44 protein-coding genes, 1 pseudogene and 1 riboswitch (1 of these 46 cut by a window edge) are annotated in these 57,671 nt (G+C 61.2%); of the genes and pseudogenes, 32 read left to right on the forward strand and 13 right to left on the reverse strand.

Annotation, left to right across the window (positions count from 1 at the left end; genetic code table 11):
• The 4 genes and pseudogenes from HU749_RS03460 to aceE all read right to left on the reverse strand — a co-directional run.
• Positions 1–826, reverse strand: a pseudogene (locus HU749_RS03460) (putative bifunctional diguanylate cyclase/phosphodiesterase); it reaches 1,870 nt to the left of the window's first position.
• Between the two features lie 182 nt (positions 827–1,008).
• Positions 1,009–2,400, reverse strand: coding sequence for an alkaline phosphatase D family protein (locus tag HU749_RS03465; protein WP_079301606.1), 1,392 nt, complete (start codon positions 2,398–2,400; stop codon positions 1,009–1,011).
• A gap of 400 nt (positions 2,401–2,800) precedes the next feature.
• Positions 2,801–4,447 carry a dihydrolipoyllysine-residue acetyltransferase gene (aceF, locus tag HU749_RS03470; protein ID WP_079301607.1) on the reverse strand — a complete coding sequence of 549 codons (1,647 nt, stop codon included), beginning with the start codon at positions 4,445–4,447 and terminating at the stop codon, positions 2,801–2,803.
• 11 nt (positions 4,448–4,458) lie between these two features.
• On the reverse strand, positions 4,459–7,104 hold the full coding sequence (gene aceE / locus HU749_RS03475; RefSeq protein WP_014336242.1) for a pyruvate dehydrogenase (acetyl-transferring), homodimeric type: 2,646 nt from the start codon (positions 7,102–7,104) through the stop codon (positions 4,459–4,461).
• A 382-nt stretch (positions 7,105–7,486) separates the two neighbouring features.
• Here aceE and glnE point away from each other — a divergent pair, with 382 nt between their 5' ends.
• The 11 genes from glnE (at position 7,487) to HU749_RS03530 (ending at position 21,798) form a co-directional block, all read left to right on the forward strand.
• Positions 7,487–10,438, forward strand: a complete 2,952-nt coding sequence (gene glnE / locus HU749_RS03480; RefSeq protein ID WP_079301608.1) for a bifunctional [glutamate--ammonia ligase]-adenylyl-L-tyrosine phosphorylase/[glutamate--ammonia-ligase] adenylyltransferase — start codon at positions 7,487–7,489, stop codon at positions 10,436–10,438.
• Positions 10,439–10,644: 206 nt separating this feature from the next.
• Positions 10,645–11,679 (forward strand): lipopolysaccharide heptosyltransferase II, encoded by a 1,035-nt coding sequence (gene waaF / locus HU749_RS03485; protein ID WP_046065697.1) that lies wholly within the window; start codon positions 10,645–10,647, stop codon positions 11,677–11,679.
• A 1-nt stretch (position 11,680) separates the two neighbouring features.
• Complete coding sequence (waaC, locus tag HU749_RS03490) at positions 11,681–12,739, forward strand: lipopolysaccharide heptosyltransferase I (RefSeq protein ID WP_079301609.1); 1,059 nt, start codon at positions 11,681–11,683, stop codon at positions 12,737–12,739.
• Entirely contained in the window at positions 12,739–13,863 is a 1,125-nt protein-coding gene (locus tag HU749_RS03495) for a glycosyltransferase family 4 protein (protein ID WP_079301610.1), read from the forward strand. Before waaC ends, HU749_RS03495 begins: the two co-directional genes overlap by 1 nt.
• Positions 13,860–14,666 carry a lipopolysaccharide core heptose(I) kinase RfaP gene (gene rfaP, locus HU749_RS03500; RefSeq protein WP_079301611.1) on the forward strand — a complete coding sequence of 269 codons (807 nt, stop codon included), beginning with the start codon at positions 13,860–13,862 and terminating at the stop codon, positions 14,664–14,666. Before HU749_RS03495 ends, rfaP begins: the two co-directional genes overlap by 4 nt.
• Complete coding sequence (locus tag HU749_RS03505) at positions 14,666–15,400, forward strand: lipopolysaccharide kinase InaA family protein (protein WP_079301612.1); 735 nt, start codon at positions 14,666–14,668, stop codon at positions 15,398–15,400. Before rfaP ends, HU749_RS03505 begins: the two co-directional genes overlap by 1 nt.
• Positions 15,397–16,149 (forward strand): lipopolysaccharide kinase InaA family protein, encoded by a 753-nt coding sequence (locus tag HU749_RS03510; protein WP_079301613.1) that lies wholly within the window; start codon positions 15,397–15,399, stop codon positions 16,147–16,149. The genes HU749_RS03505 and HU749_RS03510 overlap by 4 nt, the downstream gene beginning before the upstream one ends.
• On the forward strand, positions 16,149–17,609 hold the full coding sequence (locus tag HU749_RS03515; protein ID WP_079301614.1) for a lipopolysaccharide kinase InaA family protein: 1,461 nt from the start codon (positions 16,149–16,151) through the stop codon (positions 17,607–17,609). Before HU749_RS03510 ends, HU749_RS03515 begins: the two co-directional genes overlap by 1 nt.
• A gap of 262 nt (positions 17,610–17,871) precedes the next feature.
• The gene (locus tag HU749_RS03520) at positions 17,872–19,620 is read left to right on the forward strand and encodes a carbamoyltransferase family protein (protein ID WP_079301615.1); all 1,749 of its coding nucleotides are present in this window, start codon (positions 17,872–17,874) and stop codon (positions 19,618–19,620) included.
• Complete coding sequence (locus HU749_RS03525) at positions 19,613–20,515, forward strand: glycosyltransferase family 2 protein (RefSeq protein WP_079301898.1); 903 nt, start codon at positions 19,613–19,615, stop codon at positions 20,513–20,515. The genes HU749_RS03520 and HU749_RS03525 overlap by 8 nt, the downstream gene beginning before the upstream one ends.
• Positions 20,516–20,538: 23 nt before the next feature.
• Complete coding sequence (locus HU749_RS03530; RefSeq protein WP_079301899.1) at positions 20,539–21,798, forward strand: CDP-glycerol glycerophosphotransferase family protein; 1,260 nt, start codon at positions 20,539–20,541, stop codon at positions 21,796–21,798.
• 1 nt (position 21,799) lies between these two features.
• Here the strand turns inward: HU749_RS03530 and HU749_RS03535 are convergent, their stop codons facing one another.
• Positions 21,800–22,432 carry a BUD32 family EKC/KEOPS complex subunit gene (locus HU749_RS03535; protein WP_079301616.1) on the reverse strand — a complete coding sequence of 211 codons (633 nt, stop codon included), beginning with the start codon at positions 22,430–22,432 and terminating at the stop codon, positions 21,800–21,802.
• A gap of 283 nt (positions 22,433–22,715) precedes the next feature.
• On the opposite strand from HU749_RS03535, the gene HU749_RS03540 reads away from it, so the two are divergent.
• From HU749_RS03540 to hldE, 5 genes are all read left to right on the forward strand, one after another.
• Positions 22,716–23,828 (forward strand): capsular polysaccharide export protein, LipB/KpsS family, encoded by a 1,113-nt coding sequence (locus HU749_RS03540; RefSeq protein ID WP_079301617.1) that lies wholly within the window; start codon positions 22,716–22,718, stop codon positions 23,826–23,828.
• A gap of 113 nt (positions 23,829–23,941) precedes the next feature.
• Positions 23,942–25,018 carry an O-antigen ligase family protein gene (locus HU749_RS03545; protein ID WP_141248761.1) on the forward strand — a complete coding sequence of 359 codons (1,077 nt, stop codon included), beginning with the start codon at positions 23,942–23,944 and terminating at the stop codon, positions 25,016–25,018.
• A 129-nt stretch (positions 25,019–25,147) separates the two neighbouring features.
• Complete coding sequence (gene msbA, locus HU749_RS03550; RefSeq protein ID WP_079301619.1) at positions 25,148–26,938, forward strand: lipid A export permease/ATP-binding protein MsbA; 1,791 nt, start codon at positions 25,148–25,150, stop codon at positions 26,936–26,938.
• Between the two features lie 60 nt (positions 26,939–26,998).
• Entirely contained in the window at positions 26,999–27,577 is a 579-nt protein-coding gene (gene cysC / locus HU749_RS03555) for an adenylyl-sulfate kinase (RefSeq protein WP_225919124.1), read from the forward strand.
• 100 nt (positions 27,578–27,677) lie between these two features.
• Positions 27,678–29,099, forward strand: coding sequence for a bifunctional D-glycero-beta-D-manno-heptose-7-phosphate kinase/D-glycero-beta-D-manno-heptose 1-phosphate adenylyltransferase HldE (gene hldE, locus HU749_RS03560; RefSeq protein ID WP_041475688.1), 1,422 nt, complete (start codon positions 27,678–27,680; stop codon positions 29,097–29,099).
• A 145-nt stretch (positions 29,100–29,244) separates the two neighbouring features.
• Here hldE and HU749_RS03565 read toward each other — a convergent pair whose 3' ends face one another.
• From HU749_RS03565 to HU749_RS03580, 4 genes are all read right to left on the reverse strand, one after another.
• Complete coding sequence (locus HU749_RS03565; protein WP_079301622.1) at positions 29,245–30,210, reverse strand: metal ABC transporter ATPase; 966 nt, start codon at positions 30,208–30,210, stop codon at positions 29,245–29,247.
• Positions 30,211–30,244: 34 nt separating this feature from the next.
• Positions 30,245–31,057, reverse strand: coding sequence for an aldo/keto reductase (locus HU749_RS03570; RefSeq protein WP_013692125.1), 813 nt, complete (start codon positions 31,055–31,057; stop codon positions 30,245–30,247).
• Entirely contained in the window at positions 31,054–32,229 is a 1,176-nt protein-coding gene (locus tag HU749_RS03575) for an NAD(P)/FAD-dependent oxidoreductase (protein WP_186651248.1), read from the reverse strand. Before HU749_RS03575 ends, HU749_RS03570 begins: the two co-directional genes overlap by 4 nt.
• A gap of 243 nt (positions 32,230–32,472) precedes the next feature.
• The gene (locus HU749_RS03580; protein ID WP_079301624.1) at positions 32,473–32,805 is read right to left on the reverse strand and encodes a DMT family transporter; all 333 of its coding nucleotides are present in this window, start codon (positions 32,803–32,805) and stop codon (positions 32,473–32,475) included.
• A 103-nt stretch (positions 32,806–32,908) separates the two neighbouring features.
• On the opposite strand from HU749_RS03580, the gene HU749_RS03585 reads away from it, so the two are divergent.
• On the forward strand, positions 32,909–33,799 hold the full coding sequence (locus HU749_RS03585) for a LysR family transcriptional regulator (protein WP_095962265.1): 891 nt from the start codon (positions 32,909–32,911) through the stop codon (positions 33,797–33,799).
• Between the two features lie 22 nt (positions 33,800–33,821).
• Complete coding sequence (waaA, locus tag HU749_RS03590) at positions 33,822–35,096, forward strand: lipid IV(A) 3-deoxy-D-manno-octulosonic acid transferase (RefSeq protein WP_095962264.1); 1,275 nt, start codon at positions 33,822–33,824, stop codon at positions 35,094–35,096.
• 187 nt (positions 35,097–35,283) lie between these two features.
• Here the strand turns inward: waaA and HU749_RS03595 are convergent, their stop codons facing one another.
• Positions 35,284–36,723 carry a TolC family outer membrane protein gene (locus HU749_RS03595; protein ID WP_079301627.1) on the reverse strand — a complete coding sequence of 480 codons (1,440 nt, stop codon included), beginning with the start codon at positions 36,721–36,723 and terminating at the stop codon, positions 35,284–35,286.
• Between the two features lie 156 nt (positions 36,724–36,879).
• Positions 36,880–36,985: riboswitch (TPP riboswitch) on the forward strand.
• Positions 36,986–37,146: 161 nt separating this feature from the next.
• On the opposite strand from HU749_RS03595, the gene thiC reads away from it, so the two are divergent.
• Complete coding sequence (gene thiC, locus HU749_RS03600; RefSeq protein WP_046065570.1) at positions 37,147–39,036, forward strand: phosphomethylpyrimidine synthase ThiC; 1,890 nt, start codon at positions 37,147–37,149, stop codon at positions 39,034–39,036.
• Positions 39,037–39,212: 176 nt separating this feature from the next.
• A complete protein-coding gene (cytX, locus tag HU749_RS03605; RefSeq protein WP_095962263.1) occupies positions 39,213–40,505 on the forward strand; it encodes a putative hydroxymethylpyrimidine transporter CytX in 1,293 nt (430 codons plus the stop codon).
• Here cytX and HU749_RS03610 read toward each other — a convergent pair.
• On the reverse strand, positions 40,474–41,220 hold the full coding sequence (locus tag HU749_RS03610; RefSeq protein WP_095962262.1) for a DUF3298 domain-containing protein: 747 nt from the start codon (positions 41,218–41,220) through the stop codon (positions 40,474–40,476). The genes cytX and HU749_RS03610 overlap by 32 nt on opposite strands.
• 214 nt (positions 41,221–41,434) lie before the next feature.
• On the opposite strand from HU749_RS03610, the gene HU749_RS03615 reads away from it, so the two are divergent.
• From HU749_RS03615 to HU749_RS03665, 11 genes are all read left to right on the forward strand, one after another.
• Positions 41,435–42,052 carry an NUDIX domain-containing protein gene (locus HU749_RS03615; RefSeq protein WP_046065568.1) on the forward strand — a complete coding sequence of 206 codons (618 nt, stop codon included), beginning with the start codon at positions 41,435–41,437 and terminating at the stop codon, positions 42,050–42,052.
• Complete coding sequence (locus HU749_RS03620; RefSeq protein ID WP_014336275.1) at positions 42,043–42,495, forward strand: DUF1249 domain-containing protein; 453 nt, start codon at positions 42,043–42,045, stop codon at positions 42,493–42,495. Before HU749_RS03615 ends, HU749_RS03620 begins: the two co-directional genes overlap by 10 nt.
• A gap of 99 nt (positions 42,496–42,594) precedes the next feature.
• Positions 42,595–43,410 (forward strand): 3',5'-cyclic-AMP phosphodiesterase, encoded by an 816-nt coding sequence (gene cpdA / locus HU749_RS03625; RefSeq protein WP_079301632.1) that lies wholly within the window; start codon positions 42,595–42,597, stop codon positions 43,408–43,410.
• Positions 43,411–43,579: 169 nt separating this feature from the next.
• Positions 43,580–43,768 (forward strand): nucleoid-structuring protein H-NS, encoded by a 189-nt coding sequence (locus tag HU749_RS03630; protein ID WP_217870593.1) that lies wholly within the window; start codon positions 43,580–43,582, stop codon positions 43,766–43,768.
• Between the two features lie 482 nt (positions 43,769–44,250).
• Complete coding sequence (locus HU749_RS03635; RefSeq protein ID WP_186651100.1) at positions 44,251–44,610, forward strand: DUF6124 family protein; 360 nt, start codon at positions 44,251–44,253, stop codon at positions 44,608–44,610.
• Positions 44,611–45,213: 603 nt separating this feature from the next.
• Positions 45,214–45,822, forward strand: coding sequence for a YqiA/YcfP family alpha/beta fold hydrolase (locus HU749_RS03640; protein WP_046065565.1), 609 nt, complete (start codon positions 45,214–45,216; stop codon positions 45,820–45,822).
• A gap of 42 nt (positions 45,823–45,864) precedes the next feature.
• The gene (gene parE, locus HU749_RS03645) at positions 45,865–47,769 is read left to right on the forward strand and encodes a DNA topoisomerase IV subunit B (RefSeq protein WP_014336281.1); all 1,905 of its coding nucleotides are present in this window, start codon (positions 45,865–45,867) and stop codon (positions 47,767–47,769) included.
• A complete protein-coding gene (locus tag HU749_RS03650) occupies positions 47,769–48,755 on the forward strand; it encodes an esterase-like activity of phytase family protein (RefSeq protein WP_095963045.1) in 987 nt (328 codons plus the stop codon). Before parE ends, HU749_RS03650 begins: the two co-directional genes overlap by 1 nt.
• Positions 48,752–49,273: a retropepsin-like aspartic protease family protein gene (locus tag HU749_RS03655; protein ID WP_046065563.1), complete on the forward strand. Its 522-nt coding sequence runs from the start codon at positions 48,752–48,754 to the stop codon at positions 49,271–49,273. Before HU749_RS03650 ends, HU749_RS03655 begins: the two co-directional genes overlap by 4 nt.
• A gap of 10 nt (positions 49,274–49,283) precedes the next feature.
• Positions 49,284–51,548 (forward strand): DNA topoisomerase IV subunit A, encoded by a 2,265-nt coding sequence (gene parC / locus HU749_RS03660; protein ID WP_014336284.1) that lies wholly within the window; start codon positions 49,284–49,286, stop codon positions 51,546–51,548.
• Between the two features lie 179 nt (positions 51,549–51,727).
• On the forward strand, positions 51,728–52,435 hold the full coding sequence (locus HU749_RS03665; protein ID WP_046065562.1) for a PqiC family protein: 708 nt from the start codon (positions 51,728–51,730) through the stop codon (positions 52,433–52,435).
• A 239-nt stretch (positions 52,436–52,674) separates the two neighbouring features.
• Here HU749_RS03665 and HU749_RS03670 read toward each other — a convergent pair whose 3' ends face one another.
• Positions 52,675–54,186 (reverse strand): AhpA/YtjB family protein, encoded by a 1,512-nt coding sequence (locus HU749_RS03670; RefSeq protein WP_186651102.1) that lies wholly within the window; start codon positions 54,184–54,186, stop codon positions 52,675–52,677.
• 133 nt (positions 54,187–54,319) lie between these two features.
• On the opposite strand from HU749_RS03670, the gene serB reads away from it, so the two are divergent.
• Positions 54,320–55,534, forward strand: a complete 1,215-nt coding sequence (serB, locus tag HU749_RS03675) for a phosphoserine phosphatase SerB (RefSeq protein ID WP_003197189.1) — start codon at positions 54,320–54,322, stop codon at positions 55,532–55,534.
• Positions 55,535–55,694: 160 nt separating this feature from the next.
• Here the strand turns inward: serB and HU749_RS03680 are convergent, their stop codons facing one another.
• On the reverse strand, positions 55,695–57,455 hold the full coding sequence (locus HU749_RS03680) for a cyclic-di-GMP receptor FimW-related protein (RefSeq protein ID WP_095963047.1): 1,761 nt from the start codon (positions 57,453–57,455) through the stop codon (positions 55,695–55,697).
• Positions 57,456–57,671 lie beyond the last annotated feature (216 nt).

Below are 57,671 nucleotides of genomic sequence, written 5' to 3' on the forward strand. Positions count from 1 at the left end.
CGGCCATTTCCCGGGTGCGCGGGTCGCGCATCGCATTGTGGGCGTCGATGGCGCGGCAGGTCTGCAGCGCCTCCATGTAGTCGGGAAAGTCGTTGGCGTCGATCACCGCCGGCAGGAAATACGCCTGGGACGCGCGGTTGTAGGCGGAAATCGGAACCAGTTTGCCATCGTCCAGATTCCAGAGGCTGGCGCAGTCGATCTGGTAGATGTCGCAGGCGCTGCGGGTGATGAGTTCGGCGGCTTCGAGCAGGGAGTTGTTGGCGCTGTAGCGTTGACGGGTCAGTAGCAGGATCAGGTCCTGTTGGGCGCGTACCCGGTCCAGGTGCTGGAGCTGCTCTTGCTGGGCGCGCTGGTTCAGTTCCAGGGCGATCTGCAGGCGTGAATTCTGGGTTTCCAGATCCAGGGCCGGCACGGAGGGTTCGCCTTGCAGCAAATTGTCCACCGCCAGCAGGTAACCGCGCAGCAGATGACGATTGTGTTGCTTATAGGCTTCACCCGTCTCCAGCACGTTCATCGGGCCTTTGGTGGTGTGGAGCGTGTAGCGAATCTGGTAATGCGCGGCCTGGGCCAATTGTTGCTGGATGGCGTCGTGCAACTGATAGCGTGCTTCTGGCTCCATCAAGCTGGCGTAAGGCGCACTGACCAGCGAGCACAGCTCTACCGCCGGCAGGCCGAAGTATCGCTCGCAGTTGGGATCGAGGAACAACAGCGCCCAGCTTGCTTCATTCAGCCGTTCGAAACGCAGCATACCGAGCCGCGAGGGCACCGGTAACTGCGTCACTACCTCGGCCGCCATACGGCTGGCGGCATCGGGTTGGCTTTTCATGGGGAAACTCGCTTCGAAAATGCTGATCGCGCCGGGCTGACGCCCTCGTTATTACGGATTGGCGCAAGGTTGCATCATTGCGGCACTGGCTGACAAGAGAGATGAAGGCCAAGTGCTATAAACCTTTTATCGGCCGACGAGGGGATTTCTCCAGTCGCCGATCGATCAGAGGGCATGGGAGGTCATCGCAGCGGGATATCGACCGTCTGCAAGGGCTTGCCGTCCCGGTCGTGGAAGGTGACTTGAAGGCTCTGCGCCGTGACATGCAGGTGGGCGAAGTTGTCCTGACTCACCACTTTGCTGGTCAGTTCATAGCGGTAATCACCACTTCGGGTGCGGGCCATCGGCCTGTGGAAAATAAAATCCGAGGCTTTTGCAAAAGGCAGCAATTTGCTGTTGTAGAACGGCGAGGAAACCACGGTGTTGACCTCGAAATCAGGATCCTCGCTGTGACGCAGGCGGCTGGTCATGGAGCCGTGAACATCGCCCGAGACGAAAACCACGTTTTTGATCCGATGGCGGCGTATGGTTTCCAGCAGGCGCAGGCGTTGTTCCGGGAAGGCCTGCCAGGCGTCGCCGTCATCGTGCTTGCTGTCAGGGAAGAACATGACGCTGGTCACGACGAGTTTGACCCGGGCGGTGCTGTTGATAAGCCATTGGAGCAGGGACTGTTCCTGTTCCTCGTCGAGAATGCGCCGATCGTCCGCCGACAGGTTGCGTTGCGTCCGGCTGTCGGTGACGAACCAATGGATATCGCCGTGGGTGAAGGTGTACCAGTAGCGCATTAACGACTTGTTTAATGTTCCGTCGCTCGACAGTTCATGGGCGGGCCCGTGGCTGGCCTGATAAAGCCCATAAGCGCCCATGGCATTGGCGTATAGAACATCGTCGTTACCGGTTTTCCTGGCGGGCCAGTTGTCTTCGATCTCATGGTCGTCAAGGATCATGTAGGTAGGGGTGCCAGACATCAGTTTCCGGATATGCGGCTGGCTAAATACCGATCGGTATCTGAAAAGGATGTTCTGATAGGTTCGGTCCGGTCCGATGACATTCAGGTCATCCAGATAAACCTGATCGCCGGTCATCAATACCGCGCTGATCGGTGGGTCGGCCTGCGCCACGATGCGGTTGATGCCGGCAAAGGTGCGGTCCCCAAGCCCCGGTAGCAACGGGGTGCCGGCGGCGATTCGCAAGTAGCGACAAGAGCCCACGATATAAGCGCGTGGCGCATCGGTTTTGCTGGCCGGGGTGCGTAAGCAGTAGGTGCTCCTGGGCCATTGCAGCGGCAGTGCCTGGACGGTTTCCACGGTATGGGTCGGGCTCAGGGGGCTGAACCAGCCGGCCTGGTATTCGTAGGCGGTGTCGGGTTGAAGGCCTTTCAGCACGATGACATCGGACATGTCGCAGTAGGCCTTCAGTTGGACAAAATCCCCTTTCGACCAGCGTGTATCGCCTTGGCGCCGGTGGCGAATGCCGGCGAATACCCGGTTGTTGCCGCGATCTCCGCGCAGGAATATCCGGGCGTGATCCGTTGTCGTGTGGCCGACAATGGGGCCAACGGTAGGTTTGAACATATTCGAATCCATTCGAAGTGTTGATGATGGAGTGCAAGCATCCAGTTGCCTGGTGGTTTGATGCTAAAGCCCGGCGCGTCATAAATATCGATAGGGAAGGGGGCGCAAGTTGTGGGTAATGACTAACAGGGGGTGTAGTCATTTAAAACTTGTGTGGTAGGAAAGTTGCCGCGTCGCCTGACCTTCCGCCATCGCGAGCAAGCTCGCTCCCACAGGAACACCACAAGTCCATTGTGGGAGCGAGCTTGCTCGCGATGAGGCCGGCACATCCAACACCCAGGCTGTCCGGCTTGAATTCCAGGCAAAAAAAGCCCCGCCAAACGGGCGGGGTTGAGGTACGAGCGTGGCGCTCGGAAAACAGTGCTCCGAATGGCCCTCCGCAAGGGAGGGCCGCCCGGTGTTACAGCAGGATGGTGCGGATGTCGCCCAGCAGGTCGCTCAAGCGCTTGGTGAAGCGTGCAGCGGCGGCGCCGTTGATCACACGGTGATCGTAGGACAGCGACAGTGGCAGCATCAGCTTCGGCTGGAAGGCTTTACCGTCCCAGACTGGCTGGATGGTGGCCTTGGAAACACCCAGGATCGCCACTTCCGGCGCGTTGACGATCGGCGTGAAGCCGGTGCCGCCAATGTGGCCGAGGCTGGAAATGGTGAAGCAGGCGCCTTGCATGTCGTCGGCGGTGAGCTTCTTGTTCCGGGCTTTTTCGGCCAGGGCAGCGGCTTCGGCAGCCAGTTGCAGCAGGCTCTTCTGGTCGACGTTGCGGATGACCGGTACCAGCAGGCCTTCCGGGGTGTCGACGGCAAAGCCGATGTGAACGTATTTCTTGCGGATCACAGCCTTGCCACTCGGGGCCAGGGAGGCGTTGAAGTCCGGCAGTTCCTTGAGCAGGTGTGCACAGGCCTTGAGCAGCAGAGGCAGCACGGTCAGCTTCACGCCGGCCTTTTCCGCCACGGCTTTCTGCGCGACGCGGAAAGCTTCCAGCTCGGTGATGTCGGCCTGGTCGAACTGAGTCACGTGCGGAATGTTCAGCCAGCTGCGGTGCAGGCTCGACGCGCCGATCTGCATCAGGCGAGTCATGGCCACTTCTTCGGTTTCGCCGAAGCGGCTGAAGTCCACCGCCGGGATCGGCGGAATGCCCGCGCCGCCAGTGGCGCCTTCGGCCGGTGCGTTCTTGGCCTTCTGCATCATGGCCTTGACGTAGGCTTGCACGTCTTCTTTGAGCACGCGACCGTGAGGGCCGCTTGGGCCGACGGCGGAGAGCTCGACACCGAATTCACGGGCCAGCTGACGCACCGCAGGGCCGGCGTGCACCTTGGCACCGCTTGGCGCAGGCGCGGCGACCGGGGCTGGGGCAGCCTCGGCCTTGGCGGCAGGCGCGGCAGGCGCGGCTGCCGGGGCCGGAGCGGCTTCAGTTTTGGCGGCAGGCGCAGCAGCTTGGGCGGGCGCGGCAGGTGCGGCGGCACCGGCTACTTTCAGCTTGAGGATGAAATCGCCTGTGCCCACTTCATCTTCCAGCTTGACCGCGATGCTTTCCACCACGCCGGCAGCCGGCGATGGGATCTCCATGCTGGCCTTGTCGGATTCCAGGGTGATCAGCGACTGGTCGGCTTCGACGGTGTCGCCCACCTTGACCAGCACTTCGATGATCTTGGCCTTGCCCGACGAACCGATGTCCGGGACATGAATGTCCTGGACCGTGGCAGCGGCAGGCGCAGCAGCCGGAGCGGGAGCTGCCGCAGCAGCCGGTGCAGCGGCAGGCTTTTCAGCCGCCGCCGGGGCAGCAGCAGGGGCCGCTGCTTCAGGCGCCGCAGCGGCGCCTTCGACTTCCAGCTCCAGCAGTTCGTCGCCTTCTTTCAGGCGGTCGCCCAGCTTCACTTTCAAGCTCTTGATGACACCGGCCTTCGGCGCAGGCACTTCCATGCTGGCCTTGTCCGATTCAAGCGTCAGGATGCTCTGGTCGGCTTCGATACGGTCGCCGACCTTCACAAACAGTTCAATTACTTCACCTTCACCGCTGCCGATGTCAGGTACGCGAATGAGTTCGCTCACGAAAATTCTCCTCAGCAGTCCAGTGGGTTGCGTTTTTCTGGATCGATGCCGAACTTGACGATGGCCTCGGCCACCACCTTGGGTTCGATATCGCCACGGTCAGCCAGGGCTTCCAGGGCTGCCAACACAACGAACTTACGGTCGACTTCGAAGAAGTGACGCAGTTTCTTGCGGCTGTCGCTACGGCCGAAACCGTCGGTGCCCAGCACTTTGAATTCCTTGGAAGGAACCCACTGGCGGATCTGCTCGGCAAACAGCTTCATGTAGTCGGTAGAGGCGATGACCGGACCTTTTCGGCCGTTCAGGCATTCTTCGACGTAGCTCAGCTTTGGCTTCTGGCCAGGGTGCAGGCGGTTGCTGCGTTCTACGGCCAGGCCGTCGCGACGCAGTTCGTTGAAGCTGGTGACACTCCAGACGTCGGCGCCGACGTTGAATTCTTCACGCAGGATCTTCGCTGCCTCACGCACTTCGCGCAGGATGGTGCCGGAGCCCATCAACTGGACGTGGTGCGCCGCTTCGCGGGTGTCTTCTTCGAGCAGGTACATGCCCTTGATGATGCCTTCCTCGGCGCCGGCCGGCATGGCTGGCTGCTGGTAGGACTCGTTCATCACGGTGATGTAGTAGAAGACGTCCTGTTGCTCTTCGGTCATCTTCTTCATGCCGTCCTGGATGATCACCGCCAGCTCGTAGCCGTAGGTTGGATCAAAGGTGCGGCAGTTCGGGATGGTGGCAGCCAGAATGTGGCTGTGACCGTCTTCGTGTTGCAGGCCTTCGCCGTTCAGTGTGGTCCGGCCAGCGGTGCCGCCGATCAGGAAGCCACGGGTGCGGCTGTCGCCAGCGGCCCAGGCCAGGTCGCCGATACGCTGGAAGCCGAACATCGAGTAGAAGATGTAGAACGGCAGCATCGGCTGGTTGTGGCTGGAGTACGAAGTGCCGGCAGCGATGAAGGAGCTCATGGCGCCTGCTTCGTTGATGCCTTCTTCGAGGATCTGGCCTTTCTTGTCTTCCTTGTAGAACATCACCTGGTCTTTATCGACTGGCTCGTAGAGCTGGCCGACGGAGGAGTAGATGCCCAACTGACGGAACATGCCTTCCATACCGAAGGTACGGGCTTCGTCCGGAATGATCGGGACGATGCGTGGACCGATTTCCTTGTCCTTGACCAGTTGCGCGAGGATCCGCACGAAGGCCATGGTGGTGGAGATTTCACGGTCGCCCGAGCCGTCGAGGATAGCCTTGAGGGTATCCAGCGATGGGGTCGGCACGCTGAAGCTTTGCGCGCGGCGCTGCGGCACGAAACCGCCCAGTGCAGTGCGGCGCTCGCTCAGGTAGCGGGCTTCGGCGCTGTTTGGCTCTGGCTTGAAGAACGGCAGGTTCTCCAGTTCGTCGTCTTTGACCGGAATGTCGAAACGATCACGGAACAACTTCAAGCTGTCGACATCGACTTTCTTGGTGTTGTGCGCAGTGTTCTTCGCTTCGCCGGCACCGGTTCCATAACCCTTGATGGTCTTGGCCAGGATGACGGTGGGTTGTTCTTTGTGGTTGACCGCTTCGTGGTACGCCGCGTAGACCTTGTACGGGTCGTGGCCGCCACGGTTGAGTTTCCAGATCTCGTCGTCGGACAGGTCTGCAACCATTGCCTTGAGTTCAGGCGTGTTGAAGAAGTGTTCACGCACGAACGCGCCGTCTTTGGCCTTGTAGTTCTGGTACTCGCCGTCGATGACTTCGTCCATGCGACGTTGCAGGATACCGTCGACGTCCTTGGCCAGCAGTGGGTCCCAGAAACGGCCCCAGATGACTTTGGTCACGTTCCACTGGGCGCCGCGGAATACGCCTTCGAGCTCCTGGATGATCTTGCCGTTGCCGCGAACCGGGCCGTCGAGGCGCTGCAGGTTGCAGTTGATGACGAAGATCAGGTTGTCGAGCTTCTCGCGGCCGGCCAGGGAGATAGCACCGAGGGATTCCGGCTCGTCGCACTCGCCATCGCCCAGGAAGCACCAGACTTTCTGCTTGCCTTCCGGGATGAAGCCACGGGCTTCCAGGTACTTCATGAAACGTGCCTGGTAGATCGCCTGGATCGGGCCCAGGCCCATGGATACAGTCGGGAACTGCCAGAAGTCGGGCATCAGCCAAGGGTGCGGGTAGGACGACAGGCCCTGACCGTCCACTTCCTGGCGGAAGTTGTTCATCTGCTCTTCGGTGATGCGGCCTTCCATGAACGCACGGGCGTAGACACCTGGGGAGGTGTGGCCCTGGAAGTAGATCAGGTCACCGCCGTGTTCGTCGGTCGGGGCCTGGAAGAAGTAGTTGAAGCCGATGTCGTACAGGGTTGCACTGGAGGCGAAGCTGGAGATGTGACCGCCCAGGTCAGAATCTTTCAGGTTCGTACGCATCACCATGGCCATCGCGTTCCAGCGTACCAACGAGCGAATGCGGCGTTCCATGAACAGGTCGCCAGGCATGCGTGCTTCGTGGGTGACGGGGATTGTGTTGCGGTACGGCGTGGTGATGGCGTAAGGCAATTGCGAACCGCTGCGGGTTGCGAGTTCGCCCATACGGGTCATCAGATAGTGAGCACGGTCTTCGCCTTCTTTGTCGAGAACCGATTCCAGGGCGTCCAGCCATTCCTGGGTTTCGACGGGATCGAGGTCTTGCATGGCTTGCTCCAGGGCGGAAAGGCTACCAGAATCGGTTGCCTGAGTTTGCGACTGGCCTTGTGGGCAGACGATATAAATTCTTGGATTGCCGAAGGTTGTTTCGGCGGCGTGTAGTTTTACTACAAATCGTCGGCCGTTTCAGCCTTTCGAATGTATAGACGAGTAGTAAAACTACACATGAGCGGCTTCTGGCCCCTCGTTTCGTTGTGAGAATAATCGTTACTGTTGGTCTTTAGCCAACTCGTACAGGTAAAAACTTGATGCCGGCTGCCAATAAAATCAGATTTTCAGCTATTTATCATCTTTGTTCGACAGTCGATCAGGTAGTGTCTTTTGAAAAAACACTACATCCAGCCTCTCCCGCGCCGATCAAGGATAGACCATGAGCCTGCCCTCGCTTGCCCCAATACCGGAAACGGTACCGGCGATTCTCCAGTCATTGGTCAGTCGTGCCGAGCAGTCGTTCCGTGCGGTGGTCGCCTTGTTCGACGACGACCACGGGCTGTCGGCCTGGACCCCGCAGCGTTGGGAGGCGTTCAACCGTATTGCCGCCGCCAGCGACTTTGTCATCGAACAGAGCGTCCGTGACCCGGTGATGCTGCTGGAGCTGGTGCGCAGCGGCGAACTGGACCGCAGCCTGGCGCCCGGTGAAATGTGCGCGCAGATCGGTGCCGCCGTGCAGGCCGCCGAGACTGAAGAAGAACTGGGCCGCGTCCTGCGCCGCCAGCGCACCCGCCAGCAGGTACGGATCATCTGGCGCGACCTGACCCGCCAGGCCGACCTGGTCCAGACCTGCCGCGACCTCTCGGACATGGCCGACACCTGCATCGACCAGGCCTATCAATGGTTGTACCAGCGCCTCAGCCAGCAATTCGGCGTACCCACCGGACGACGCAGCGGCGAGCCGCAGCAGATGGTCATCCTGGGCATGGGCAAGCTGGGTGCCGTGGAGCTGAACCTGTCGTCGGACATCGACCTGATCTTCGCCTACCCCGAGGGTGGCGAAACCGTGGGCGTCAAGCGACCGCTGGATAACCAGGAATTTTTCATCCGCGTCGGCCAGCGCCTGATCAAGGCCCTGGACCCGATGACCGTCGACGGCTTCGTGTTCCGTGTCGATATGCGCCTGCGTCCCTACGGCTCGGCCGGTGCGCTGGTGCTGAGCTTCAATGCCCTGGAGCAGTATTACCAGGACCAGGGCCGCGACTGGGAGCGCTACGCCATGATCAAAGCGCGCGTGGTGGCGGGTGACCAAGTGGCCGGTGCGCAGTTGCTCGACATGCTGCGCCCGTTCGTCTATCGCCGTTACCTGGATTTTTCCGCCATCGAAGCGCTGCGCACGATGAAGCAACTGATCCAGCAGGAGGTGCGGCGCAAGGGCATGGCCGACAACATCAAGCTGGGCTCGGGCGGCATTCGCGAGGTGGAGTTCATCGCCCAGGCGTTCCAGTTGATCCATGGCGGTCGCGACTTGAGCTTGCAGCAGCGCCCGCTGCTTAAAGTGCTGGGCACCCTGGAGGGCCAGGGGTACCTGCCGGGCAAGGTGATCGATGAGCTGCGCCAGGGCTATGAGTTCCTGCGTTATACCGAACATGCGATCCAGGCCATCGCCGACCGCCAGACCCAGATGCTCCCGGATAGCCCGCAGGATCAGGCGCGCATTGCGTTCATGCTGGGTTTTGCCGACTGGTCGGCCTTTCATGAGCGATTGATGTATTGGCGCGGGCGTGTGGCCTGGCATTTCGGCCAGGTCATCGCCGACCCGGATGAAGAAGAGGGTGGCGAAAGCGAAGTGGTGGTGGGCGGCGAATGGTTGCCGTTGTGGGAAGACAGCCAGGATGAAGAGGCGGCGTGTCGGCAGTTGGAAGAGGGCGGCTTCGTCGATGCGCCTAAAGCCCTCAAGGCCCTGGCCGCCCTGCGCGGTAGCCCGCAACTGCGCGCCATGCAGCGCCTGGGACGCGAGCGTCTGGATGCCTTCATTCCACGCCTGCTGGCCCAGGCCGTGGAACATGCCGATCCAGACCTGGTGCTGGAGCGGGTGCTGCCCTTGGTCGAGGCGGTAGCCCGCCGCTCGGCCTACCTGGTGCTGTTGACGGAAAACCCCGGCGCCCTGCGTCGTTTGCTGACGTTGTGCGCGGCGAGCCCGTGGATTGCTGAGCAAATCACCCGTTTCCCCTTGCTGCTCGATGAGTTGCTCAACGAGGGCCGGCTGTTCAAGCCGCCCTTGGCGCCGGAGTTGGCGGCGGAGTTGCGTGAGCGCCTGACGCGCATCCCCGAGGATGACCTGGAACAACAAATGGAGGCGCTGCGGCATTTCAAGCTGGCGCACCGCCTGCGGGTGGCCGCTTCGGAAATCGCCGGCAGCCTGCCGCTGATGAAAGTCAGCGATTACCTGACCTGGCTGGCCGAGGCGATTCTCGAACAAGTGCTGGCCCTGGCCTGGCGCCAGACGACCGCCAAGCACGGCGTACCATTGCGCACCGATGGCAGCCTGTGTGATCCGGGCTTCATTATTGTCGGTTATGGGAAAGTCGGCGGCCTGGAATTGGGGCATGGTTCCGACCTGGACCTGGTGTTCATCCACGATGGTGATCCTCAGGCGGAAACCGACGGCCCGAAACCCATCGACGGCGCGCAGTTCTTCACCCGGCTCGGCCAGCGGATCATTCACCTGCTGACCGCCCAGACCAACTCCGGGCAGTTGTACGAAGTGGATATGCGCCTGCGCCCGTCCGGTGCGTCGGGGTTGCTGGTCAGCTCCCTCGGGGCGTTTGCCCGTTACCAGGAGAATGAAGCCTGGACCTGGGAGCATCAGGCGCTGGTGCGGGCCCGTGTGCTGGTGGGTAGCCAGGACGTGGGCCAGGCGTTCGAGAAAGTCCGCGCCCAGGTGCTGGGACGCAAGCGGGACTTGCCGACGCTGCGCCAGGAAGTCAGCGAGATGCGCGCCAAGATGCGCGACAACCTTGGCAGCAAGGCCACCGCCGCCGGGACCGCACCGAATGCCTTCGAGGCCACGGCGCCCTTCGACCTCAAGCAGGATGCCGGAGGTATCGTCGATATTGAATTTATGGTGCAATACGCGGCCTTGGCGTGGTCCGAGGAACACCCGTCGCTGGTGCGCTACACCGATAACATCCGCATCCTGGACGGGTTGCAGGAGGTCGGGCTGATGCCGGTCGAGGACGCCACGCTGTTGCGCGAAGCCTACAAGGCCTACCGCTCCGCCGCTCACCGCCAGGCCTTGCAGAAAGATGCCGGGGTGATCGCAGGTGATCAGTTCGTGGACGAGCGCCAGCAGGTACTGCGGATCTGGCGGGAGCTGGGCCTGAGCTGAAGATTTAAATGTGGGAGCGAGCTTGCTCGCGATGGCGGTGGGTCAGGCGACAGTGATGTTGAATGGGCTGGCCCCATCGCGAGCAAGCTCGCTCCCACCGTTGATGGGTGGGGTGTTGTAGATTAGGGCAACAGGCAGCGACCTAAGCCACAGTGATTCTCGAGGCGGGGAGGCGTAGGCCTCCCCGTATCGTTTTTGGAAAGCAAATGAATATTCTGATCGTTGGGCCCAGTTGGGTCGGTGACATGGTGATGGCGCAGACACTGTTCCAGTGCCTGAAACAGCGTCATCCGCAGTGCGAAATCGACGTCCTGGCCCCCGAGTGGAGTCGGCCGATCCTTGAGCGCATGCCCGAGGTACGCAAGGCCTTGAGCTTCCCGCTCGGCCACGGCGTGCTGGAGCTGGCGACCCGTCGGCGCATCGGCAAATCCCTGGCCGGTCAGTACGACCAGGCGATCCTGTTGCCCAATTCGTTGAAGTCGGCGCTGGTGCCGTTTTTCGCCGGCATCCCCAAGCGCACCGGCTGGCGTGGCGAGTTTCGCTACGGTCTGCTCAACGACGTGCGCGCCCTGGATAAAGACCGCTACCCATTGATGATCGAGCGCTTCATGGCCCTGGCCTACGAGCCTGGGACCGAGTTGCCCAAACCCTATCCACGGCCGAGCCTGCAGATCGATCCGGTGACCCGTGAAGCGGCGCTGGCCAAGTTCGGCCTGAGCCTGGATCGTCCGGTGCTGGCCCTGTGTCCGGGGGCCGAGTTCGGCGAATCCAAGCGCTGGCCGGCGGAGCATTACGCCCAGGTTGCCGAGGCGAAGATTCGCGAAGGCTGGCAAGTCTGGCTGTTCGGCTCGAAAAAAGATCACCCGGTGGGTGAAGACATCCGCTCGCGGTTGATCCCGGGGCTTCGGGAAGAGTCGGTGAACCTCAGTGGCGACACCTCCCTGGCCGAGGCCATCGATCTGCTGTCCTGCGCCGATTCGGTGGTCTCCAACGACTCCGGCCTGATGCACGTGGCCGCAGCCCTGAACCGCCCATTGGTGGCGGTCTACGGTTCCACCTCGCCGGGCTTCACGCCACCGCTGGCCGACAAGGTCGAAGTTGTGCGCCTGGGCATCGAGTGCAGTCCGTGCTTCGACCGCACCTGTCGCTTCGGTCATTACAATTGCCTGCGCCAGCTCATGCCGTCGTCGGTGAACGAGGCCCTTGAGCGTCTGCAGGGCACACCCGTGGAGGTTCGGTAACTTGCGGGTATTGCTGATCAAGACCTCTTCGCTGGGGGATGTGGTCCACACCCTGCCGGCGCTGACCGATGCGGCGCGGGCGATTCCGGGCATCAAGTTCGATTGGGTGGTGGAAGAGGGTTTCGCCGAAATCCCTACCTGGCACCCGGCTGTGGGCAAGGTTATTCCGGTAGCGATCCGTCGCTGGCGCAAGAACCTCTGGCAAACTATCAAGAGTGGCGAATGGCGACGCTTCAAGCAGGGCGTGCGCGCCGCAAAGTACGACCTGGTGATCGACGCCCAGGGGCTTTTGAAAAGCGCCTGGCTGACCCGTTACGTCAAGGCCCCGGTGGCCGGTCTGGATAAGAATTCGGCCCGTGAGCCCCTGGCGGCGCGCTTTTATTCCCGGCACCTGGCGGTGGCTCGCGGTCAGCATGCGGTCGAGCGCGTGCGCCAGTTGTTCGCCCTGGCGCTGGGCTATGACTTGCCGCAAACGCTGGGTCACTATGGCCTCGACGTCGACCGCTTGGTGGAGCTGCCTCGCCCTTACCCTTACGTGGTATTCCTGCACGGCACGACCTGGGAGTCCAAGCACTGGCCCGAACTCTACTGGCGCCAGCTCACCGAGCGCATGGGGCAGTTCGGCGTGGTCGTCAAACTGCCGTGGGGCAGCCCGGCCGAGAAGGCTCGGGCCGAACGCATCGCCAGCGGGCTGCGCAATGCCTTGGTGCTGCCGAAGCTGAACCTCGGCGGGATGGGCAAGGTGCTTGCCGGCGCCCAGGCCTGCGTGGCCGTGGACACCGGTCTCGGTCATCTGGCCGCGGCCCTGGATGTGCCGACGATTTCTCTGCTCGGCCCCACTAATCCGGTGCTGACCGGCGCCTATGGCAAGGGCCAGATTCACCTTGCCAGTGATTTCCCTTGCGCGCCATGCATGCAGAAACATTGCACTTACCCGCCGACCGCCGAAGATGCCCGGCGGTTTGACCTGAAACGCGAGCAGCCCCTGTGCTTCACGCGTCTGAACCCCGAGCGTGTTGCCAGCCACCTGAGCACGTTATTGGCTGAGGAGCCGCGCTGATGCAATTGGCTTTTGTCCTTTATAAGTACTTCCCCTTTGGTGGCCTGCAGCGTGACTTCATGCGCATCGCCCTGGAATGCCAGCGACGCGGTCACCAGATCCGTGTCTACACGCTGATCTGGGAAGGTGATGTGCCGCCCGGCTTCGAAGTGCTGGTGGCGCCGGTCAAGGCGCTGTTCAATCATCGCCGCAACGAGAAACTCAGCGCGTGGATGGAGGCCGACCTGGCCAAGCGCCCAGTGGACCGTTTGATCGGCTTCAACAAAATGCCCGGCCTGGACGTGTACTACGCCGCCGATGGCTGCTTCGAAGACAAGGCGCAGAACCTGCGCAATTCGCTGTACCGGCGCTGGGGCCGCTACCGGCATTTCGCCGAGTACGAGCGGGCAGTGTTCGCCAAGGACGCCAAGACCGATGTGCTGATGATCTCCGAAGTCCAGCAGCCACTGTTCATCAAGCATTACGGCACGCCGCTGGAGCGCTTTCACCTGCTGCCGCCAGGCATCGCCCAGGACCGCCGTCGGCCCGCCGACGCTGACGAGATCCGGGCGGCGTTCCGGGCCGAATTCGAGCTGGCCGATGACGACCTGCTGCTGGTGCAGATCGGCTCCGGGTTCAAGACCAAGGGCGTGGATCGCAGCCTCAAGGCCCTGGCCGCGCTGCCAACCGAATTGCGAAAACGCACCCGGCTGTTTGTAATCGGCCAGGACGACCCCAAGGTATTCCAACTGCAGAGCGCCGCACTGGGTCTAGGTGACAATGTGCGGTTCCTCAAGGGCCGCAGCGACATCCCGCGTTTCCTGCTGGGCGCCGACCTGTTGATCCATCCGGCGTACAACGAGAACACCGGCACGGTACTGCTCGAAGCGCTGGTGGCCGGGTTGCCGGTGCTGGTCAGCGCGGTGTGTGGGTACGCCCATTACATCGCCGAGGCCGACAGTGGCCTGGTGTTGGACGAGCCGTTCGAACAAGCACAGCTCACCGAGTACCTGGTGCGCATGTTGAACGATGCCGAGGCCCGGGCGACCTGGAGCCGCAACGGTCTGGCCTTCGCTGAGACGGCCGACCTCTACAGCATGCCGCAGCACGCGGCCGATGTGATATTGGCGGAGCACGCACAATGAAGTTGATGCTGGCCGAACCGTTCAAGAGCCTTTGGGCCGGGCGCGATGCGTTCGCCGAAGTCGAGGCGCTCAAGGGCGAGGTCTATCGTGAACTGGAAGCCCGGCGCACCTTGCGCACGGAGGTGGACGGTCGCGGTTTTTTCGTGAAGATCCACCGCGGCATTGGTTGGGGCGAGATCTTCAAGAACCTGCTGACCGCCAAGCTGCCGGTACTGGGCGCGGGTCAGGAATGGAAGGCAATCCAGCGTTTGCAGGAGGTCGGTGTGCCGACCATGACCGCCGTTGCGTATGGCGAGAAAGGCAGCAATCCGGCCGACCAGCATTCGTTCATCGTCACCGAAGAACTGGCGCCGACCGTCAGTCTCGAAGATTTCAGCATGGACTGGGTCAAGCAGCCGCCGCAACCAACACTCAAGCGTGCCCTGATCGCCGAAGTGGCGCGCCTGACCGGCATGATGCACCGCGCCGGAGTCAATCATCGTGACTGCTACATCTGCCACTTTCTGCTGCACACCGACAAGCCATTGACGCCTGGGGACTTCAAACTCTCGGTTATCGACCTGCACCGTGCGCAGATCCGCCCGGCTATCCCCTCTCGTTGGCGCAACAAGGACCTGGCGGCGCTGTATTTCTCTGCACTGGACATCGGTCTGACCCGTCGTGACAAGTTGCGTTTCCTCAAAGGTTACTTTCAGCAACCGCTACGCCGAATCCTCGCCGAAGAAGCTTCACTGCTGACCTGGCTCGAAGGCAAAGCCAGCAGGCTTTATGCACGCAAGCTGCGATACGGGGGCGCGCTCTGATGTCGGGTTGGGTTCTGGAACCTTCCTACGCTGAGTTGGCAGAGGATTTCGGCAGTCTTGATGCAGTGTTCGCTCTCCAGGGGGAGCGTCTGACGCGGGACCCGCTGTCAGAGGTGATTCGAGTACAGCGCAATGGCGTCAATTACTATGTCAAACGCTACACCGGGGCTGGCAAGGGGGTGCGGCGCTATCTGGGCAAACCTCGGGTCAAGTCCGAATGGCAGAATCTCAAGCGCTTCGCCAAGTGGGGTATACCCACCGCCGAAGTCGTTGCTTGGGGGCTGGAGCGACGGGGGGTGGCCTATGCTCGTGGCGCGCTTATCACGCGTGAGCTGCCTGGCACCGAAGACCTTTCAGCATTGGCCAAGCGTCACGACCCGCGGCTTGCGGATCGTGCCTGGGTTGACGGGGTGAGTCGGCAATTGGCCTGCTGTACGCGGACCATGCACGAGAACCGCTTTACCCATAACGACTTGAAGTGGCGCAACTTGCTGATCGACGATCAGTCACGGCTATTTTTTATCGATTGTCCGAACGGCGATTTCTGGCGCGGTTTCTGGCTCAAGTACCGCATCACCAAAGACCTGGCCTGCCTGGATAAGGTGGCCAAGTATCATTTGTCGGCCACTCAGCGCCTGCGTTTTTACCTGCAATACCGCCAGCGCGACCGGCTCGATGCGTGCGACAAGAAGCGTATCCGTCACGTGGTTAGATTCTTCGAGGGGCGTGAATGACTGACTTTCTGGCCGCTGAGGACCAAGCGTTGTTGCAACGCCATGGCCTGGACAGCTTCGAGGCCTTGTGGGCGCGGCAACTGGACGCGGTGGATGAGCCCAATACTTCGGGCGACGGCTGGAGCAGCGTGTTCCGGCTGGAGCTGGAAGGGCGGGGTTATTACCTCAAGCGCCAGAGTAACTACCTGACCAGGACGTGGTTACACCCCTTGGGCGAACCGAGCTTTTCCCGGGAGTTTCGCAACATCAGCCGTTACCGCCAACTGGGGATTCCGGCCCTGCAAGCGGTGTTCTATGGCCAGCGCAACGTGGACGGTGAAGTGCGGGCGATTCTGTTGACTCGTGCCCTGGACGGTTGGGATGACCTGAACTCATTACTGCAACGCTGGTCGAGCCTGTCGGCGGCGCAACGCTCCACGGTCTTGCAGGCTTGCGGCCAGTTGGCGCGGCGCCTGCACGGCATGCGCCAGGTCCATGGCTGTTTCTACCCCAAGCATATTTTTCTGCACGCCACCGACAGCGGCTATCAGGCGCAGTTGATCGACCTCGAAAAGACCCGGCCATTACTGTTCGGTCGACGGGATCGAATCAAGGACCTGGCGCCCTTGCTGCGTCGAGCCCGAGTCTGGAGTGACGACGATATACGTCAGATGCTCGCCAGCTATCTGGATCAACCGCTCCAGAGTGCGCTCGTTGACTGCTGGATGACCCGCCTGGCCGCCCGGTGCAGCCACAAGGAGGCCCGTTGATGCATTTGTCCGAATTGAAGAGCGCCGGTCGTAGCCCCACCCTGCCTTTGAGCCTGGAACTGGCGGACGCCGCTGGCCCGGCGCAATTGCAGCTGCTTTCCCTGTTGCGTGTGTTGCCGGGCCAGCGCTACGTCGGTGCCGGCGTCTGGCGTGGCCGGCCGGTGCTGGCCAAGCTGCTGGTGGGCAGTAAGGCGCCCCGGCATTTCCAGCGAGAACTGCAAGGCGTTCGCCTGCTGGCGGAGCAGGGGCTGACGACGCCACAGCTACTGGCCGATGGCCTGAAGGAAGGCGAAGGCGGCTGGCTGCTGTTCGAGCTGCTGGAAGACGCCGAGAGCCTGGGGGACGCCTGGAAGCAGGTCGAGCACTTGCCATTGCTGGCCGATGAACAAACGGCGGTACTGGCCGAAGCCTTGGGGGCCATCGCGCAACTGCATGGCAAAGGCCTGTGGCAGGAAGACCTGCACCTGGACAATCTACTGCGCCATGGCGGCAAGCTCTACCTGATCGATGGCGCCGGTATCCGTGCAGAAATGCCCGGTCAACCGCTGTCGCGGCAAAAAGTGCTGGAGAACCTGGGGGTGTTTTTCGCCCAGCTTCCCAAGTCCATCGAGCCTTTCAACGAAGAATTGCTGGTGCATTACCTGCTGGGTAACGCCGAGCATGCTCTACCTATGGAAGCGCTGCAAAAACAGATCGACAAGGTGCACGCCTGGCGACTGAAAGACTTCCTTAAGAAGGTTGGGCGCGAGTGCAGTCTGTTCAGCGTGCAGCGCGGGCCGTTCGGGCTGCGGGCGATCTGCCGCGATGAAGAGGCGGCCATGGCGCCGGTGCTGGAACAGGCCGATGCCTTGCTTGACCAAGGTCACCTGTATAAAACCGGTGGGTCGGCGAGTGTTGGTAAGGTTGATGTGAACGGGCGCTCTCTGCTGATCAAACGCTACAACATCAAGAATTTCGCCCATTGGCTCAAGCGTTTCTGGCGGCCGAGTCGGGCCTGGCATGCCTGGCGCGAAGCCCATCGCCTGACTTTCCTCGGTATCGCGACGCCCAAGCCGCTGGCTTTGCTGGAAAAGCGTTTTCTGTGGCTGCGCTGCGGCGCCTATCTGGTGACCGAGCACTTGCCAGGGCCTGACATCATCAAGCGCCTGGCGCCTTATGTCGAAGGTGGTGACGTTCCTGAGGCAGAGTTGCTGGCGCTGGATCGGTTGTTTGCCGATCTGATACGCGAGCGCATCAGTCACGGAGACTTCAAGGGGCACAATGTGCTCTGGCAGGATGACCGCTGGATGCTCATCGATCTGGACTCCATGTGCCAACACCGTACCCAGGCCAGCTTCGCCCAGGCTTACGCCCGGGATCGCGCGCGGTTCATGCGTAATTGGCCGCAGGACAGTGCATTGTATCGGGTGATTGATGGGCGGTTGCCGAAGGAGATCGATAGCACGCCGTCTGTCTTATGACCGGTCACCGTGGCGAGGGAGCAAGCTCCCTCCCCCCGCTTTTGCGTAGCTTTGGATCTTGATCTGGACACCCCATTGACGACGCTTCCCTACCAATAGCGCCAAGCAATCGTCTGCTGCACGCTCCCACTTACCGCTAGAGGCTTAAGGCCGCTTTTAAGCTATAATCCCGCCCTTTAGCTGCCCCGCCCCCTTGGCGCGCGGCACATCCATTTTCCGCGGCGCTTGTCGCCCGTATGTAGACATTAAGAGGCTAGACCCTGTGGCATTGACGATTCTTGGCCTGTCCGGCGCCCTTAGCCATGATCCTTCCGCCGCGTTGTACATTGACGGCAAGCTGATCGCGGCAGCCGAGGAAGAGCGCTTCGTACGCGATAAACATGCAAAGAACCGCATGCCCTATGAGTCGGCGAAGTTCTGCCTGGAGCAGGCCGGCATCAAGCCTTCCGACGTCGATGTGGTGGCGATCCCCTTCGCTCCGATCAGCCTGTTCGGCGAGGCGCGCTGGCACTACGCCAAGCGTTACTGGTACGCCCCGGACCGCGCCCTTGACGCGATCCTGATGGGCAATCGTCGTTACAAGCGCTATCGCCGCAAGATCGTCTGGTGCCTGGAACAACTGGGCTTTGATCCGAAAAAGATCAAGATCGAGCCGGTCGAGCACCACCTGGCCCACGCCTCCAGCGCCTATCACTGCTCGGGCTTCCAGGAAAAAACCGCGATCCTGGGCATCGACGGCAAGGGTGAATACGCCACGACCTTCTTCGGCTACGGCGAAAACGGCAAGATCCACAAGATCAAGGAATTCTTCGACCCGGACTCCCTGGGGGGGCTGTACGGTGCGATCACCGAGTTCCTCGGTTTTGAAATGCTCGACGGTGAGTTCAAGGTCATGGGCATGGCGCCCTACGGCGATGCCACCAAGTACGATTTCTCGCGCCTGGCCTCGTTCGAAAACGGCGAACTGGTGATCAACACCGACTACGCCAACGTGATCGGCCTGCGCCGCTATAAAGAGAAGGGCAAGGGCTTCTACTTCTCGCCGAAGCTGATCGAATGGCTCGGCCCGAAACGCGAAGGCGACATCGCCGACGAACCCTACATCCACTACGCGGCGAGTATGCAGGCGCTGTTCGAGAAGCTTGCGCTGCAAATGATCGACCACTACCTGGGCGACGTGCTCAAGGAAACCGGCAAGCTGGCGTTCGCCGGTGGCTGCGCGTTGAACGTCAAGCTGAACCAGAAGATCATCGCCCGCGACGACGTCAAGGAGCTGTTCGTGCAACCGGCTTCCGGTGACGCCGGTACTGCGGTAGGTGCGGCGGCTTATGTGTCCCACACCCGTGGCGTGCCGGTAGAGAAGATGGAACACGTCTACCTCGGCCCGGCCTACAGCAACGAAGACGTGATCGCCGCGTGCGCCCGTCATCCGAGCAAGCCTGCGTGGCGCAAGATCGACAACACCCCCGAGCGCATCGCCAAGATCATGGTCGACGGCAACCCGGTGGCCTGGTTCCAGGGGCGCATGGAGTTTGGTCCGCGCGCCCTGGGTGGTCGTTCGATCATCGGTTGCCCAAGCGCCAGCGGCGTGGCCGATCGCATCAACGAGCAGATCAAGTTCCGCGAACGCTGGAGGCCTTTCTGTCCATCGATGCTCGACACCGTTGCGCCGCAGATGATCAAGGTCGATCACCCGGCGCCGTTCATGACCTTCACCTTCGAAGTGGCCGAAGAGTGGAAAACCCGCGTGCCGGAAGTTGTCCATGAAGACGGCACGTCCCGGGCCCAGGTACTCAAGCGCGAATACAACCCGCGCTACTACGACATGATGAAGGCCCTGGAAGTCCTGACCGGTAACGGCGTGTCGCTGAACACCTCGCTCAACCGTCGTGGCGAACCGATGATCTGCTCGCCCACCGATGCGCTGAACATGTTCTTTGGCTCCGACCTGCAGTATCTGATCATGGAAGATATTCTGGTGGTCAAAGAGGGGGTGGATGTTTATGACTGAGGTTTTGATCAGTGTCGTCATTCCTGCTTATAACTACGCCGATACCTTGCCTCGTGCGGTGAACTCGGTAGTGGGGCAACTTCGCGATGCTCGGGCGGAGTTGCTGGTGATCGATGATGGTTCCACTGATGCAACGCCACAAGTCCTGGAGCAACTCCAAGCTGAGCATTCCGGTTGTTTTCGGGTTTTGCGCAAGCCCAACGGCGGTTTGGCCTCGGTACGTAATCGCGGGATCGAGGAAGCCCGTGGGCCCTACCTGATTTTCCTTGATGCCGATGATGAGATGGCGCCTGGTGCTTTGGCTGCGTTGACTCGGCATATCTCCAGCAATCCCGCCAGCCGCATGATTATTGGTGGCCACTGGTCGGTATTCGCCGATGGTCGTCGTGCCCTGCACGCTGTACAACCCTTGCCCGCCACCCCGCGTGAGCGTGTGCGTGGTTATCTGCTGGACAAGACGATATCGCTGTCCAACGGTGCCTGTGCAATGCATCGAGAGGTGTTCGGGCCGGGCAACTACCCGGAGCACTTGCGCTGTGTCGAAGATATTCCGGTATTTGCTCAGGTGCTGGCGGGTTTCCCGTGCAGTGTGCTCGATGCACCACTGGCGCTGATCCACAAGCATGACGACAGCTTGCGTCATGACCTCAAGCAAGCCCTGGCGGCCGGCGTGGGGATGGTTGACGAGGTCTTTTCTCCGGCGCGTCTGCCGGAGTTGCAGGATCTGCGCCGGGCTTTCATGGCGCAACGCTGTCTGTCGCTGTTCCGCGCATGCTACAGCGCTGGTGATTATGTCAATGCCAAGGCTTTTTATACTCAAGCCGTGCGTACCGATGTTCGCTCGCTCACGCGCTGGACCTATACGCGCAAAGCCATTCGGTTGCTGTTCAAGTGAGTGCGTCTTTCACTGGCGAAAGTGTGATCCAGGACCAAGGGAGCTGGGCGCAGAAAGCGCGTGAGCTGGACCGGTATCGCTGGAAGCTGCTGCGCCAGCGTCATGGTCGCTTCGCCAGTCTGCTACGGTTTGTTCGTGATGCGCTGGTGGAGTTCGCGATTGGCATTCGCACAAAGATTTTTTTGAGCGATTCGGTTGTCGCCATGCCCTGTGAGGTTTTGCTGCTGCATTCGGCGCCTAAATCCATGGCGTTGCAACGCAAGAATATTCTGATTGAGGCTCTGCGCAGTCGCGGACACCTTCTGGCAGAGGCAGCGTTACGCTCGCCGTCGGAGGCCTGTGCTCGACGTATGCTCATGGCGCCGCCGCAGTCTGTACCACTACGTTATCTGGCATATGCCGCCCACGCCCAGTGGCTGGTGATGACGTATTCACCCAAGCTACTGATCAATGAGCGCAACGGTAGTCTTCATACACCGTTCTTGCGTTTGGCGCTGGCTGCGCACGGGGCTCGACTGCTACAACTGGCTCATGCCACAACCCTGGAGTCTTCAGGGCGACTGGGAATGAACGACTACGACTATTACGGTGTTTTTGGTCGTAGCTCGCTGGTTGCATTGCAAGAGCGGAGATTGCGGTTCGGTGAGTCGACGGTGGTGTTGACCGGCTCTTACCTTGCTGACGAAACTTATGATCTGCCGGTCGCTGATCCGGCTCTTAAAACGTTATTGATTCTGGGGGTTGGTCCTGATCGAGAAAAAGAATCGGGTTATCAGGACACCTATCGGTTGCTGCGCGATTGGGCCGGACAGAATCCGGACTATCGTTTGCTGTTCAAGCGCCACCCTCGCAGCAAGGCGAGATTCTGGAGTGATGCCGCTGCGCAGTTTGCCAATATCGAGTTGCTGGATAGCCAGTGTTCACTGGCCCAGGCTTTGGCGCAGGCCAGCGTCGTTATTAACATCATGTCCAACGCTGGCATTGAGGCAGGTCTGGCGGGCCGGCCAGTGATTCACGTGAATACGGGCAGCGATGTGGATATTTTCTCTCATTCGTTATTTTTCGGGCCCCAAGTGAGCGATGGGCAGGGGCTTTCCCGGCAAGTGAAAGTGCTTGAGCAGGATTACCAAAGGCATTCGGCCCAAGCCCGACGTTTTGCCGATTATCATTTGGTGTACGGTTCCCAGGGGTTGTTGAAGACCGCCCAACTGGTCGATGACCTGCTTCTCGGCTCCGACCCGGCGCGCAACTTCGAGACCTTCAAATTAGCCGCCGCTGGCTGAGTCAGGGGTTGAGCACCTGGTTCAGTTCATGCTCGTTGCAAACGTGTTGATTGTTCAGGTAGTGCTCAAGAAATTGGTTGTCCTTGAGCAGCCATTCGCGGTCTTGGCGATAGCGCAATATGTGCTTGAAGTTGCGCAGGCGAAGGCCTTTGCGTAGAGGTCTGCACTGAGTGCGCAGGTCTGCGACATCGATCAGCCCAAGCGTGTTGTGGGGCGTCAATACCACGTTGCCCAAGTGGGCGGAGCGAAAGTAGATGCCGGTCTCATGTAGGCTGGCAATGAACTCGCCCAGCCGTGCGCGAAGATCATCATTTCCCTCGGCACCTAGCAACTGACGCAGGGTTCGCCCAGGCAACGGGTCGTAATGCACCGCATCGCGTTCGATACTGGGTATGCGATAAATCCGGCGGATTTTCGGGCACTCGATTTTTCGTTCTTGCAGTGTTCTGCAGTTGTCGGCGAAGCGCTTGGCGTAGGGTGCCCAGAGGGCAGAAGTCAGCAGGCGTTTACGGCGAAATAGCTTGAGTATCGATCCATCGGCAAGGCGCAGAACTTTGTCTCCTTTACCGTCGGCTTCGAGAACGTCAGCACCTTCGCGCATGTTGAGGTAAGAAATGTGATCGAGCGTTTGCATCAAGGCTCCAAGGCATGCCCGTGGTGGGCAGCCAAGTATGTTACCGCAGTGTGCATGCTGCAAAAAACCGCTGTGGTATAGTTGTGCCAATTTTCAGGAGGTGAATGCCCCTGTTTGCGGGGGCTGCCCGGGCACTGCCACCGAGTCGTTATCTTTTGATTAATGCTGTTAGCGCTCCTATGCGCGAGCCGGTGAATGGCAGGATGCTAATGTCTGCGGACTGGTCGCACGGTGGTGATGAAGCACTTTGGCAAGTGAATGCGGCCTACTTTCTGGACACCCTATGACGAAAATGCTGTTCATTTCCCTGGCCAAGCATCAGGGGCTTTATTTCAATCGATTGCTTAATGAGACCGAACTACAAGGTACAGTCGTTACTCCCTCAGAGATGCCCTGGCCGAGATCCCTTCGAGTATCCAGGGTGCTTTCACGAATCGACAGCCCAAACCTGATCGAAAGGAAATGCGAGGAGCGGCGCGTCAAGAATAAGAGCGCCGGTCGCTTGTATCGCTTATTGTTGCGTCTTGAACTCCTCTGGGTTGCGTTGCGTCTCCAGGCCTTGCTCGACCGTGAGCGCCCCGACGTGCTGGTATTCTGGAATGGGGCCCATCGTTACTGCCAACTGCTAGTGGCTTTGGCAGAGCCTGAGTGTAAGACGTTCTTCTTTGAGAATGGCTTGTTACCCGATACCACAACCGTTGACCCCCAGGGTGTGAACTTCCTGAATTCCGTTCCGCGTGAGGTCGATTTTTACCTCGATTATCCTTATCCCGTGCCGGACCGTCAGGTTGCGCCTGTCCTGATCCCTCGTAAACCCCGTGCCAGCGGCCCTCCCCCGATAGTATTACCTGAGCAATTCATCTTTATTCCGTTTCAGGATGACCGTGATAGTCAGGTTCGGTTGTTTTCTCCTTGGGTTCGGAACATGCAGGAGATGTTTGCCTTGGGTGAGCGCCTGGCCAACGAGACCGGTTTGACAGTGGTCTTCAAAGAGCATCCATCCAGCCGCCAGCATTATCCAGAGTTGCATGAGCGCACTCACACTCGTCTCCTGTTCGCCAATGGCAATCCCACCCAGCAACTGATTGAGGCAAGTCAGTTTGTGGTCACGCTGAACTCGACGGTGGGCCTTGAAGCTTTGCTTTTGGGTAAGCCGGTGCTGACCTTGGGTCAGGCGTTCTTCAATATCGAAGGGTTGGTGACGCACGCCGATAATGCCGAGCAGCTGATGTTGCTGGCGCGCGCGTTCCCACAATGGCCGCTCAACGATCGGTTGAGGCGTAACTTTCTTCACTACCTATCGGAACATTATTGCATCAAGGGCGGCTGGAAAAATGCCGATAAAGCCCAGTTGCTGCGAGTCGCAAACAGAATGTTGGGGAAAACCGAGTGCTAACGGCAGTGAGAAGGCTTATCGACAAAGATGTACTGACGTTGTGGGCGTCAATCGGACTCTTGATATTCCTATGTGGGGCGTGGGTACTGCCGAGTAAGAAGCTTTATCACCAGATGTTGATTTTCCTATTGTGGCTACCCGCCCTGTTGGCACTGTTTCGTCGGGATTTTCGCTTATTACTCAGGCAGCCGGAATGCTTGCTCTTCATCTTGCTCGTGGCTTGGACGCTGTTGGTATTGACGCTGGAGGGAGGGGATGACCTCTTCGGCAAAAGCAAGGTGACATTTTACGCTGCGCTAAGCCTGCTGGGCGTATTGTTGGCTGCGCAGAGCCGTAAGTGGCGGTTTGAGTCCATGCTGCTGTACGCATCGATTGTCGGCGGTTTTTTTGCGGCAGCTTCATGGGTTTACTTCTATCAACTGTCCGCCAAGCCATTTAGCGCGCGAGTGACTGCCATAGGCTTGTGGGACGCTACGATCATGGCCGCGCACGCTGTGGGGGCGTTGGCGATTCTTGGCGCCTTCACGTTTCAGACCAAGCGATTCAGTCCCCGCGTAATGATGTTGTTGCTGATTCCGGCCCTGGGGTATGTCCTGTTCCTTGGCTTTAGTCAGACACGCGGTGTGTGGATCGGTTTGTTGGCGTGTCTACTTGTAATGGGGGCGGCGCGACCGTCACGCTTGTGGGCTGCGTTGATCTTTCTGGTCATCCTGGGCGTGGCATCTATTGCTCTATTCAAGCCGCAAATCCTTCTCCAGCGTGGTGTTTCATTTCGCCCGGAGCTATGGCGCGGCGGCGTTCAATTGATACTTGAGCACTGGGCGTTGGGGGTGGGATCCCAAGAATATCTCATCCCTGTTTCGGAAATCGGACGTGCATTCAAGCATCCCCATAACCTTTTCCTGGATATCGGCGTGCGCCTCGGTGTGCCAGGGCTCTTGCTATTCGGATGGCTGTGGTTGGCGGTTGGCTGGCGTGGTTGGATTTCGCGAGCGCAACCGCTGGGGCAAATGTTGCTGGCGCTTTGGATTTTTTCCGGGGCATCGTTACTGACTGATGGCATTGGCCTTTGGCTAAAACCCAACGCGGACTGGTTGATCACATGGCTGCCGATCGCCTTGAGTATCGTATTGGCTGCTCGTGGGAGCACGGAAATTACAGGCATCAAGCAAAGCGCTTCCGTGTCTTGACGCCAGCAGTGCTAATGCAAACATTGGTTCTGCGTTTTTGGCGGTCGTCCTGACCGAGCCGATGTTGTCATGGGTTCGCTGTTACAATCCGCAGCTTGTCTCTTTTTTCAAATGTCCGAGGCGCACCGAATGGCCAATCCCGACCAGCAATCGAGCATGAAGATTTACCTGCGGTTGCTGAAATACGTGCTCCCTTATTGGGGGGCTTTTGCCATCAGTATCATCGGCTTCGTGCTGTTCGCATCCAGTCAACCGATGCTGGCGGACATGCTCAAGCACTTTCTCGACGCTTTGCAAAAACCCAGTGACACCCAGTTCATGGGGATTTCACTGGTACTCGGCGTACCCTTGTTGATTGTGCTCATTGCTGTCTATCAAGGCATAGGCTCATTTCTGGGTAACTACTACCTGGCCAAGGTCGCCCGCGGCGTGGTTCATGATCTGCGTTGCGCCCTGTTCGACAACTTGCTGACGCTGCCTAATCGCTATTTTGACAACCATAACTCCGGTCATCTGATTTCCCGTATTACCTATAACGTGACCATGGTCACCGGTGCCGCCACCGACGCGATCAAAGTGGTGATCCGTGAGGGCCTGAGCGTCGTATTTCTGTTTGGATACCTGCTTTATAGCAACTGGAAAATGACCCTCGTGTTGCTGGCGATCCTTCCGTTCATCGCGTTGATGGTCAGTAGTGCGAGCAAGAAGTTTCGCAAACAGAGCAAGAAAATTCAGGTGGCGATGGGTGATGTGACTCATGTGGCCTCGGAGACGATCCAGGGCTACCGTGTAGTTCGCAGTTTTGGCGGTGAAGCCTACGAAATCGAACGGTTCCACAAGGCCAGTGCTGACAATATGAACCGCAGCCTGGGCATGACCCGCACCCAGTCTATCTACACGCCTATGCTGCAACTGGTGATATATATTGGCATGGCGGTGTTGATGTACTTGGTGCTCTATCTTCGCGGCGATGCTTCTGCCGGTGAACTGGTCGCCTACATCACTGCTGCGGGTTTGTTGCCCAAGCCTATTCGTCAACTGTCGGAAGTCAGCGCGACGATCCAGAAAGGATTGGCGGCTGCGGACAGTATTTTCGAGCAACTCGACGAAGAACCGGAAGTGGATACGGGGACTCAGGAAATCGCTCGTGTAAACGGTCGCCTGGAGGTGCGCAACCTGAGCTTCCAGTATCCAGGTACCGAAAAACTCGTGCTCGACGACATTTCCTTTACCGCCGAAGAAGGGCAAATGATCGCTCTGGTAGGGCGTTCAGGCAGCGGCAAGTCGACCTTGGCCAACCTGATCCCGCGCTTTTATCATCATGACAAAGGTCAGATCCTGCTCGACGGTTTGGACGTAGAGCAATACAAGCTGACCAACCTGCGTCGTCACATTGCCCTGGTAACCCAACAGGTTACGTTGTTCAACGACAGCGTTTCCAACAACATCGCCTATGGTGACCTCGCGGGTGCTCCCTTCGAAGATGTGCGCAAGGCAGCCGAAGATGCATACGCTGCGGAGTTCATTGAGCAAATGCCTCAGGGGTACGACACTTTGGTAGGCGAAAACGGCGTCCTGCTTTCCGGCGGCCAGCGTCAGCGCCTGGCGATCGCTCGGGCCCTGCTCAAGAACGCTCCTCTGTTGATTTTGGATGAGGCCACTTCGGCCCTCGACACCGAGTCTGAACGCCATATCCAGGCGGCTCTGGATCAAGTGATGAAGGGGCGCACCACGCTGGTGATCGCCCATCGCTTGTCCACCATCGAGAAGGCTGACTTGATTCTGTTGATGGACAAGGGGTGTATTGTCGAGCGCGGTACTCATTCAGAGTTGTTGGCGCTGAACGGTCTGTACGCACGCTTGCATGAGAAGGATTTCATCGAAGGCGCCGACGACATGACGAAAGGGACCTTCGCCTGATTTTTGTTTTCCGCGACTCCAGTATCCATGAGAGGTTCGGCTATGGATGGGACGGCAAAGATGTCGCTACAACAGCCGCATGGGCTGTCGATCTCTCCCGAGGCCCGGGCCGCGATCAAATCCCAGCAACCGAGATGCATATGGTTGACCGGACTTTCCGGGGCGGGAAAATCGACACTGGCCAACGCGCTGGACGTGCGGCTTCACGGGCATGGCTTCCATACCTGCTTGCTTGATGGCGACAACTTGCGCCGGGGGTTGTGCAGCGACCTGGGCATGACGCCTGAAGCACGCAAGGAAAACATCCGGCGTATCGCCGAAGTGGCGCGGTTGATGGTCGACGCCGGGCTTATTGTCATCGTTGCAGCCATTTCGCCCTTTCGGGCCGACCGTGAGGCGGCCCGCCAGTTATTTCCCGAGGGGAGTTTCCTTGAGGTCTACGTCAGCACGTCGTTCGAGGTTTGTGCCCAGCGTGACACCAAGGGGCTTTATCGTGAAGCGCGTGCCGGACGTCTGAACAATTTCACCGGCCTCGACAGCCCGTATGAAGCTCCCCTGGCACCCGATTGCGATATCGACACGGACGACCTGGAGCTGAGCGAGGCCTGCGAGCGGTTGTGGGCATTGGTACAGCGCTGACCCGAAAAACTGCCCTCGCTTCCGATTACAGCCGTGCAAGAGCCTTCGCCAACCCTGTGCTAATATCCCCGCCCTGTTCATTTTGTATGTGGGATGCTCCATGAAGTTGTCCATGCCGCGATTCGATCAAGCCCCTGTATTGGTGGTCGGCGATGTCATGCTCGACCGCTACTGGCATGGCGGTACCTCACGGATTTCCCCTGAGGCCCCGGTACCGGTGGTCAAGGTCGAGCACATCGAGGATCGCCCCGGTGGTGCCGCCAACGTTGCCCTGAACATCGCCGCCCTCGGTGCGCCGGCCTCCCTGGTGGGCGTGACCGGCGACGACGAGGCTGCCGACAGCCTGACCAACAGTCTCAAGGGCGCGGGCGTGCGTGCGATATTCCAACGCATCGCGCACCAGCCGACCATCGTCAAGCTGCGGGTCATGAGCCGTCACCAGCAACTGCTGCGCATCGACTTCGAAGAACCTTTCGCCACCGATCCCTTGGCCCTCGGTGCCGAGGTCGACAGCCTGCTCGAAGGCATCAAGGTCCTGGTGTTGTCGGACTACGGCAAAGGCGCGTTGAAAAATCACCAGGCGCTGATCCAGGCCGCCCGTGCCCGTGGCATTCCGGTTCTGGCCGACCCCAAGGGCAAGGATTTTTCCATCTACCGTGGCGCCAGCCTGATCACGCCGAACCTCAGCGAGTTCGAAACCATCGTCGGCGGTTGCGTCGATGAGCACGAACTGGTGAGCAAGGGCGCGCAGCTGATGCAAGACCTCGACCTCGGCGCCTTGCTGGTGACCCGTGGTGAGCATGGCATGACCCTGCTGCGCCCCGATCACCCGGCGTTGCACCTGCCGGCCCGTGCCCGTGAAGTGTTCGACGTGACGGGTGCTGGCGACACGGTGATTTCCACCCTGGCCGCGGCGATCGCTGCCGGCGAGGAATTGCCCCATGCGGTCGCCCTGGCGAACCTGGCGGCGGGCATTGTCGTCGGCAAGCTCGGTACGGCCGCCATCAGCGCTCCCGAGCTGCGCCGCGCCATCCAGCGCGAGGAAGGCTCCGAGCGTGGCGTGCTGGGCCTGGAACAACTGCTGCTGGCCGTGGACGATGCCCGTGCCCACAACGAAAGAATCGTTTTCACCAACGGTTGCTTCGACATCCTGCACGCCGGTCACGTGACCTACCTCGAGCAGGCCAGGGCGCAAGGTGACCGCCTGATCGTCGCGGTCAACGACGATGCGTCCGTAAGCCGTCTCAAAGGCCCGGGTCGCCCGATCAACAGTGTCGATCGGCGCATGGCGGTCCTGGCTGGCCTGGGCGCCGTGGACTGGGTGATCAGCTTCAGCGAGGGCACGCCGGAAAACCTGCTACGCCAGGTCAAGCCGGATGTGCTGGTCAAGGGCGGTGACTACGGGATCGATCAGGTCGTGGGCGCGGACATCGTCACGGCCTACGGCGGCACCGTGAAGGTGTTGGGGCTGGTGGAAAACAGCTCGACGACGGCGATTGTGGAAAAGATCCGCAATAACTGAGCCTGTGTACTGCAGCCAGCTTGCTTTTTGTGGCGAGGGAGCTTGCTCCCGCTGGAGCGCGAAGCGGTCCCAGTTCTAGTGGGCGCTGCGCACCCAAGCGGGAGCAAGCTCCCTCGCCACAAAAGCGTTCTGAGTGGCGTGGTTCCTAACGAGCCACCTTGCGCGGGACGATCTTCTTGAGCAATTGCCGGGCCTTGCCCTTGAGTCGGGTCAGGCCTGACTCCTTGCCCGGCGGCGTCAGCCCTTGCTGGCGCAGCCAGTCCTTCCAGCGAATCCGCTCGTCGCGCACCAGCCAGCCATCCTGCTTGGCAAAGCTCTCCGCCAGGTACAGCCCGCGGGTGCTGGCCGGGTACAACTGATCCTTTTTCAGGGTGTACAGCTCGGGCAAGGGCTGCCCATCCTGTAGCGGCATCAGGTACAGGTCGGGTCGCTTGCGGTCCAGGCGCGCCACCAACTGGTCGCCTTCCAGTCGCTCATCGACGTGAAACAAACTCAGGGACTTGGCTTCCTTGGGCACATCCAGGCGCAAGTCATAGATCAGTTGCAGCGATGCCGTCGGCAGGTGCACGTAGGCCCGTGGTCGCTCGATCAGTTGCAGGTTGGCGCTACGCACCGGGCGTGCCGAGCCCGACAGTGGCGTCAGCCGGAACGGCAAGGCTTCGCGGTAATGCAGGGCTGTGGCGTAGGGGGCTGGCAGCCAGGTGTCGTTGAAACGCCCGCCAAGCCAGCCTTCTGGGGTTTCCAGCAGGCATTCCTCGGCAATTTCGCTGATGGCGGTGAGCAGCGGCAGGTTCAGTTCGTGGGCCGGGACGTAGCCGGATATCAGCTTGAGCACCACATCGCCACGATCCTGCCGACGTTGGCGCACCAGTACCCAATAATCGCGGTTCTGCCAATGCAGGGTCAGGCGCACCGAGACGCCCAGGTTCGCCAACTCCAGGGAAAAGCGCTCGGCGTCGGCCACGGCTACAGGCCGGCGGCGCTGCAAGGTCTGGGCGAAATTCAGCGGCATCCCGACACTCTGGTAAGTCAGGCCTTCGGGGGTCGCTTCGACGAACAGGGGCAGGGTCTTGAAGTTACTCGGGTTCTTTCTGATGAGCGTACGCGGCATGTCGGCTCCTTCCTTAAGGCCGCGTAGGGCGGCGTCAGTTTTTACGCAGGACCTTGGCGACGGTCGCGACGTTATGGGCGAGGTGCAGCGGATTGATGGTGCCGACAATAGCACTGGCGACCCCAGGATGCTCAAACAACAGTTCGAAGCTGGCGCGAACCGGGTCTACCCCGGGGCTCAGGCAGACGTGGCCGCTGGCCAGGGCCTTCTTCACCAGGATCGCTTTGCCGTGCTCGCTGGCGTAGTCAATGACCGCCTTTTCGTTTCGTTCGTTCAGATTGTAGGTGACCATCGCACAATCGCCTTGCTCCAAGGCTTTCAGGCCACCGTCGACGGTCTTGCCGGAAAAACCGAAGCCGCCGATCTTGCCCTCGCGCTTGAGCGCCGCCAGGGTCGGGTAGACCTCGCTGTCGTTGAGGATCGCCAGGTCATTGCCATCCGAATGTACCAGGACCAGGTCGATATAGTCGGTTTCCAGGCGCTTGAGGCTGCGTTCCACCGAGAATCGGGTATGGGCGGCACTGAAGTCATGGCGTGACTGGCCGTCGCTGAACTCTTCGCCGACCTTGCTGACAATCACCCAGTCCTGGCGTTGGCCGCGCAACAGCGGGCCGAGGCGTTCCTCGCTGCGGCCATAGGCCGGCGCGGTGTCGATCAGGTTGATACCCAGGTCGCGCGCCAGTTTGAGCAACATGCGCGCTTCGTCGTCATCGGGGATCCGAAAGCCGTTGGGGTATTTGACGCCTTGGTCGCGACCGAGCTTGACGGTGCCCAGGCCCAGGGGGGAGACCCGCGGGCCGTCATGGCCCAGGGGGCGATAGAGGTCATGCAGGGTCGGTTGGCTCATGGCAGCAGTTGCTCCCAGGCAGGGACGCCCATGGGCGGCTTCGGCAGGTCTGGCAGTGGGGTCGGGTGACTTGGCTGGATGCCATCGCGTTGCAGGGCATTGACCACCCGATCGGCGAAGTCCGGGGCCAGGGCCAGTTTGGTCGGCCAGCCCACCAGCAGGCGATCCTGCTCGGCGAGGAAGGCGTTATCCGGGCGGGTCAGGCCCGACTGCAACGGTTCGGCGCGGTCAACCCGCAGCGTGGCCCATTGCGCGGTGCTCATGTCGACCCAAGGCAACAATTGGCCGAGTTCTTTCTGAGCGGCGGCGATCTGCGCGGCAGGCTCGCGGGTCACGCCATCGCCTTCGGCCAGATCGCCACCCACGTACCAGACCCATTGGCCATCGGCCGCCGGATGAGTGGTCACGGTGACGCGCGGCTTCGGTCCGCCGCCCAGGCAATGGGCGTAGAGCGGCTTGAGGCTGGGGCCCTTGACCAGGACCATGTGCAGCGGCCGGCGCTGCATGGCTGGCTGGTCCAGGCCCAAGGCGCTGAGCAGGTCGGCGGTGCCGCCCCCGGCGCTGAGGACAATGCGCTGGGCACGAATCTCGCGGCCATCCACCTTCAGCCCAATCAGCTCGCCCCCTTCGCGCAGCGGTTCGATGTGTTGCCCGGCGAGCAAGCTGTCGCCGGCCAGTTCCGCCAGGCGCGCGATCACGCTCGGCACGTCCACTACCAGCTCGGCCAGGCGATAGACCTTGCCCTTGAAGCGCTTGTCTTGCAGGGCCAGCGGCAATTGGTCGCCCTTGACCTGGTCGACCCGCCCGCGCACGGCCTTGCTGGCAAAGAAACTGGTGAGGTTGCCGGCCAGGGTGCCGGGGGACCAGAGGTAATGGGCGTCGGACAGCATGCGCACGCCGGACAGGTCCAGCTCACCTTCACCTTTCAGGGCTTCGCGCCAGCGGCGCGGCATGTCGGCGATGGCTTCCGAGGCTCCGGTCAGGGCACCGTGCAGGGCGTACTTGGCGCCGCCATGGATAATGCCCTGGGATTTGACACTCTGCCCGCCACCGAGGCTGGCGCTTTCCACCAGCACGGTCGAAAAACCCTGGCGACGCAGGCGTGCATTCAGCCAGAGACCGGCGACGCCTGCGCCGACAATCAGAATGTCGGTGGAAATAACGGATGACATGAGCGACCTCAGTGTTCAAGACGAGGGCGCAGTATACAGACTCGATGCGGAGGGAATTTGTTGACGATCAACGTCGGCAGCTTGCGAGAAAAGCTTTTGTGGCGAGGGAGCTTGCTCCCGCTGGAGTGCGAAGCGGTCCCGTTTCTAGTGGGTGCTTCGCACCCAAGCGGGAGCAAGCTCCCTCGCCACAAGTGCATTCCAGCTCAATGAAAATGTATTTCAGCTTGGATGATCAGTGGGTTTTCAGTGTCCGGCAGTCTTGGAAAAGAGTTGGATCACGACAACCCCGAGAACAATCAACGCCATCCCCAGCATCGCCGGCACGTCCAGTTTCTGCCCGTAGATGAACAGCGCCGCCACGCTGACCATGACGATCCCCAGCCCGGCCCAGACCGCATAGGCCACGCCCACCGGTACGGTGCGCACCACCAACGTCAGCATCCAGAACGCGGTGGCGTAGCCGACGACGACCAGCAGCAAAGGCAGAGGTGTGCTCAGGCCCTTGATCGCTTTCATCGAAACGGTGGCGATGACTTCGGCGCAGATGGCGATGGCCAGGTAGTAGTAGGCGTTCATAGACAGTTCCTCTTCGACGGTTGCGTCTTTCGATGGGGCCATTCTAGAGATGGCTCAGATGCGGTAAAGTCATTACCTATCTTTATTGGAGATAGGTCGAGCCATGAACGTGCAGTGGAACCTGGAGCAATTGCGGCTGTTTGTCGGGGTCGCCGAGAAACGTTCGTTTTCGGCCGTGGCCCGGGATCAGCGCAAGGCCCAATCGGCCATCAGCAGCGCGATTGCCTTGCTGGAGGACGACTTGGGGGTGAGCCTGTTCGAGCGCAGCAGCGGCCGGCAGCCCAGGCTCACCGACGCGGGCGAAGCCCTGCTTGAAGAAGCCAGGGAAGTGCTGCGCCAGTGCGAGCGCCTCAATGGCCGGGCCCTGGCCCTGATGCGTGGACAGGAAGCGTCGCTGCGCCTGGCCCAGGACGAAGCCATGCCTTATCAACCGGTCATCGACAGCCTGGCGGCCCTGGCCGAGCAATTTCCCACCCTCGAAGTGCAACTGGCCAGCGCCGCCCAAGGCGATGTGGCGCGCAAACTGGTGGAGCGCCGCGCCGACCTCGGCTTGCTGTTCTATCACGACCAGATCCCCGAGGCGCTGGAGCGCCGGGTGCTGGGCAGCGTCGAGATGGTCACGGTGTGCGGCAGGGGGCACCCGCTGGCGAACCATGGTTATGTGACCTGCCGGGAAATGGCCCGGCACCGCCAGTTGTTGATGGCGACCCAGTCCAGTGTCTATCCCGGCAGTGAGCAGGCCAGCCCGCAAGTCTGGCGGGCTGACAGTTTCTATGTGCTGGCCGAATGGCTGAGGAGTGGCCTGGGCTGGGCCTGGTTGCCTCGGCATGTGGTGCAATACCCGGCGTACCTGGGCGACATGGTCGAGCTCAGCAGCGAATGGACCCCGCCAGCCCTGGTGGTGGAACTGGTCTGGCGCCGCGACGAACCCCTGGGTCCGGCCGCCCGTTGGCTGGCGGAACGTTTTGCCGTGCAGTTGCAGGCGATTGGCTGAAAAACCGATAAACTCCGCCGCCATGAACAGAATTCTCTATAGCGTGTTGTTTTACCTGGGGCTGCCACTGGTAGCGATTCGGCTGTGGTTGCGGGCCCGCAAGGCGCCGGCTTATGCCCGGCGCATTGGCGAGCGGTTCTCCTGGGGGCTGCCGGTCATGGTGCCGGGGGGCATCTGGGTCCACGCGGTGTCGGTGGGCGAGAGCATCGCCGCCGCGCCGATGATCCGCGCCTTGCTGCAACGTTATCCACAGCTGCCGATTACCGTCACGTGCATGACGCCCACCGGTTCGGAGCGGATCCGGGCGTTGTTCGCCAGCGAGCCGCGCATCCAGCATTGCTATTTGCCTTACGACTTGCCTTGCGCCGCCAAGCGTTTTCTCGACCGGGTTCGCCCGTCCCTGGCGGTGATCATGGAAACCGAGCTGTGGCCCAACCACATTCACCAGTGTGCCAAGCGCGGCATTCCCGTGGCCCTGGCCAACGCGCGGCTGTCTGAGCGTTCGGCACGGGGTTATGCACGCTTTCCCAAGCTCACTCGGCCGATGCTCGCCGAGATGAGCCTGTTCGCCGTGCAGACCGAAGCCGAAGCCGAGCGTTTTCGCCAGTTGGGCGCCCGGGCGGAAACCGTCGAGGTCACCGGCTCGATCAAGTTCGACCTGACCATCGACCCGCAACTGCTCGAAGACGCCAGTGCCTTGCGTCGCCAGTGGCAGGCTACCGAGCGCCCGGTGTGGATCGCCGCCAGTACTCATGAGGGCGAGGATGAAGTGGTGTTGGCCGCCCATCGTCGGTTGCTCGACAGCTATCCCGATGCGTTGCTGATTCTGGTGCCGCGTCATCCTGAGCGTTTCGATTCAGTACGCCAGTTGTGCGAAAGCGAAGGCTTTGCCACCGCCCGGCGCTCCAGCGCACAACCGGTCACCGCTCAGACGTCGGTGTTGCTCGGTGACACCATGGGTGAACTGCTGTTTCTCTACGCGTTGGCCGACAGTGCGTTTGTCGGTGGCAGCCTGGTGCCCAACGGTGGGCACAATCTGCTCGAGCCGGCGGCGCTGGCGAAACCGGTCCTCAGTGGGCCGCATCTGTTCAACTTCCTCGAAATCGCCGCGCAACTGCGCGCTGCCGGTGCGCTGGCGGAAGTGGACGATGCCGAAAGCCTGGCCCTGGCGGTGCAGCGTCTGTTCGAACTGCCCCGCGATGCCCAGCGCATGGCCGAAGCGGGGCTTGCGGTGATGCGCACCAATCAGGGCGCGTTGCAGCGGTTGCTGGAGGGGTTGGGGCGGTTGATGGGGTGAGCTTTTGTGGCGAGGGAGCTTGCTCCCGCTCGGCTGCGAAGCAGCCGTAAAATCGGCACTGCAGTTCTGGCTGACAGAACGCGGTGACTGGTTTGGGCCTGCTTCGCAGGCCAGCGGGAGCAAGCTCCCTCGCCACAGGTAAGCCGCCCCACCACAAAAATGACTCGTTGCTAGTGCGATCGGTGCACTACTGCGCCGGCCGCGAGCGCAATTGCTCCGCTGCTGCCTGGGCCAGGTCCGGCGGCAGGAAGTCGCGGTCGGGGTTGTAGTCGGGCTTGAGGTAGCGTGACAGGTCTTGCAGGTCCGCCGGGCTCAACGTACCGGCCGCCTGCTTGAGGCGCAGGTTGTCGAGGATGTAGTCGTAGCGGGCGTTGTTGTAGTTGCGCACCGAGGTGTACAGCTGACGCTGGGCGTCGAGCACATCGACGATGTTGCGGGTGCCCACCTGGTAGCCGATTTCCGTGGCTTCCACCGCGCTCTGGTTGGAGATGATCGACTGGCGCCGGGCCTGGACCTGCTCCACGTCGGTGTTTACCGCGCGGTGCAGGTTACGGGTGTTTTCCACCACCTGGCGGCGCAGGCCTTCGCGTTGCTGTTCGGTCTGGGTGAGCTGCGAGTAGGACTCGCGTACCTGGGAGCTGGTCAGCCCGCCGCTGTAGATCGGGATGCTCAGTTGCAGGCCGATGGTGCGTTGCTCGGCATCGCCGCCATAACGCTGGCCGGTGGGGCTCGGGTTGGTGAAACCGAGGCCGTCGTTGTCGCCTTTTCTATACTGGGCTATCGCGTCGAGGGTCGGTGCATGGCCAGCCTTGCGTTGGCGCAGGGTGTCCTCGGCGGCATCGACGGCGTAGTTGCTGGCCAGCAGGTTCAGGTTCTGCTTGGCCGCCGTGTCGACCCAGGCCTTGGCATCGTTCGGCGTCGGCGGCAGGATCGGCAAGGTGTGGACGATGCCCTGAAGCGAGTTGTACTGGCGGTTGGTCAGGGTGATCAAGGCTTCGAAGGCGTCTTCGACCTGGCGCTGGGCGAGGATCCGGTTGGCCCGTGCTGTGTCGTAGCTGGCCTGGGATTGCAGCACGTCGGTCTTGTCCGACAGGCCTACGTCGAAGCGTTCGTTGGACTGGTCGAGTTGGCGCTTGAACGCGGCTTCCTCGGCCTTGGTCGAGGCCAGGTTGTCCTGGCTGCGCAGCACGTTGAAGTAGCTCTCGGCGCTTTGCAGGATCATGTTCTGTTCAGTGGCCGACAGTTGCAGCGACGCTTGTTCGTCGACGGACTTCGCCGCCTGGAGCTGGAACCAGCGGTCGGCGCGGAAAATCGGCTGGGACAGCGTCGCCTGGTAAACCGTGGAACTGCGGTTGGCGGTCATCGCCGGCTGGTCAAGCTCGGTACGCGTGTTGTTCAGATCGGCGCCGGCCGAAAGGTTGGGCAACAACCCGGCGCGAGCCTGGGGCACCACTTCCTTCTGGGCGCCATACTGGGCGCGGGCAGCGGCCAGGTCGGCGTTGTTGTCCACCGCTTCCTGATACACGCTCACCAGGTCGGTTTTGGTGGTCAAGGGCGCTTCGGCGGCCCAGGCCATTGCGTTGGACGCACAAGACACGGCCAGGGCCAGTGAAAGTTTGCGCAGCATGAGGCTATCCCTAGTTCGCAAATGAGTGCGCATAAGTGGCGCGCGGCGTAGCGAGTGTAGTTGCGCCTGCGCGCGGCAACAATCCTGTATATGCGCCATTCATCACGCCTTTTGCCCTGACGATGGCGTTCTCTCGTGGTTGTGTCTAGACTGGCCGGGTTCTTGTCGGGGTGCCTTGCTATGAGGCTGAGATCGAATAATTTCGGATCCCGTTGAACCTGATCAGGTTAGCGCCTGCGTAGGGAACAAGATTTCTCGTCACCCGGCGAGTCCTCTTGTGCTTCGTCCGGGATGTCGTTCGACCATTGAACGCACTCGAGCAGCAAGCACAGCGTCCGCACTTTCGTGCAGGGACGCGTCCATTCGTTACAGGTTCGCTCCGACAAAAATCCACTGCCTGGATGTGTGTCTGGAGAGCCCGTGATGACGACAAAATCAAAAAACGCGATCAACCTCAGTGATTCGGCCAAGGTCGATGAGCAATCGGTTCAGCCCTTTACCCGCTCGCAAAAAATCTATGTCCAGGGCAGCCGCCCGGATATCCGCGTGCCCATGCGCGAAATCAGCCTCGACGTGACCCCCACCGACTTCGGCGGCGAAATCAACGCGCCGGTGGTGGTGTACGACACCTCGGGCCCGTACACCGATCCGAACGTGGTTATCGACGTGCGCCAGGGCCTGGCCGACGTGCGCTCGCCGTGGATCGAGGCCCGTGGCGACACCGAGCGTCTTGCCGGCCTGAGCTCCAACTTCGGCCAGGAACGCCTGGCTGATCCCGAGCTGACCAAGCTGCGCTTTGCCCATGTGAACAACCCGCGTCGCGCCAAGCCGGGTGCCAACGTCAGCCAGATGCACTACGCGCGCAAAGGCATCATCACCGCCGAGATGGAATACGTCGCCATCCGCGAAAACATGAAGCTGGAAGTCGCCCGCGCCGCTGGCCTGCTGGACCAGCAACACGCCGGCCACAGCTTCGGCGCCAGCGTGCCGAAAGTCATCACCCCGGAATTCGTGCGTGACGAAATCGCCCGTGGTCGCGCGATCATCCCGGCCAACATCAACCACACCGAACTGGAACCGATGATCATCGGCCGTAACTTCCTGGTGAAGATCAACGGCAACATCGGCAACAGTGCGCTGGGTTCGTCCATCGAAGAAGAAGTGGCGAAGCTGACCTGGGGCATCCGCTGGGGTTCGGACACGGTCATGGACCTGTCCACCGGCAAGCACATCCATGAAACCCGCGAGTGGATCATCCGCAACTCGCCAGTGCCGATCGGCACCGTGCCGATCTACCAGGCCCTGGAAAAAGTCGGCGGCGTGGCTGAAGACCTGACCTGGGAGCTGTTCCGTGACACGCTGATCGAACAGGCCGAGCAGGGCGTCGACTACTTCACCATCCACGCCGGCGTGTTGCTGCGCTATGTGCCGATGACCGCCAAGCGCGTCACCGGTATCGTCAGCCGTGGCGGTTCGATCATGGCCAAGTGGTGCCTGGCGCACCACAAAGAGAACTTCCTCTACACCCACTTCGAAGACATCTGCGAAATCATGAAGGCCTACGACGTCAGCTTCTCGCTGGGCGATGGCCTGCGTCCGGGCTCGATTGCCGACGCCAACGACGAAGCGCAGTTCGGTGAGCTGGAAACCCTCGGCGAGCTGACCAAGATCGCCTGGAAGCACGACGTGCAATGCATGATCGAAGGCCCCGGCCACGTGCCGATGCAACTGATCAAAGAGAACATGGACAAGCAGCTCGAGTGCTGCGACGAGGCGCCGTTCTACACCCTCGGCCCACTGACCACCGACATCGCGCCGGGTTACGACCACATTACCTCCGGTATCGGTGCGGCGATGATCGGCTGGTTCGGTTGCGCCATGCTCTGCTACGTCACGCCGAAGGAACACCTCGGCTTGCCGAACAAGGATGACGTGAAGACCGGGATCATCACCTACAAGATCGCCGCCCACGCTGCCGACCTTGCCAAGGGCCACCCGGGCGCGCAGATCCGCGACAACGCCTTGAGCAAGGCGCGTTTCGAGTTCCGTTGGGAGGACCAGTTCAACCTCGGCCTGGACCCGGACACCGCCCGCTCGTACCACGACGAAACCCTGCCGAAGGACTCGGCCAAGGTCGCGCATTTCTGCTCGATGTGCGGGCCGAAATTCTGCTCGATGAAAATCACCCAGGAAGTGCGCGAGTACGCGGCCAACCAACGCATCGAGGCGGTGGACGTGGACGTTGCCCAGGGCCTGGCGGAGCAGGCAGAGCGGTTCAAGAAGGAAGGTAGTCAGCTTTACAAGAAAGTCTGATTTGAGCTGAGCTGAGGGTGGCGGTGTCCTCACTGCCGCCTTCGCGAGCAGGCTCGCTCCCACAATGGATCTGCGGTGAACACAAGATTTGTGAACGACCGAGATCCACTGTGGGAGCGAGCCTGCTCGCGAAAGCAATCATCAGAACAACAAATATCCTCCTGAGATAACAACCCTTGAACATCCAACCCAGCACCTACTCCCCAGACACCGCCGTCCCCCTGGACAAGCGCGTCTTCGGCGCTCGCGATCTGTTTTCCCTGTGGTTCTCCCTGGGCATCGGCCTGATGGTCTTGCAGGTCGGTGCCTTGCTCGCGCCGGGCCTGGGCTTGAGTGGCTCGTTGCTGGCGATTTTCCTTGGCACGCTGGTGGGCGTCCTGCTGCTGGCGGCCGTCGGCGTGATCGGCAGCGACACCGGCCTGTCGGCCATGGCGGCCCTCAAGCTCAGCCTCGGCGGCAAGGGCGCGAGCGTGCCGGCGGTGTTGAACCTGCTGCAGCTGATCGGCTGGGGCTCGTTCGAAATCATCGTCATGCGTGATGCCGCCAGCCTGCTCGGTGCCCGAGCCTTCAGCGAAGGCAGCCTGGGCTCCAACCCTCTGCTGTGGACACTGTTCTTCGGTGCCCTGGCGACCCTGCTCGCGGTCAGCGGGCCGTTGACGTTCGTGCGCAAGGTCCTGCGCAAGTGGGGTATCTGGCTGCTGCTGGCGGCGTGTATCTGGCTGACCTGGAACCTGTTCGCCAAGGCTGATCTGGTCGCGCTGTGGGCCCAGGCGGGCGACGGCTCGATGCCGTTGGCGGTGGGATTCGATATCGCCATTGCGATGCCGCTGTCCTGGCTGCCGCTGATCGCTGACTACTCGCGTTTCGGCAAGCGCGCCAAGAATGTCTTCGGCGGGACTGCCGTGGGCTTCTTCATCGGTAACTTCTGGCTGATGAGCCTGGGCGTGGCCTACACCCTGGCGTTCGCGCCGAGCGGCGAAGTCAACGCGTTGCTACTGGCCTTGGCGGGCGCCGGGCTGGGCATTCCGCTGCTGCTGATTCTGCTGGACGAGTCGGAAAACGCCTTCGCCGACATCCACTCGGCGGCGGTTTCCAGTGGCATGTTGTCGGGGCTGAAGGTCGAGCACCTGGCCTTGGCGATTGGCGTGCTCTGCACCTTGATCGCCTGCTTCGCACCGTTGGCGCAGTACCAGAACTTCCTGTTGCTGATCGGCTCGGTGTTCGCGCCGCTGTTCGGCGTGGTGCTGGTGGACCACTTCATCCTGCGCAAACGCAGCAGCCAAGTGGTGTCAGCCGCGTTGCGCTGGCCGGCCCTGTTGGCCTGGTTGGGTGGGGTGAGCACTTATCACCTGCTGGCCAACTTCTATCCGGACATCGGCGCAACCCTGCCTTCGCTGATTCTGGCAGGGTTGCTGCAACTGTTGCTGGGCCGGGCTTTCAGCTACGGCCGGGGAACAGCTCGGGCTTGAGGATGCCATTGAGGCGTGGGTAAGCGATCTTCAATTCGATGTGGCCCAGGGCGTACGGCGCGATGGTGCTCACTTCGTACTTGAGGATCACCCCGCCGTAGGTCAGCGCCACGTGTGGGGTTTTCTGGAAGGACCACTGTTTCAGGAACTCGGGTTCCTGATCCAGCTTGGTGCTGATCAGCCAACTGTTGTGGGCGACCTGGGCGGCTTTCCAGAACGCTTCTTCCTGGCCCGGCAGCAGCATGTCCGACAGCGTCAGCACCTTGTGTTGCTGGCGCGAATAGTTGATGAAGCCGCGCCCCGGCGTGCCGTGAGCGCCGCCGGTGTCCAGGTAGCTGGACAATTCGATGATCACCAGGCCGTCATGTTGCTCACGTACCTTGGCCTGCAAATAGCTGCTGTTGCGCGGGGCGGCGTTGCGCAGGAACTGCTCGCGATAGGCGACAAGCGTCGGCGCCGCCGGGGCGTCCGGCGCGGTGCGGGTCATTTGCAGCAGGCGTTTTTCAACGATGCCGTCCAGGGCTGGCTCGGTGGGAAAGTGCAGGGTGTCGATGTTCACCAACGGGCAGTCGGCACTGGCGCAACCTTGTTGCAGTTGTTCCGACGCGTCGCGGGTGGTTTCCAGCGGTGCGCGATAATTGGGTTGGAACAGGCTTTGGCAAGCGCCCAGGGTCAGGGCAATGGCGGCCACGGAGGCAGTTTTGAAAAGCGACATGGGCGTCCTTCATGGAACAGGGAAAGGCGAAAAGTTACCCGCTTCGACTGCCAGCAGGACAATCAGTTCGCCACTAAGCTCATTAGAGTTCTTTCACCTTCTGCCGTCCATCCCGATGAGTGGAAAGGGGCTGCATCAAAGGGTACGGGCGCGTTAGGATGGCGCGAAGCCGAGGTTGGAACCTCGTATTGATCCACTGCACACGAGGATTGTCATGACCGATTTCGCCAACGCCACACCGAACGCCGTGGAAATCGTCAAGCGCGAGAGCTGCTTCCAGGGTTTCTACAAGCTCGACCGTGTGCATCTGCGCCATGAGTTGTTTGCCGGTGGCATGAGCCGTGAAATCAGCCGTGAATTGTTCGTGCGCCATGACGCGGTGTGCGTGCTGCCTTACGACCCGCAGCGCGATGAAGTGGTGCTCATCGAGCAGTTTCGCGTCGGCGCCATGGGCAAGACCGGCAATCCCTGGCTGGTGGAACTGGTGGCCGGCCTGATCGACAAGGACGAGCAACCGGAAGAAGTTGCTCATCGTGAAGCGCAGGAGGAAGCTGGGCTTGCCTTCGCTGCGCTTTGGCCGATGACCAAGTATTTTCCATCTCCGGGCGGCAGCGATGAATTCGTTCATTTGTACCTGGGGCGTTGCGACAGCAAGGGGGCGGGCGGGCTCCATGGCCTGGCGGAAGAGGCGGAAGATATCCGCGTCAAAGTCTGGTCTTTCGAAGATGCCCTGCAAGCTGTGCGCGACGGACAAATCTGCAATGCACCGAGCATCATCGCCCTGCAATGGCTGGCCTTGAATCGCGAGGAAGTGAGGGGGCTATGGTCCTGAACAAGCTGCGCGATCGCTATCGCGTCGATCTGGTGGGGTTGCAGGCCGCCTGCGAGGCCAACTACGCCCGCCTGATGCGCCTGTTGCCAGACATGCGCAACGACCCGGCGCCTCGGCGCATCGCCGTGACCCACGGCGACCAGATGCTGGGCGTGTTGGCCCTGGAAGTGCTCCAGGCCTGTCCCTACACCACCACGCTGCAAGTGCGCCAGGAGCACAGCCTGCCCTGGCTGCCGGTGCCGCAGCTGGAAGTTCAGGTCTATCACGATGCGCGCATGGCCGAAGTCGTCAGCGCCGAACATGCACGACGCTTTCGCGGCATCTATCCTTACCCCAATGCGTCAATGCACCAGCCGGACGAAAAGGCCCAGTTGAACCTGTTCCTGGGTGAGTGGCTGAGTCATTGCCTGGCGCTGGGCCACGAGTTCGAAGTCGTTCGGTAGTTGTGAACCGGTTCCGGTTCGCGGGTTTCCCCTTTCGATCATCCCCCAGCATAATTGCGGCTTCATGCAACGGCGTGACTGCGCCTGGGAGAGAGCGATTTGCCGAGCGTATCCAGCTTGACCACTGCCGATGCGGCGTTATTGGTCCAACTGTCCGACAGCCATTTGTTCGCCGAGGCCGATGCTTCGTTGCTGGGCATGAATACCCGTGACAGTTTGCGAGCGGTCATTGATCTGGTGCTCAAGCAGCAGCCGGACATTGACCTGATGCTCGCCACCGGGGATCTGTCCCAGGACGGCACGTTGGAATCCTACGCGGCGTTTCGGCAGTTGACTGCGCGAATCGATGCGCCGGCGCGGTGGATTCCGGGTAACCATGATGAGCCGCAGGTGATGCTTGAGGCGGCGGTCAAGAGCAGGTTGCTCGATTCGGTGGTGGACATTGGCAATTGGCGCGTGACGATGCTGGATTCTGCCGTGCCTGGTTCGGTGCCGGGTTTTTTGGCCGAGGAACAGTTGATTCTGTTGGCCAATGCCTTGAGCGAGGCGCCGGAGCGGCATCATCTGGTGTGTCTGCATCATCATCCTGTGTCGATTGGGTGTGTGTGGATGGAGCCGATCGGGTTGCGTAATCCGGAGGCGCTGTTTGCGGTGCTGGATCGGTTTCCCCAGGTGCGGGCGGTGTTGTGGGGGCATGTGCATCAGGAGGTTGACCGGATGCGCGAGGGGGTTCGTTTGTTGGCTTCGCCTTCGACTTGTATTCAGTTTGAGCCGGGGAGTGAGGATTTTGCGGTGGGCTCGCAGGCGCCTGGGTATCGGTGGTTGCGGCTCTTGCCGGATGGGCGATTGGAGACGGGGGTTGAGCGGGTGGTTGGGTTTGCGTTTACCCCCGACTATGGCTCCAACGGGTACTGAGTTCGATCCTGTTTATTGTGGGAGCGAGCCTGCTCGCGAAGGCTTGATTGAGTACATATCCATTTCTGCGGTAACGGCTGCTTAGGGTTCCGCCCTGACGGCGGGTCACTTTCGAAGAGCCCGGAAGCCGGCCCAGTCGAAAGTAACCAAAGCGCTTCTGCCCCACCACTTGGCACCTCGCTTTGGCTCGGTGTGCCCTCACTCCGGCATTGCTCCGTGGGCCCGCCGCGAAGGGCCATCCATGGCCCAGCGCGGCTATCCCGGCATCCATGCCGGGATGCCCACTCCACAATGCCTGCGTTCGGCCATCGTGGTTAACGGGGCGTCCGAGATCAACGTCCACCGCGAGGCGGCCTAGTAGCCGACCTGGCTCTTCCGGTCGTACACCCATCAGATCTGTTTGAGCAGGACCTGTGGGAGCAAAGCTTGCTCGCGAGGCGGCCTGATAGCCGACCTAGCTCTTCCGGTCGTACTCCTATCCCATTGTGGGAGCGAGCCTGCTCGCGAAGACGGCGGCACATTCAGCATTGATGCAAGCAGACCCACCGCTATCGCGAGCAAGCTCGGCTCCCACAGGGATCGGCGGTGGACACGGATCTTATAAACGACCCAAAACCTGTGTGGGAGCGAGCTTGCTCGCGATGGCGGCCTGACAGCCGACCAGGATTGTGGGAATGGTCGGACAATCCTCCGGGCTGCAGCAGATTTTTCCGACGAGCTCTGGCGGTTGCTGGGTGGGAAGTGCTGTCGCTAACCTTTTCCCGTCGCTGAAAGTTCAGCGGCCGGGCCTGGAAACCCGAAAGTAGAAGGGCGTTATTTCAATCCTAGTGGAGCGCCAACATGTCTGAAGATAACTCTGGGCCAACAAAAAACGATTCCATTTCTCCCGAAGCCAGCCAGGTTCCCCCGATCCTCGATGAAGCCGCCAAGCGCGCCATCGACCATTATCTTGACCCCAAACCTCAATCCAAAAAGAAAAAACCCTCAGGTCAACTGTTCACCGTCGTGGACGGTGTCGACACCGAAAGCCTGCTGGCCAACCTCAGCGAAACTTTGGCCTCAGCCGATGCCATGGTCAGCGACCTTGCCTTCGACCTGAAAGGCTCGCGACGCCATGTTGCCCTTGGCATTCAGCAACTGATCGAGCTGGGCGCTTTATTGGCGAATCGGATGCTGGACAACGTCAATACACACACCTGACCACACCACGCGCAGAAGCGAGCAAGCTCGCACAGGAGGAACATGGTCTCACCAAGAACCAGGTCGGCTACTAGGCCGCCTCGTGGTGGACGTTGATCTCGGCGCCCCGTTAACCACGATGGCCGAACGCAGGCATTGTGGAGTGGGCAACCCGGCATGGATGCCGGGTTAGCCGCGCTGGGCCATGGATGGCCCTTCGCGGCGGGCCCACGGAGCAATGCCGGAGTGAGGGCACACCGAGCCTAGGCGAGGTGCCGAGTGGTGGGGCAGGAGCGCTTTGGTTACTTTCGCGCTTTTCGAAAGTGACCCGCCGTCAGGGCGGAACCCTAAGCGGCCGTTACCGCAGAAATGGATATGTACCCGGTCAACAAAAACCTGCCCGGCTGTCAGGCCGCTATCGCGAGCAAGCTCGCTCCCACAGTTTGATCGAAGTACAACCGGGAGAACCAAGTCGGCTACAAGGCCGCCTCGCGAGCAAGCTTTGCTCCCACAGCCGCCGTGATCGACGGGTCATCGGAGGCGACAACACGGTCAAATCCCCCCCCCAACCACCGCAATCTCCCTGTAAACTCCGGCTTTTGCCCAACACCCAGGGAGTCGGCAATGTCGGGTTCGATCCTTTATATCCATGGCTTCAACAGCGCCCCAGCGTCGACCAAGGCCTGTCAGTTGACCGAGGTGATGGCACGCCTGGGTTTGGGCGACCAGTTGCAGGTGCCCGCCTTGCATCACCACCCCCGCCAGGCCATCGGTCAGTTGGAACAGGCGATTACAGAACTGGGGCGCCCGCTGCTGGTCGGCAGCTCGCTCGGCGGCTACTATGCGACTCACTTGGCCGAGCGCCACGGCCTCAAGGCCCTGTTGATCAACCCTGCCGTCAGCCCGCATCGGATGTTCGACGGCTACCTGGGCACGCAGAAGAATCTGTACACCGACGAAACCTGGGAATTGACCCACGACCACGTCACGGCCCTGGCCGAACTGCAAGTGCCGGCGCCCCGGGATCCGCAGCGATTTCAGGTATGGTTGCAAACCGGTGACGAAACGCTGGATTATCGCCACGCCCAGCAGTATTACCGCGCCTGTGCCTTGCGCATCCAGGCCGGCGGCGACCACAGTTTCCAAGGGTTTGCCCAGCAGTTGCCGGCGCTGTTGAGTTTTGCCGGCATTGGCGCCGATTTGTACCAGGCGATCGACTTCACGTCGCTGTGAGCCCATCGCCCCTTTTTCATTGAACACTGACGACGAGACCCCATGGCCACTCCCAGCGCTAGCTCTTATAACGCAGACGCCATCGAAGTCCTCTCGGGCCTCGACCCGGTGCGCAAGCGCCCCGGCATGTACACCGACACCAGTCGGCCGAACCACCTCGCCCAGGAAGTCATCGACAACAGTGTCGACGAAGCCTTGGCCGGGCACGCCCGTTCGGTGCAGGTCATCCTGCACGCCGATCACTCGCTGGAAGTCAGCGACGATGGCCGCGGCATGCCGGTGGACATTCACCCCGAAGAGGGTGTGTCGGGCGTCGAGCTGATCCTCACCAAGCTCCATGCCGGCGGCAAGTTTTCCAACAAGAACTACCAGTTCTCCGGCGGTCTGCACGGGGTGGGTATTTCCGTGGTCAACGCCTTGTCGACCCAGGTACGGGTGCGGGTCAAGCGTGACGGCAACGAATACCAGATGACCTTCGCCGACGGCTACAAGGCCACCGAGCTGGAAGTGGTCGGCACCGTCGGCAAGCGCAACACCGGGACCAGCGTGTATTTCGCCCCGGACCCGAAGTATTTCGATTCGCCGAAGTTTTCCGTCAGCCGCCTCAAGCACGTGCTCAAGGCCAAGGCCGTGTTGTGTCCGGGGCTGCTGGTCAGTTTCGAGGACAAGGCCACCGGCGAGAAAGTCGAATGGCATTACGAAGATGGCCTGCGCTCCTACCTGGTGGACGCGGTCAACGGTTTCGAACGCCTGCCCGACGAGCCGTTCTGCGGCAGCCTGGCCGGTAACAAGGAAGCGGTGGACTGGGCACTGTTGTGGCTGCCCGAAGGCGGCGAAAGCGTCCAGGAAAGCTACGTCAACCTGATTCCCACGGCCCAGGGCGGTACCCACGTCAACGGCTTGCGCCAAGGGTTGCTCGATGCGATGCGCGAGTTCTGTGAGTTCCGCAACTTGCTGCCCCGTGGCGTGAAGCTGGCGCCGGAAGACGTCTGGGAACGCATCGCCTTCGTGCTGTCGATGAAGATGCAGGAACCGCAATTCTCCGGCCAGACCAAGGAACGCCTGTCGTCCCGCGAAGCGGCGGCGTTTGTCTCCGGGGTGGTCAAGGACGCGTTCAGCCTGTGGCTCAACGCCAACCCGGAAACCGGTTTGGCCCTGGCCGAGCTGGCAATCAATAACGCCGGCCGTCGTCTCAAGGCCAGCAAGAAGGTCGAGCGCAAGCGCATCACCCAGGGGCCGGCATTGCCGGGCAAGCTCGCCGATTGTGCCGGGCAGGACCCGATGCGTTCCGAGCTGTTCCTGGTGGAAGGTGACTCCGCCGGCGGCTCTGCCAAGCAGGCGCGGGACAAGGAGTTCCAGGCGATCCTGCCGCTGCGGGGCAAGATCCTCAATACCTGGGAAGTGGACGGCAGCGAAGTGCTGGCCAGCCAGGAAGTGCATAACATCGCGGTGGCCATCGGTGTCGATCCGGGCGCCGAGGACATGAGCCAGCTGCGCTACGGCAAGATCTGCATCCTCGCCGACGCCGACTCCGACGGCCTGCACATCGCCACGTTGCTCTGTGCCTTGTTCGTTCAGCATTTCCGCCCGCTGGTGGATGCCGGCCACGTCTATGTGGCGATGCCGCCGCTGTATCGCATCGACTTGGGCAAGGAAATCTACTACGCCCTGGACGAAGCCGAGCGCGACGGCATTCTCGATCGCCTGGTGGCCGAGAAGAAACGCGGCAAGCCGCAGGTCACCCGATTCAAGGGCCTGGGCGAGATGAACCCGCCGCAGTTGCGTGAAACCACCATGGATCCCAACACGCGCCGCTTGGTGCAGTTGACCCTGGATGATTTCGAAGCGACGTCGGAAATGATGGACATGCTGCTGGCGAAGAAACGCGCTGGTGACCGCAAATCCTGGCTTGAATCCAAAGGGAACCTGGCCGAGGTGCTGGCCTGATGCGCAACGGTTTCGCCCTGGCGTTGTTGCTGTGGGCGGGGGTTGTGGTCGCAGGGCCTGCACCGGAGCTGAAGCTGCTGTCCGAGCATGCCGTTGATGGCATGCGCGGCGGCAATTTGTCGGGGCTGGCGCTGTGCGGCAGCGACATGTGGACGGTGTCTGATCGCGACGATGACCGGATCTACCGCCTCACGCCCGTCGATGCGCCGGTCTGGCAAGCCGAAGTGGTTGAAATCGAGGTGCCGAAGGTGCCGGACAGCGGTTTGCCCTGGGGCTTGAAATCCCGAACCTGGGCGGCGTCGTTCCTGCGCGGTGGCGAGCTGGATTTTGAAGGCATCAGTTGCGACAGCGCCGGTAATCGCTATGTGGTCAGCGAATCTCACGCCGCGGTGTTGCAGGTACCACCAGCGGGACCGGCGTCCTGGTTGAAAATCGCACCAACAATGATCCGCCAGGCCCGCGCCAGTGGCATGTTGTTGCATTTCAATGCGTTGTTCGAAGGCTTGGCAATCAATCCGGCCGGTGACCAGCTGTGGTTGGCGACCGAGCGCGAGCGTCGCGGCCTGCTGCTGATCAAGCGCCAGCAAACGGTGTGGGACTGCGATGGCAACTGCGTGTTGCTGAGCGAAGCGGGGTTGGAAATGCAGCCGGCGCAGGTCCCCAAGGCCAAGGCGGTTTCGCGGGATTTCGCCGACCTGTCATTGTTCGATGGCAAGCTGTTTACCCTGGAGCGCAATGCCTATCAGATCTGCCGGCGTAACCCGCAGAGCGCCCAGGTGGAACGTTGCTGGTCGTTCGCCGCCGAGGCGTTGCAGGATAACCGCCGTTATCCCCAGCCCTATGGGCTGGCCGAAGCGCTGGTGGTGGACGCCGAGGGTTCCTGGATCGGCCTGGACAACAACGATGGCTCGCGGGCAGATGGTGAACAGCGGCCAATCGTCTGGCGCTTCGCCGCGCCCGAGGGTGGCTGGAGTGCCTCGCCATGAGCCAGCAACTGCCAGGCAAGCGCGCCGGCCGGGTGCTGATGATCCTGGCTTGGTGTGCGGCGCTGTTTCTGGCGACGCGGTTTTTTGCCCAATGGGAGCAGCGTCAGCAAAATCCCAATACCCAGGTGTATTCGCAAAAAGGCGAAGGTTTTATCGAGGTGAAGCTGGTCGGCAATACGCAGGGGCATTTTGTCGCCAGCGGCCAGATCAACGGCCAGCCGGTGGACTTCATGCTCGACACCGGCGCCACCGACGTGGCGATTCCGGTGGAGTTGGCCGAGCGCCTCAAGCTGGAAAAAGGTTTCGGCGTGACGTTGAGTACCGCCAACGGTTTGAGCGAGGGCTATCGCACCCGCATCGACCGGCTGCAATTGGGTGACATCGTCTTGCGCGATGTCCGTGCCCTGGTGGCGCCAGGCCTGGGTGGCACGCAAGTGCTGCTGGGCATGAGCGCCCTGAACAAACTTGAATTTACCCAGCGCGACGGCACCATGCTGCTGCGCCAGACAACGAACTGATGAGGCCCGCATGAGCGACATTCTTGCAGACAGCTTAGACGGCGTAGAACGCCGATCGCTGGCTGACTTCACCGAAAATGCCTACCTCAATTACTCCATGTACGTGATCATGGACCGCGCCTTGCCGCACATCGGCGATGGTTTGAAGCCGGTTCAGCGGCGGATCATCTATGCCATGAGTGAGCTGGGGCTGGACGCGGATTCCAAGCACAAGAAATCGGCGCGTACCGTCGGTGACGTGCTTGGTAAGTTCCACCCCCACGGCGACTCGGCCTGCTATGAAGCCATGGTGCTGATGGCCCAGCCATTCAGCTATCGCTACACGCTGGTGGACGGCCAGGGCAACTGGGGTGCGCCGGATGATCCCAAGTCGTTCGCGGCCATGCGTTACACCGAGGCGCGGTTGTCGCGCTATTCCGAAGTGCTGCTCAGCGAACTGGGCCAGGGTACCGCGGACTGGGGGCCGAACTTCGACGGCACCCTCGACGAACCCCTGGTTTTGCCGGCGCGGTTGCCGAATATTCTCCTCAATGGCACCACCGGCATTGCCGTGGGCATGGCCACTGACGTGCCGCCCCACAACCTGCGGGAAGTGGCCACGGCGTGCGTGCGTCTGCTGGATGAGCCCAAAGCCACGGTGGAGCAGCTCTGTGAACATATCCAGGGCCCGGACTATCCGACCGAAGCGGAGATCATCACGCCGCGTGCCGACCTGCTGAAAATCTACGAGACCGGTCGCGGTTCGGTGCGCATGCGCGCCGTGTACCACATTGAAGACGGCGACATCATTGTCACGGCGCTGCCGCATCAGGTCTCCGGGGCCAAGGTGTTGGAGCAAATTGCCGCGATGATGCAGGCAAAACCGTCGAAAGCGCCGCAAGTGGCGGACTTGCGTGACGAATCCGACCACGAAAACCCGTGCCGCATCGTGATTATCCCGGTCAACAGCCGGGTCGACCACGACGCGCTGATGCAGCACCTGTTCGCCAGCACTGACCTGGAGTCCAGCTACCGGGTCAACATCAACATCATTGGCCTGGACGGCAAACCGCAGTTGAAAAACCTGCGGGCATTGCTGGTGGAATGGCTCGAGTTCCGGGTCAAGACCGTGCGCCGGCGCCTGCAATTCCGCCTGGACAAGGTCGAGCGCCGCCTGCACCTGTTGGACGGCTTGCTGATTGCCTACCTCAACCTGGATGAAGTGATCCACATCATCCGCACCGAGGAGCATCCCAAGGCCAGCCTGATCGCCCGTTTTGCCCTGAGTGAAATCCAGGCCGACTACATCCTCGACACCCGCCTGCGGCAGTTGGCGCGGTTGGAAGAGATGAAGCTGCGCGCCGAACAGGATGAATTGCTCAAAGAGCAAGCCAAGCTGCAAGCCCTGCTGGGAAGCGAAGCCAAGCTCAAGAAGCTGGTGCGTACCGAACTGCTCAAGGACGCCGAAACCTACGGCGACGACCGTCGCTCGCCCATCGTCGAGCGTGCCGAAGCCAAGGCGCTGACCGAACACGACCTGTTGCCGAACGAGAAAGTCACCGTCGTGCTGTCAGAAAAAGGTTGGGTGCGCTCCGCCAAGGGTCATGATATTGACGCGACGGGGCTTTCCTACAAGGCCGGGGATGGCTTCAAGGCCTTGGCGGCCGGGCGTTCCAACCAGTTTGCGGTGTTCGTCGACTCCACCGGACGCAGCTATTCGGTGCCGGCGCATACCCTGCCGTCGGCTCGCGGCCAGGGCGAACCGCTGACCGGTCGTTTAACGCCACCGCCGGGTGCAACTTTTGAATGTGTGCTGATGCCTGATGATGATGGACTGTACGTAATAGCATCGGACGCAGGTTACGGGTTCGTGGTCAAGGGTGAGGACCTGCAAGCCAAGAACAAGGCGGGCAAGGCCTTGTTGAGCCTGCCGAACAACGCCAAGGTGATTGCGCCGCGGCCGGTTGCCGATCGGGAGAACAACTGGCTGGCGTCGGTCACCACTGAAGGCCGGTTGCTGGTGTTCAAGATCAGCGACCTGCCGCAGTTGGGTAAAGGCAAGGGCAACAAGATTATTGGTATTTCCGGCGAACGGGTCGCCAGCCGTGAGGAATATGTCACGGATATTGCAGTGTTGCCGGAAGGCGCCACGCTTGTGCTACAGGCAGGCAAGCGCACGCTTTCGTTGAAGGCGGACGATCTTGAGCATTACAAGGGTGAACGCGGTCGGCGGGGCAACAAGCTTCCAAGGGGATTTCAGCGAGTCGATGCGCTGCTCGTCGAAAACCTCAATTAGGCGTACTAGAGGGCTCGGTCTGCGATTAAATGCCGCAGATCGATACTTTCGCGCTGGAGTCGGCGCGCATATTCACGGATGATAGGCCCTTTCAAGCGCCGGCGTGGCCGAGCGTTCTTCATAATGACCGAGTATTTTTTCACTGTGGCAAGCCTTGTGGCTGCCACCTGGACGGAACGATGACTGCTCTGCGCCTTCCTATTTTGTGGCTCGCCGGCCTGCTTGGCCTGGCGGGCTGCAGCATGAACCAGCCGGTGTCGCTGTACCAACTGGACAGCGGAACCCCGGCCCAGCCTGCGCAAAGCACAGGCATGGCAGTATTGCTGGGGCCGGTCCTGATCGCCGACTACCTGCAACGCGAAACCTTGTTGCAACGCCAACCGGACGGCAGCCTGCAGGCCGCCACTGATGGTCGTTGGGCTGGCAGCCTGTCTTCTGACATCGATCAGTTGCTGCTGCGCCAGGTCGCCGGGCATCTGGACAGCCAGCGTGTAGTGCTGGCACCCGCGACCCAAGGCTTCACCCCGGATGTACAGGTGCTGCTGTCGATTACCCGCCTGGACTCGGGTAAAGCCCAGCCGGCAGTGCTCGATGCCCAATGGCGATTGATCGACCGTCGTGGCAAGGTGCGTGAGAACCGCATCGTTCATCTGCAAGAGCAGCATGCCGGCACCACGGCGGCACAGGTCCAGGCCCAGGGTGTGCTCCTGCAACGCCTGGCCGAACAGTTGTCCGTGTCGCTCAAGCCTTTGGCCAACCAGCCTCCTGTTGCGGCTGAAGTCCCGCGCAAGGCTGCTCCTGCCCCGGCCAAGCCGGTGGAAAAGGAAAAGGACAAGATTCCCATGGCCTTGCCAATTCGCACGGACATGGAAGTGTTCAGGTTCTGATGGTTGGACCTGATACAAGACAAAGCCCGCGTTGATGCGGGCTTTGTTGTTTCTGCCGATTGGGTTTTCCGGCGCCTGTATCGGCCCTATCGCGAGCAGGCTCGCTCCCACAGGAGGTTCTCTGTATGGCCACAGGCCCCTGTGGGAGCGAGCTTGCTCGCGATGAGGCCGGCCCAGACAACAAAAAAGCCCGCAGACAATCACTCATCTGCGGGCTTCGTCATTTCAAGTCCTGAGACTCAGGCCTGGCGCTCATGCATCCGTGCCAGTTGCCGCTCGAGCATCGACGGATAAGGCTCCATCAAGCGCTCCACGCAGCACGCGCCTTCGGGGCTGGCGATGGGGCGGATGCGGGCGCGCTGGCGGATCAGGGCGTCGTCGTTGATCTTGCGCTCCACCAGCAGCAGGTTGCGGCTGTGTTGCGACAGCGCCAGGGCGTCCTGGGCGGTTTCGGTCAGCAGCAGGTCGATCTGGCTCAGGCCGAACAAGCCATCGCCCAGGGTCAGGCCCAGTTGCAGTTGCAGGGTGATGCCGCTGTCGGCGACTTCGATCTGCAGTTGGTGGCCCAAGGCGCGCAGCAACTCACCGCAGCAAATGGCGTTGGTCAGGTAATCGTCGCCGCTGTCTTCGGTGTGGAACAGCATCAGCGTGCTGCCGTCGTTCAGGGTGTGCAGTTCGCCCTGATAGAGCGATGCGGCCTGGTCGAGGCAGTCGCGGTAGCGCTCGAGCAATTCCTTCAGGCGCGCCTGGGGCAGGCGGCGCAGTTGGTCCTGGGCGCCCAGTTGCACGGCCAGTACGGCGCTGTGCTGGGGCAGGTTCGAGGCGACTGGCCTGGCGACCGGTTGAGGTGCTCCATCGACTGATTCGTCACGCAGGTCGGCGAATGCGTCGTCGTCCTCGTCCTCTACCGTACGTACCATGTGGCGTGGTGACGGTCTGGAGGCGGGCATCGGCTGGCTTTCATCAAACCCTGGGTCGCGCAGGTTACGCACTTCGAAGCCAGGCTCGGCATCGTCGTCCACGTAGTCGATGTCTTCAGGTTCCGGCAACGGCTCAGGTTCTGGCGCGAAGCTGGCGTGCAGTTGCCGGGCCAGGTCGCCGATTTCGTCCTGGCGCTGGGTGGCTGGCGTGTGTTCGTCGATGTCCCGCAGCCAGACACGCAATTGCAGCAGCGGCGTAGAGATGTGTCGCCCCAGGCGCAGGCTCAAGGCCAGTGCCAGCGCCAGCAGTATCGCGCTGAGGATGCCCATGCTTTGCAGGCTGATGGTCATCGGTTGTTGGAACTGGTCCATGTCCAGGCTGATGCGCAGTTGCCCGGCGGTCACGTCCTGGAAGGTGATCTTGCTCTGGTACATGCCGCCGGACTCGCTCAGCAGGCCCGGCTTGGGACGCTGTCCGGCCTCGGCGAGGATGCGGTTGTCCACGCTGTAGATGGCGGCGTGGGCCACCAGTTTGTTCTTGGTCAGGTTGTTGAGCAGCACATTGAGGCTGAGGATGTCGTTGGACACCAGCAGCTCGGTGGCGGACGTGGCGGTCTGGGTGGTCAGGCTTTCACCCAGGGCATCGGCCTGTTCGTGCATGGCCTGCTTGAATTGCAAACCCATCACGCAGGCATAGATGACCAGGGCCAGGGCGACCAGGATCACGTTATGGCTGGCAATGCGCAATGCAATCGGCACACGACGGTGACGCAGTGCACGGAAGATCAGCAGGAAGAAGTTGTCGGTTTTGACTGGCGTGGGCCGGTTCACTGAGCTCGGCTCTTTGTCCGTGAAATTGACGCGCAGTATAGCGACAGCCCCATGACCGGCAAAGCACTGGCGGTGCCCGATGGTCACTGAATGTGGGTAGAATGCGGTTTTTTTCCACCTGCGGGGGTGCGCCTTGCGCGAAATCGTCCTGATAAACATCACTGGCAGCGACCGTCCGGGTCTGACTGCGGCCATTACCGGCGTTCTGGCCCAGGGTGGTGTGAACATTCTCGACATCGGTCAGGCGGTGATCCACGACACGCTGTCGTTCGGCATCCTGGTTGAAATCCCGGACGCCGAACAAGGCAAGTCCGTGCTCAAGGACATCCTGTTTACCGCCTACAAGCTCGACCAACAGGTCCGCTTCACTCCGGTGTCCGAGGACGATTACCGGCATTGGGTGGCTGGCCAGGGCAAGAAACGCCACATCGTTACCTTGTTGACCCGCAAGGTCACCGCCGAGCAGTTGCAGCGCGTCAGCTCGATCACCGCCAAATATGACCTGAACATCGACCACATCGACCGACTGTCCGGGCGCATGCCGCTGGACACCCCGGACGACAAGGGCAAGGGCTGCATCGAGTTTTCGGTGCGCGGTGAACCGGCCGATCCCCAGGCGTTGCGTGCCGAGTTTCTCAGCGTGGCCCAGGAACTGAATGTCGACATCGCCTTCCAGGAAGACTCGTTGTTCCGTCGTAACCGCCGCCTGGCGGTGTTCGACATGGACTCTACGCTGATCGAAGCCGAAGTCATCGACGAACTGGCCAAGGCGGCCGGTGTGGGCGACAAGGTCTCGGCCATCACCGAGCGAGCCATGGCTGGCGAGTTGGATTTCCGCGCCAGCTTCAAGGAGCGTCTGGCGCTGCTCAAGGGTCTGGACGTCAGCGTGCTGGATTCCATTGGCGCTTCCCTGCGCCTGACCGAAGGCGCCGAGACGCTGTTCGCCGAACTCAAGCGCCTGGGCTACAAGACCGCCATCCTGTCCGGCGGCTTCACCTACTTCGCCAAGCAGTTGCAGGCCAAGCTCGGCATCGACTATGTGTTCGCCAACGAGCTGGAAGTGGTGGATGGCAAGGTGACTGGCGTGGCCGTCGAGCCGATCGTCGATGCCCAGCGCAAGGCGGACCTGCTGCGTGAACTGGCTGAAAAAGAAGGCCTGCGCCTGGAGCAGACCATCGCCGTGGGCGACGGTGCCAACGACTTGCCGATGCTGGCGATAGCGGGCCTGGGCGTGGCGTTCCGCGCCAAGCCGCTGGTCAAGCAGTCGGCCAGGCAGGCGATTTCAACCTTGGGGCTCGATGGGGTGTTGTACCTGTTGGGCTTCAGGGATCGTGACGGGCAGCTCTGAGTCTGTCGCAATCTTTGTGGCGAGGGGATCTGGCTGTGGGAGCAAGGCTTGCCCGCGATAAACGATAACGCGGTCTATAAAGAACCGCAGTGCCAGCATCGCGAGCAAGATTTGCTCCCACAGAGAGTTCTCTCTTCACAAAGGGTTACGCGTTGGCTGCCTACAGCGACTTCCACAACGAATCAAAATTCCCTTCTTGCTCGCCGCCGTCCCCGTTGGCAGTGGAGTCTTCCGGGTGATAAGCAAACTGATTGAAACTGTGAGTGCTGGTGACCCGGCGGTCCAGGCCTGCGCGGCGTTCCTGGCCGTTGGTGTTGATCAACACCTGCTGGCCCTCCTGGAACGGCAGGCGCGGGGCGATCATGGTCGGAGGGAGGTCAATGGCGCTGATCTCGGGGAGTAACAGCCCGCGCAGGTAGTGACCGTGCTCATGTTCTTCCCGGACCAGTTGCAGCCCGCAAGGCTGGGCATGCGGTGCGACCAGTTCGATGCCCATCTGCATGGCGCCGTTGCGCACTTGCCGGATCCAGCGCACCACGGCAACGCTCCAGGCCTGGTCGCTGGTGTCCCGGATGCCGATCATTTCCCCGGCCTGCAGTTGTTCCGGCACTTCCTTGGGCCAGCCGAGGCAATAGCCGCCAGGGCTGTGGTTGATGATCGGCAGGTCGTAGGTCGGAAAGTGATGCTGGTTGTCGGAGCTGGTGCCATCGTCATCGCTCGGGTTGACCGGGTACTCGATTTCTTCATAGGGCAGCAGATCGCTGTCGCCAGCGGGGGCGGCGTCGAAGGCCTGGCTCCAGGTGTCGTTGGTCTTGCTCGGCGAGGCCTCGAAGCGGGCCTTGCGCGTGGTGGGGCTTTTCAGGATCTCGTTGAAAGAGCGCTCGCCGCCGAGGTAGTAGTGCAGCGCACTCATGCCCACGCACAGGGTCAGCGTACCGTTGCCCTCAGTGCGCTGGAAACTGCGTTCGGCCGCTTCGCCCCAGGCGGCTTGCAGGTGATGCAAGGTATCGACGCTCATGCCGCCCGGTACCGGCAGGCTGTGCTCGGCAGGGTTTTCCAGATGTGTGGCGATTGCGCGCACCAGGGGTTGTGGGTCGAACCCTTGCAAGGTCGGCTGTTGTTCGGCGCGGAACTTGGAACGGTAGCGTGGCCCGACATCCAGTTGCGGAGCGACCGCGAACAGGCTGGCAGCGCTGCTGGCGGGGTCCAGCTTGACCCACTGGCTCCAGGATTCGAGCACTTCGGTCAGTCGCCCGATCTGGCTCTGGCGCAGTTGATTGCTGCGTGACGCTCCCAGCAACAGGGCGACGATATACGTTTGCTCGGCGTTCAATTGATGAACCTGGCTCGCCAGTTCGTCACTCACGCTCAGGTGCTGCAACCGATGCTGGCAGGCGATTCGGTACAACTGATGCAAATCGAGCCACAGCCCTTCAGGCACTGGGCTGTACAACTGACTGGCGCGCAGCAGTGGACCGTTGAGGGCATGCATCGCCCGTTGCAGCGCGGTGCTCAGCAAGCGGGCCCGGTCCTTGGTGTATTTCGACGCGATACGCGCCACGATCTGTTTGTAGCCCATCGCCAGCTGGGTTTGCAGGGCCTGGCACAGGTTGACGATCTTGCGCGAGCGATCGTCCAGCACGATGGCCTGCTGCAGGAAGTGTCGCTCCAGGTGCTTGCAGACGTAATACACCTCGGGCCGCAGCAGTTCGAGCAGTTGCAGGCGATTTTCGCTGGGTGTGAGCAGTTGGTTGAGTTCGCCAAGGGCCTGGTACAGCAGGCGGGCCGTTTCACCGATGTTGGCCTTGGGCAGGTTGGCGATCCAGCGCTTGAGGTCCTTTGGCGTAGCATCGCAGAACGACAGGCGTGATTGTGTCGGGGTCAGGACGCGCAATAGCTGGAGAGGGCTGGTCTCATTCATGCCGTGTACGGGCTCCGGCGGGAAATAAACGTGTTGTTCCAACTCTAGCAGCTGACAGGCCGGCGTGTTGGCCTGAGTGTGCTGTGGGAGCAAAGCTTGCTCGCGATGCAGGCGCCGCGTTTTTTAGACCGCGTCATCGTTCACCGCGGGCAAGCCTTGCTCCCACAAGCCTTGCTCCCACAGGCCTTGCTCTCACACTCCTACTCTCGCAGGCCT

This window comes from Pseudomonas ogarae, assembly GCF_014268695.2.
Classification (GTDB): Bacteria; Pseudomonadota; Gammaproteobacteria; order Pseudomonadales; family Pseudomonadaceae; genus Aquipseudomonas; species Aquipseudomonas kilonensis.

Coding starts and splice junctions, on each gene's coding strand:
- HU749_RS03565 (WP_079301622.1), bottom strand. CDS start 30,210: ATGCCGCGTACGCTCATCAGAAAGAACCCGAGTAACTTCAAGACCCTG.
- HU749_RS03515 (WP_079301614.1), top strand. CDS start 16,149: ATGCATTTGTCCGAATTGAAGAGCGCCGGTCGTAGCCCCACCCTGCCT.
- HU749_RS03615 (WP_046065568.1), top strand. CDS start 41,435: ATGACCGATTTCGCCAACGCCACACCGAACGCCGTGGAAATCGTCAAG.
- HU749_RS03595 (WP_079301627.1), bottom strand. CDS start 36,723: ATGCTGCGCAAACTTTCACTGGCCCTGGCCGTGTCTTGTGCGTCCAAC.
- HU749_RS03525 (WP_079301898.1), top strand. CDS start 19,613: ATGACTGAGGTTTTGATCAGTGTCGTCATTCCTGCTTATAACTACGCC.
- glnE (WP_079301608.1), top strand. CDS start 7,487: ATGAGCCTGCCCTCGCTTGCCCCAATACCGGAAACGGTACCGGCGATT.
- HU749_RS03585 (WP_095962265.1), top strand. CDS start 32,909: ATGAACGTGCAGTGGAACCTGGAGCAATTGCGGCTGTTTGTCGGGGTC.
- thiC (WP_046065570.1), top strand. CDS start 37,147: ATGACGACAAAATCAAAAAACGCGATCAACCTCAGTGATTCGGCCAAG.
- HU749_RS03665 (WP_046065562.1), top strand. CDS start 51,728: ATGACTGCTCTGCGCCTTCCTATTTTGTGGCTCGCCGGCCTGCTTGGC.
- waaA (WP_095962264.1), top strand. CDS start 33,822: ATGAACAGAATTCTCTATAGCGTGTTGTTTTACCTGGGGCTGCCACTG.
- HU749_RS03575 (WP_186651248.1), bottom strand. CDS start 32,229: ATGTCATCCGTTATTTCCACCGACATTCTGATTGTCGGCGCAGGCGTC.
- HU749_RS03580 (WP_079301624.1), bottom strand. CDS start 32,805: ATGAACGCCTACTACTACCTGGCCATCGCCATCTGCGCCGAAGTCATC.
- HU749_RS03610 (WP_095962262.1), bottom strand. CDS start 41,220: ATGTCGCTTTTCAAAACTGCCTCCGTGGCCGCCATTGCCCTGACCCTG.
- HU749_RS03635 (WP_186651100.1), top strand. CDS start 44,251: ATGTCTGAAGATAACTCTGGGCCAACAAAAAACGATTCCATTTCTCCC.
- aceE (WP_014336242.1), bottom strand. CDS start 7,104: ATGCAAGACCTCGATCCCGTCGAAACCCAGGAATGGCTGGACGCCCTG.
- HU749_RS03655 (WP_046065563.1), top strand. CDS start 48,752: ATGAGCCAGCAACTGCCAGGCAAGCGCGCCGGCCGGGTGCTGATGATC.
- waaF (WP_046065697.1), top strand. CDS start 10,645: ATGAATATTCTGATCGTTGGGCCCAGTTGGGTCGGTGACATGGTGATG.
- parE (WP_014336281.1), top strand. CDS start 45,865: ATGGCCACTCCCAGCGCTAGCTCTTATAACGCAGACGCCATCGAAGTC.
- HU749_RS03650 (WP_095963045.1), top strand. CDS start 47,769: ATGCGCAACGGTTTCGCCCTGGCGTTGTTGCTGTGGGCGGGGGTTGTG.
- HU749_RS03510 (WP_079301613.1), top strand. CDS start 15,397: ATGACTGACTTTCTGGCCGCTGAGGACCAAGCGTTGTTGCAACGCCAT.
- HU749_RS03640 (WP_046065565.1), top strand. CDS start 45,214: ATGTCGGGTTCGATCCTTTATATCCATGGCTTCAACAGCGCCCCAGCG.
- HU749_RS03465 (WP_079301606.1), bottom strand. CDS start 2,400: ATGTTCAAACCTACCGTTGGCCCCATTGTCGGCCACACGACAACGGAT.
- cysC (WP_225919124.1), top strand. CDS start 26,999: ATGTCGCTACAACAGCCGCATGGGCTGTCGATCTCTCCCGAGGCCCGG.
- msbA (WP_079301619.1), top strand. CDS start 25,148: ATGGCCAATCCCGACCAGCAATCGAGCATGAAGATTTACCTGCGGTTG.
- hldE (WP_041475688.1), top strand. CDS start 27,678: ATGAAGTTGTCCATGCCGCGATTCGATCAAGCCCCTGTATTGGTGGTC.
- HU749_RS03570 (WP_013692125.1), bottom strand. CDS start 31,057: ATGAGCCAACCGACCCTGCATGACCTCTATCGCCCCCTGGGCCATGAC.
- rfaP (WP_079301611.1), top strand. CDS start 13,860: ATGAAGTTGATGCTGGCCGAACCGTTCAAGAGCCTTTGGGCCGGGCGC.
- HU749_RS03540 (WP_079301617.1), top strand. CDS start 22,716: ATGACGAAAATGCTGTTCATTTCCCTGGCCAAGCATCAGGGGCTTTAT.
- HU749_RS03545 (WP_141248761.1), top strand. CDS start 23,942: ATGTTGATTTTCCTATTGTGGCTACCCGCCCTGTTGGCACTGTTTCGT.
- HU749_RS03620 (WP_014336275.1), top strand. CDS start 42,043: ATGGTCCTGAACAAGCTGCGCGATCGCTATCGCGTCGATCTGGTGGGG.
- HU749_RS03680 (WP_095963047.1), bottom strand. CDS start 57,455: ATGAATGAGACCAGCCCTCTCCAGCTATTGCGCGTCCTGACCCCGACA.
- HU749_RS03535 (WP_079301616.1), bottom strand. CDS start 22,432: ATGCAAACGCTCGATCACATTTCTTACCTCAACATGCGCGAAGGTGCT.
- parC (WP_014336284.1), top strand. CDS start 49,284: ATGAGCGACATTCTTGCAGACAGCTTAGACGGCGTAGAACGCCGATCG.
- HU749_RS03505 (WP_079301612.1), top strand. CDS start 14,666: ATGTCGGGTTGGGTTCTGGAACCTTCCTACGCTGAGTTGGCAGAGGAT.
- HU749_RS03495 (WP_079301610.1), top strand. CDS start 12,739: ATGCAATTGGCTTTTGTCCTTTATAAGTACTTCCCCTTTGGTGGCCTG.